A 57,311-nucleotide genomic window follows, 5' to 3' on the forward strand; every position below is an offset into this window, starting at 1 on the left:
CTCATGCTGGCGCTGGGCTTGTTGGCTTGGCGGCGGGTGGCACGCAGTGCCTTGGCATCCACGCCTGAGGTGGTTCCCGGTCATGCGGTGGGCAGCCTTTGGCAGCCGTGGCAGCACGCGGGCTTTCGCCGCTTGTTGATGGTCTTCATGCTCAACGGCCTGGCCAGCGCCGTGCCCGCCACGCTGGTGCTGTTTTTTGTGCAAGACCTGCTGCAAGCGCCCAAGGCCATGGAGCCCTTGTTTCTGGGTTTGTATTTCGCTGCCGGAGCGCTGTCGTTTCCGCTGTGGCTCAAGGTGATCGACCGCATCGGCCTGCTGCGCACCTGGGCCACCGGCATGGCTTTGTCGGTCATGGCTTTTGTCAGCGTGGTCACGCTGGGCGCGGGCGATACGACGGGCTTTTTGCTGGTGTGTGCCCTGTCGGGCATGGCGCTGGGCGCGGATCTGACGGTGCCCGGTGCCCTCCTCAACCAATTGATTGACCACTGCGGCGAGCGGGGCCGCACAGACGGCGCGTTCATGGGCTGGTGGAATCTGGCCACCAAACTCAATCTGGCTTTGGCCGCTGGGCTGTCGCTGCCATTGCTCGGCCTGTGGGGTTATGCCCCGGGCCAGCAAGGTGCCGATGCCGTGCTGGCGCTGGGCCTCGCTTATGGCCTGCTGCCTTGTGTGCTCAAGCTTTTGGCCGGACTGGCTTTGTATGCGGGCCTGATGCGCCGCCCCGATTTGATCTCGGGGCCTGATGCGGTCCATCTTTCGGCCCACCCCTCGGCATGAAGCCGCTTTGAACTGACAACACGAGAGATTCTCATGCGCCAAACACAACCCGCCATGATCCACCGCCGCACAGCCTTGAGCCGCCTGGGCGCTTTGTCCATGGTCGCAGCGACGCCTTTTGTGGCCAGCTGCGCCGGGCCGCAGGTGCAAAGCTACGCGCAAGAAAAACCGCTGCTCGATTTGCGCACCTACTTCACCGGCACCATCGACGCCTGGGGCGTGTTCACCGACCGCAGTGGCCAGGTGGTCAAACGCTTCACCGTGGTCATGGACTGCAGCTGGAACGGTGACGAAGGCGTGCTGGACGAGGCCTTTGTCTACTCGGACGGCACCAAGCAGCGCCGCATCTGGAAGCTCAAGGCCGGACCGAACGGCAGCTACACCGGCCGCGCCGACGACGTGGTGGGCGAGGCTTCGGGCCAGGTCAGTGGCAACGCCTTTCGCTGGGGCTACACCCTGGCGTTGCCCGTGGATGGTCGGGTCTGGAACGTTGACTTTGACGACTGGATGTACCTGATGGACGACCGTGTCATGCTCAACAAGGCCACCATGAGCAAATGGGGCGTGAAGCTGGGCGAAGTGACCCTGTCCTTCACCCGCCGCACGCCTTTGGCGGCGAAGCCGGGTTGATGCGCATGAACAACGCACCATCCAGCGCGACCACACTGGCCGTTGAAGCGGTCGATGTGGCCACGCCCAAAGTGGGACCACAAACCACGGCCCCCGTCCCTCAGGCACCCGCCCGCAGCTGGCTGCAGCTGAACACCCCGATCACCGATTGGCAGGGCCGCCGGGTCTGGCTGGTCGGTGCATCCACCGGCATCGGCCTGGCCTGTGCGCAAGCGCTGCGCTCGGCGGGGGCGCAGGTGGTGGTGTCGGCCCGCAACCCCCAAGGTGTGCAAGACTGGGCCGCCCAAGATGCCGGCGTGCACTGGCGTGCGCTGGATGTGAGTGATGCGGGCCAAGTGCAGGCCACGGCTCGCGCCCTGCTGGCCGAAGGCCCGCTCGACATGGTCGTGTACGCAGCGGGTTACTACCGCGCCCAACGCGCCACGGCCATGGACCTGAACGACCTGCTGCAGCACGACAAGGTCAATTACCAAGGCGCTTTGCAGGTCATCAACGCGGTGCTGCCGGGCATGCTCGCCCAGCGCAGCGGGCACATCAGCTTGCTCAGCAGCGTGGCCGGTTGGCGCGGCCTGCCCAATGGCCTGGCCTATGGCCCGACCAAGGCGGCCCTGACCCATCTGGCCGAGACGCTCTACATGGACTTGCAAGACCAGGGCATCGGTGTGAGTGTGGTCAACCCCGGCTTTGTCGCCACGCCGCTGACGGCACAAAACCAGTTCACCATGCCCGCCCTGATCAGCCCCGAAGAGGCAGCCCGTGAGATGCTCAAGGGCTGGGCACAAGGCCAGTTCGACATCCACTTTCCCAAGCGTTTCACGCTCTGGCTCAAGTTGCTCAGATTGCTGCCTTACCGCTTGTATTTTCCGCTGGTGCGCCGATTCACCGGTTTGTGAAGCACGCCCACACCCCGATTGAAAGCCCTCATGAACACCCGCCAAGCCACCGAAAAATTGGCCACCTTTTTTGAAGCCCTGTCGCCGCAAAGCGTGTCGCAGTTGCATACCTTGTACGACGCGCAAGCCCGCTTCAAAGACCCGTTCAACGAGGTGCAGGGTTTGCCCGAGATCGAGCGGATTTTCAGGCACATGTACGTGGCGCTGGACCAGCCGCACTTTGTGGTGACCGGCCAGGTGGTGGATGGCACACAGGCCTTCTTGACTTGGGAATTTCGCTTTCGTTTCAAGCGGTTTGACACCACCACGCTGCAAGCCGTTCGGGGCACCAGCCACCTGCTGTTCAACGACCAAGGTCTGGTGACCCTGCACCGTGACTACTGGGATGCCGCCGAAGAGTTGTACGAAAAGTTGCCCGTTGTGGGGGCCTTCATGCGCTGGCTCAAAAAACGCGCCAACACCTGAGCGCTGCACCGCAGGTGTTGGCCGCTCGTTTTAGAACTCAAATCCGCCTTGTCTGCGCACCGCTTCAGAGGCGCTGCCGCTCAATAAATCGGCCAGCATTTGCGCTTGTTGCGGCTTGTTGGAGGCCGTGCAAATGCCCAGCGTGTAGTCCGTACTCAACTCAAATTCGGCCGGCAGCACATCGACCAGGTCCACGCCTTCGGTGTAGTTGATTTCGGTCACTTGTGTGCAGCCGATCAAGCCGCTTTCTGTGCTTTTGGCCATTTCGCCCATGGCCGTGGCCCCATTGGGAAACACGCGAAATTGGTTGCGCAGGGTTTCATCGAGTCCCAAGGCCTTGAGCACGTTCATGAAATGGATGCCCGCCGTGGCTTTGTCGGGGTCCGGAAAGTAAATGCCCTTGGCCGCGCTCATGGCCGCATGCAGCTCAGCGCGGGTGCGCACGGGCGGATGCGTCGTGCCAGTGCGCACGGCCACACCGGTTTTGACCCGGCCCAGCGAGCGTGCGCTGCCGGCCACCACATGCCCTGAGGCCATCAGTTGCTCGATCAGGGGTTGGGTCAGGATGATCACATCGCAGGGCGCACCGCTGAGCAGTTTGTCGCGCATCATGCCCACGGCGCTGAAGGTGCCCTCGATGCGGCTGCCGGTGCGGGTCTCAAATTCCGCCTGTACGCCCTGGACCACGGCTGCGGCCGCGCCGCCACTCAATACATGCATGTTGTTCTCTCAGTTGAAGGATGGGTTGAAGGGGGCGCGTGCTTCATCGGAGTCGATGGCACGCATCAAGTTTTCAGGGGTGAAGGGCATGTTGCGCACACGCAGGCCAATGGCATCAAAAATGGCGTTGGCGATGGCCGCGCAGGTGGGTCCGGCGCTGCATTCGCCTGCGCCCAAGGAGGCATGGTCTGCGCCGGGCATCAAGTGCACGGACACCTTGGGCATGTCGCTGAATTTCAAGATGGGGTAGTTGGCCCAGTCGTTCGAGGTGATGCCTTGTGGGCTCAGTTGCGCCGCCTCGCACAGCGCCCAACTGGCCGCTTGCAGGGCACCGCCTTCGAGCTGGTTGATGGTCCCGTCGGCGTCCACCACATGCCCCACATCGGCGGCGATCCAGAGTTGTTGGAGTTTGACTTTGTCGGCCACCACCAACTCCACCACCACCGCGCAAAACGCCCCGGTGCTTTTGTAACGCGCATAGGCCAAGCCTCGGCCCCAGCCTTCGGGCCGGTCGGGTGATGGCTGGGGGGAAAGGCCGCTGGAGCCTGGCAGGGGCCAGCCGGCCATGTCGGCCACTTGTTGCAGCACCGCCCTGGCCCGCGCGTGCTGCTCGCCCTGCAGGTGTGCCAAACGGTAGGTCAGGGGGTCTTGCGACAGGCCATGGGCCAACTCGTCCATCACCGACTCGGCGGCCAGCACATTGACCGGTGCCCCCAAGGCGCGCATGGCCGAGACGCGAAAGGGCATGTTCAGCACGCGGTGGTTGATGACTTTGAGCGCGGGAACGTCGTAAGGCGCCTGGGCGTTGCGCTCAGACCCGCCACCCACCGCCATCGCGGCATTGACCGCCAGCATGATGGGGGCGGGGTGGGCGGTTTGCCAGGCCCCCAGCAAGGCCGGTGTTTGGCCTCGGCCGGGCCGAGTGCCATGGCCTTGGCCCCACACGGTTTGGGTCCATTCGAGCAACTGCCCTTCTTGGGTCACCGCCGCGTCAATGCGCACCGCCATGGCCGGGGCCAGAGGCGCGTGGCCCAATTCGGCTTGCCGCGTCCATTGCACCCGCACAGGGCGGCCGGGCACCTGCCGGGCCAGCCATGCGGCATCCCAGGCCACGTCGTCAGCGCCGTTGTGCCCATAGCAACCGGCCCCCTCAACGTGCGAGACCTGCACCTGGGTGGCGGGCACATCAAAGGCCAGCGCCAAGTCGCGCCGCAGGTTGTAAATGCCTTGGCTGTGGCTCCAGACCTCCAAATGGGGGGCAGACGGCTGACCGGTCCATTGCGCCAAAGCGCAGCACAGGCCAATCGACGCGTGTTGCACAAACGGCCTTTGAAATTCGGCGCTGATGCGCTGGTGAACAGTGCCTTCTGTGGGGGCCGAGGTATCGGCCACCACCGTGGTGTCCAGTGGCTGCGTTTTGAGCCAGTGGGGCAAGTCCAGCGGGTCGGGCACTTGCACGGCGCAACGCCAAAACTGCCCCTGCTCGGCACCGGCTTCAATGTGCTGGGCCATTTCGCCCAAGACCCGCTCGCTCTCGGTCAACACGCCCAACAACACACCGTCGCGCACCACCTGCAACACGCCGGACATGGCCATCAGTCGCGTGGCCAAAGCCTGCATGTCGTGCTCGATCACTTCAGCGCTCAGGGTGCCGGGGCGAAACACCATGCCGTGGCACATGGGGTGCGACACGCCCGGCATGACGCGGTCGTGGATGTACTCAAACTCGCCAAACACTTTGGCCGCCACATCGGGGCGCAAGACGATGGGCTTGGGTTCGGCGGCCTGGGGATGGCGGTCCAGTGCGGCATGTGTGGCTTGTGCGTGAGCCGGCTCAATCACGCTGTCCCACATCGCAGCATGGGACAGCGATGCATAAGACGCTTGCAGCGCTGCATGGTCCCGGTCATTGGCCAGGTCATTGGCCAGGTGAGCCGGTGCGTGAAACTGCCCGCCTTCGCAGCGCACGTCTTGCAGCGTCACCCCCAAGCCTGCCAGGCGCTCGGCCATGGCCTGCCTGCAGGCTTCGCGCCAATGCGCTGCTGCGCAGCGCAGTGCGCTGCCCGAGTGCTGCACCGACAAGCTGCCCGAGGTCACGGCTTCATCGGGACTGAACAAGGTGCTGGCGGGCACCATGTCAATCTGCTCGGCGGGCCATCGCAACTCTTCGGCCACGATCAAGCGCAGTGCGTGCGAGATGCCTTGACCCAAATCGACCTTGCCCGAAAACGCCTGCACCCGCCCCTCTGGCGTCAAGGCCAACCAGTGGCGCAGCAGCGGCTGGGCTTTGAGCGACTCGGGCGTCATGGCGTGGCCAGCCGTGCGGCGGCTTTTTCAATGGCCCGCACCACCCGGTTGTGTGCACCGCAGCGGCACAAATGCCCGTCGATGGCCTGCACAATGTCTTGTCGCGAGGGTTGGGGCTGGCGTTGCAGCAAGGCGGCGGCCGACATCAAAATGCCGCTGGTGCAAAACCCGCACTGCATGGCCTGCTCTTCAATGAAGGCGGTTTGCAGGGCGTGCGGGGCAGACCGTTGCCCCAAGCCTTCCACGGTGGTCACGCTTTTGCCTTCGATGGCCCAAACGGGCGTCTCGCAAGCGGCCACAGCATGGCCGTCCAGCATGACACGACAAGCACCGCACTGCCCTTGCCCACAGCCCATGCGCGTGGCTTTGAGCTGCAAGGTGTTGCGCAAAAGGTCCAGCAGGCTTTGCCCGCTTTGGCTGGGCACGGACACAGGGTGTCCGTTCAGCTGAAAAGTGACTTCTTGGGTCACGACTTGCGTCATGGCTCAGTCCGGCTTGGCGCCCGAGACCTTGACGATGTTGGCCCACTTGGCGATGTCGGCGTTGAGGTACTGTTCAAACTCGGGCACGTTCATTGACATGGGCACGGCACCTTGTTTGGCCCAGGCGGCCTTCACATCCGGGTTGTTCACGATCTTGCGCACTTCCGCATTGAGTTTGTTCACCACCTCGGCAGGGGTGCCTTTGGGTGCCATCAGGCCCAGCCAAATGGTGGCTTCAAACTTGGGCACGGTTTCGGCCACGGTGGGCAGGTCTTGCAAGTTGGCCGAGCGGGCCAGGCCCGTGCCCGCCAAGGCACGCACCTTGTTGTCGCGTGACATGGCGGCCATGGTGGTTTCCGCGTCAAACATCACGTCCACTTGCCCACCCACGATGTCGGTGCGTGCGCCCGAGCTGCCTTTGTAGGGCACATGCGTCATGTCGATGCCGGCCATGAATTTGAACAATTCACCGGCCATGTGGTAAGGCGTGCCGTTGCCCGATGAGGCGTAGTTCAGTTTGCCGGGTTTGGATTTGGCCAGCGCCACCAGTTCGCCCACGGTCTTGACGGGCACGGAGGGGTGCACCACCAGCAGCAGGTTGGAATAGTTGACGGGTGCGATGCCCACAAAGTCTTTCATCAGGCCAAAGGGTTTGGTCGGAATCAAGGACTCGTTCACGGTGTGCGTGTTCGACATCATGAGCAAGGTGTAGCCGTCTGCAGGTGATTTGGCCACCAGATCGGTGCCGATGATGGAGCCCGCGCCCGGCTTGTTGTCGATGACAAAAGACTGCTTGAGCTCTTCGCCCAAGCGCTGCGCCATGAAACGGGCGTAGTTGTCGGCAGGCCCGCCTGCGGCAAAAGGCACCACGATTTTCACGGGGCGGTTCGGGTAGCTTTGGGCTTGGGCCAGGCCCGAAGCCAGGGCCAGCGTCAAAGCGGTGAATTTCAGGGTGCGGCTCAAGTTCAGCATGTTGTGTCTCCGAGGGGGTGAAAGGTGGGGCGGTGGGCAGGCACAGGGCCGGGTGGTCCCTGGATCAATCGACTTTGCCGATCCGGGTGACGAGGGCGCTCATGGCTTTGGCATCGTTTTGCACAAAACGCTCAAAGTCAGGGGCGTCTTGGTACATGAACGAGGTGCCTGAAGCCGTTAAGGCAGCCACCGCGCGGGGGTCTTGTGCGGCGAATTTGGCCGCTTGACGCAGGCTGTCGACCACGGCAGCCGGTGTGTCGGCTGGCACAAACATGCCCGACCATTGCGAGTACTGAATCGGCACGCCCAGCTCTTTGAAGCTGGGCACTTCGGGCATGCTGGCCAAGCGGCCTTCACCCCAATGCGCCAAGGCACGCAAGCGGCCCGAAGCGATGTGTTGCTTCACGCTGGCGGGGCCGGTGGACAAAGCTTCGATTTGACCGCTGAGCAAAGACAAGACCGCAGGTCCCGCGCCGGTGTAGGGCACATGCAGCATGAAGGTCGAGGTGGCGGCTTTGAGTTGCTCCATGGGCACATGCATGGTGCCGTAGTTGCCAGATGAGCCAAACGATATTTTTCCGGGGTTGGACTTCACGTAGGCCATGAATTCGGCATACGTTTTCCAGGGGCTGTCAGAGCGCACCACCAGCACGGTGGGGTCGGCGGTGAATCGCGCGATGGCTTTGAGTTGATTGACCTGAAACATCGGGGGGCGCTGCAAGATCTTGTCGGCCTCGGGCAAGACGACCAGCGATGACAGGGACATCAAGACGGTGTAGCCATCGGCCTTGGACTTGGCCACTTGGGCCATGCCAATGCCCCCGCCCGCACCGCCCTTGTTTTCGACCACGATGCTTTGCTTGAGGTGACGCGACATGGCTTCGGCCACTGGGCGTCCCACCGTGTCGGCCACACCGCCCGGCGGGAAGGGCACCACCATCGTGATGGGTTTGGTGGGAAAGCTTTGTGCACCAGCGCTCATGCCGGCGCAAACCAAAGCAGCGCTCAAGACGATCCGGATCCACGGACGATTTTTCATGACTTGTCTCCTCTTGTGGGGCAGGTCAGGGCTGCACCCTGCCTGTTTTGGTGGCTTAAACGAAGCGGTTTTCGATTTGGCCGACGCCATCGATCTCGACGCGGATCACATCGCCTTTGGCGATGTAGCGGGGCGGGTTCAGGCCCATGCCCACACCGGCAGGCGTGCCGGTGGCGATGATGTCGCCAGGGTATAGCGTGATGCCGCGCGAAATGGTTTCGATCAGCGTGGGGATGTCGAAAATCATGTTTTCGGTGGGGCCGTCCTGGCGCAACTCGCCGTTGACCCAGCAGCGCACGCGGGTTTTGCGCCCGTCGATTTCGTCGGCGGTGACGATCCAGGGACCCATGGGGCAAAAGGTGTCAAAGGACTTGCCCATGTCCCATTGCTGGTGGCGCATCTGCACGTCGCGGGCGGTCACGTCGTTGACCACGGTGTAGCCAAACACATGCTGCATGGCATCGGCCTGGCTGATGTTTTTGCCGCCTTGGCCAATGATCACGGCCAGCTCGGCTTCGTAATCGATTTGCTCAGACACGGCCGCGCCGGGCAGTTGCACATCGTCGGTCGGGCCGACCACGCACTCGGGCACTTTGGTGAACACAATGGGCCAGGCCTTGGTGTCGGTGTTGCTGTCCTTGAAGACCGAGGCCTGCAGTTCTTTGGCGTGCGCATGGTAGTTGCGGCCCACGCACCACACGTTGCGGCGCGGCACAGGCAGGGGGGATTCGAGTTTGACCGAGGACACGGCCAGCGCATCACCGCTCAAAGCGGGCAAAGGCTGACCGGCCACCAAGGCGTCGATCAGCACCTGCGCACCGTGATGGGCTTGGGTGTCAGACAGCACGAAAGGCGTGACTTGCAGGCCGTCAGCCGAGACCTGACCGACGTGGCGTTTTCCGTTGAATGCAAAAGTGGCGATGCGCAAAATATTCTCCAGGGGACCGGACGATTGAGTGCCGGGAGTCAATGAAATGGGTGGAAGGGTTCAACCAATCTGGACCATCATAAAGAAAATTACCGGTCAGTCATGATAAAAACCGGGTCATCTTCATCAGGGTTTTTACGGGGTTTGTCCATTTCATGGCCAAAAATGAAGCCGTATCGTTGTTTTTTCTGGGGTTCAGGTCACTTCAAGTGGGCAGTTGGGTGTTTTTGCGCCGTTCCCAATCGGGATGTCAATTGGTATGATTTGGTTTTTTATGGCCCATGAGATTGCCGTGGATTCTTCTTTCCTCTTTCGTGTCACTTTGTTGGATCAGCTGCACAGTGGCCGCTGGCAAGTGGGAGAACGTTTGCCCGCCGAACGTGAGTGGTGCGAGCAACACCAGATCAGCCGAAGCACGGTGCGCAAGGTGCTGGCCGAGTTGAAGGACCAAGGCTTGATTGTGCAAACAGTGGGCAGCGGCACCTTTGTCACCGACAAAGCGGGGCGGGCCAATGTTCCTCACAAGTCCAGTGGTGTGGGCACCCCGGACGCTGTTTGGCAAACCAGCCCTGCAGAACTCATGGAGGCCCGCATGGCCCTGGAGCCTGCGATCATCGAGATGGTCATTGGCAACGCCACACCCGCCGATTTTGAGCAAATGGCCCAATGTTGTGACCGCGCCGAAGCGGCCACCAGCGTCGAGGAATTTGAGGTGTGGGATGGCCTGTTTCACGAGGTCATCGCGCGTTCTGCGCACAACGACTTTGTGGCCCGGCTGTTCAAGTTGATGAACCAGGCCCGTGCCCAAGGCGAGTGGGGCATGCTGAAAAAACGCAGCCTCACCCCGGAACGACGCTTGGCTTACCAGTCAGAGCACCGCGCCTTGCTGCAAGCGCTCAAGGCACGCGACCCGGTCTTGGCCAAAACCTTGGCCACCACACATTTGGTTCATGTGCGGCGCAACTTGTTGAATTACTGAAACGCCATGAGCGCTGCCCCATGGCGGTGGCTTCAGGGCTTGGCCTCAGTGGGGCAAGCTGTCGATGAAACTTTGGCGCTGTGACAGTTTGTCGTAGAGTTTGTGCAAATTGGGGTAAGGCGTGCGCCAGTCAATTTGCGGAAAACGAAAATCCAGATAGCCCACGGCGCAACCCACGGCAATGTCGGACAAGCTCAGGTGAATGCCAGAACAAAAGGGCTTGTCGCCCAAACCGGTGCTCATGGCCCGCAAGGCGTGCTGGATCTTGTCCAATTGCCGGTCAATCCAGGCTTGGCTGCGTTCGCTGTCTTCGCGTCCCGTCCAGACCGCTTCCATGCGGGCCAACAAGGCCGCATCGAGCAAGCCATCGCCCAGTGCTTCCCATGTTTTGACTTCTGCGCGTTCGCGTCCGGCAGAAGGGATCAACTTGCCCACGGGTGACAAAGTGTCCAGGTACTCCACGATCACCCGCGAATCAAACACGGCTTCGCCCCCCTCCATGATCAGGCAGGGCACTTTGCCCAAGGGGTTGGATTGGTGGATGGTGGTTTGAGCCGACCACACATCTTCGGTCACATGTTGGTAGTCCAGCTTTTTCTCGGCCATGACGATGCGTACCTTGCGAACATAAGGACTTGTAACAGAGCCGATGAGTTTCATATCAAAAAGGATAAAGGACCAAAAAAACAGAACTTGGATTCTAGGGGATGAGTGGCTTCGTTGTATGTCGCCTTCCCCAATTGGGTGGATCGAGGGGCGCAATGGCTGGGAATTACAATCACCTGATGAATTTCACCCCTATTTCTGCCTTGTCGCCGCTGGATGGCCGTTACGCCAGCAAACTCAATGCCTTGCGCCCACTCATGAGTGAGCAAGGCTATATTCACCGTCGGGTGCAGGTCGAAATTGCTTGGTTCATTGCCTTGTCTGATGCCGGTTTTTCTGAGTTCAAGCCATTGACCCCCGGTGCACGCAGTTATTTGACGGGTTTGGTCAAAAACTTCAGCGAAACGGACGCCGTGGCCATCAAAGAATTCGAAAAGACCACCAACCATGACGTGAAGGCCGTCGAGTACTGGATCAAGTCCAAGTTCAAGGACCGCCCGGAACTTGAAAAATCTTCTGAATTCGTGCACTTTGCCTGCACCAGTGAAGACATCAACAACACCAGCCACGCCCTGCAACTCAAAGGCGCTCGCGCCCAAGTGATCTTGCCTGGCCTGGACGGCCTGATTGCCAAGCTGCGTGAGATGGCGCACACCTTTGCCGAAGTGCCCATGCTCAGCCGCACCCACGGCCAGACCGCCAGCCCCACCACGGTGGGCAAGGAAATGGCCAACGTGGTCATGCGCCTGAACAGCTGCCGCGAAAAAATCGCAGCGGTCAAACTCATGGGCAAGATGAATGGTGCGGTGGGCAACTACAACGCCCACCTGTCGGCTTGGCCTGACTTTGACTGGGAAGCCTTTGCCCGCCAAGTGGTCGAGACGCCCGAGTTGAGCGAGACCCAAAGCAGCCAATGGGGCCTGGGCCTGGCGTTTCAGCCCTACAGCATCCAGATCGAGCCGCACGACTACATGGCCGAGTTGTTCGACGCTGTGGCCCGCACCAACACCATCTTGATCGACCTGTCGCGCGACATCTGGGGTTATGTGAGCCTGGGCTACTTTAAGCAACGCCTCAAGGCCGGTGAAATTGGTTCTTCCACCATGCCGCACAAGGTCAACCCGATTGACTTTGAAAACGCAGAAGGCAACCTGGGTCTGGCCAACGCCGTGCTCAAGCACCTGAGCGAGAAGCTGCCGATCAGCCGCTGGCAGCGCGACCTGACCGATTCGACCGTGCTGCGCAACATGGGCGTGGGCCTGGGCTACACCGCACTGGCCTATGCCTCGCTCATGACGGGCCTGAACAAACTCGAATTGAACGAAGAGGCGCTGGCCGCCGACCTGGATGCGGCCTGGGAGGTGCTGGCTGAACCCATTCAGACTGTGATGCGTCGTTATGGCGTGCAGGGTGCTTATGAAAAGCTCAAGGAAGTCACGCGCGGCAAAACGGTCAGCGCCGGAGACCTGCACGGCTTGATTCAGGGTTTGGAGATCCCGCAAGCCGACAAGGACCGCTTGCTGGCCATGACACCGGGCAGCTATGTGGGCAAGGCCGCCGAGTTGGCACGCCGGGTCTGACTTTTTCGGCATATTCCTGTGGGAGCGGCGCCCTCGCCGCCAAGGTTTTCCACGGCAGTTTGCACAGCATTGATCGCGGCGAGGGCGCCGCTCCCACACAGCAAACTGCATGGCCCTCAAATCCACCATCTACAAAGCGAACCTGTCGATCGCCGACATCGACCACAGCTATTACGAAGACCACCAGCTCACGCTGGCGCGGCATCCCAGCGAAACCGACGAGCGCATGATGATCCGCCTGCTGGCGCTGGCCATCAACGCTTACAAGCTGCAAGCCGTGTGCAATGGTGATGGCAAGCTGGCCTTTGGTGCAGGCCTGTCCGACCCGGATGACCCGGACTGCAGCCTGCGCGACTTCACGGGCCAAACACGCATGTGGATCGAAGTCGGCCAGCCCGAAGACAAGCCCATCATGAAAGCCTGTCAGAAGGCCGACGAGGTGTTGTTGTATTGCTTCAACCACGCGGCCGAAATTTGGTGGAAAGGCATCGAGACCAAGCTCACCCGTTTGGACAAACTGCAAGTCTGGCGTGTGCCCACTGAGCGTTCACAAGAGCTGGCCCAACTGGCCGAACGCAGCATGCAGCTTCAGGCCACGGTGCAAGAAGGCAGCGTGACCTTCAGCAGCGACAAGGGCAGCGTGCACATTGAGCTGAGCCGCTGGAAGTGAACAAGACTTGGCCCCGCTGAAGGGGCCAAATCAGCCATGGCCTTGGCAGCCATGGACAAAGCGCAAGCTGTTTACAAGCCCAGCATCAATTCGATGTTTTGCACCGCTGCGCCGCTGGCACCTTTGCCCAGATTGTCCAGGCGGGCAATCACCACGGCGTGGCGGGCGTCTTCGTTGGCAAACACCCGAATTTCCAGCTGATTGGTGTTGTTCAGCGCCGTGGCGTCGAGCTTGGCGTCTTCCGTGGCAGGCAGCACGCTGACCCAAGCGCCTGTGGTTTGGCTGGCGGCGTAATGGGCATGCAAAGCCTCGTGCAAATCAGCGCCTGTCGGTTGGCCGGGCAAGGCGTCCAGATGCAGTGGCAACTGCACCAACATGCCTTGACGGAAGTTGCCCACGGCAGGCACAAACAAGGGGCGGCAGGTCAAGCCGGTGTAACGCATGATCTCGGGAATGTGCTTGTGCTTGAGGCCCAAAGCGTAGGCTTCATGCAAAGGGGCCCGGCCGGCTTCGAAGTCTTCGATCATGGTGCGGCCACCACCGGAGTAACCACTCACTGAAGGCAAACACACCGCAAAGTCTGGGGGCACCAGGCCTGCATCGACCAAAGGCCGCAAGATGGCAATGGCACCAGTGGCGTAGCAACCTGGGTTGGACACGCGTTGCGCCTCGCGCACGGCGCTGGCTTGCTGGGCCGACAGTTCGGGAAATCCGTAGACCCAGTCCGGGTGGCAGCGGTAGGCCGTGGAGGCGTCCACAATTTTGGGTTGACGTCCTGGCAAGGCATCGATCATGGCGACCGATTCCTTTGATGCTTCGTCGTGCAAACACAGCACCACCAGGTCGGCGGCAGCCATCAGCTCCCGCTTGGCTTCGGGATCTTTGCGGCGGGCGGGGTCAATGCTCAAGACCTCGATTTGAGGCATGAGCGCCAGACGCTCGCGGATTTGCAAACCAGTGGTGCCGGCTTCGCCATCGATGAATATTTTGGCCATGGGACTTGCTTTCACAAAAATTCAAACTCTCAACGTCATGTCAATGTAAGACGCGAGGCTCAGGATTGGTGCATTGCAGCATGATACAGTCGCACGCTGCAGTGTCCAGAGCCTGCTGACGCGCCCGGCCAAAATTCGGGCTGCCTGGCAGACCGGTCGAAAATTACCACCCCCTCTGAGAGAAGACCTCATGAAGATTCACGAGTACCAAGGCAAGGAAATCTTGCGTCAATTCGGCGTGCCAGTCCCCCGTGGCATCCCGGCATTCACCGTTCAAGAGGCTGTTGAAGCCGCTCAAAAACTGGGCGGCCCCGTGTGGGTGGTCAAAGCCCAGATCCACGCCGGTGGCCGTGGCAAGGGCGGCGGCGTCAAAGTGGCCAAGACCATTGAAGACGTCAAGCGCATCGCTGGCGAGATCCTGGGCATGCAGCTCAAGACCCACCAGACTGGCCCCGAAGGCCAAAAAGTCCGACGCCTCTACATCGAAGACGGCGCTGACATCCACAAAGAATATTACGTGTCAGTCGTGACTGACCGTGCAACTCAAAAGATTGCTTTCATCGCTTCCAGCGAAGGCGGCATGGACATTGAAGAAGTTGCCCACAGCACCCCAGAAAAAATCATCACCGAGTTTATCGACCCGTTGACTGGTTTGGGCGATGCACAAGCCAAGAAGATCGCAGATGCCATCGGCATGCCAGCAGACTCCACCGCCCAAGCCGTGGACATCTTCAAAAAGCTGTACCAGTGCTACATGGAAACCGACGCTTCGTTGGTGGAAATCAACCCCCTGAACCGCGACAGCAAAGGCAATGTGATGGCCCTGGACGCGAAGTTCAACTTCGACGCCAACGCCCTCTTCCGTCACCCCGAAATCGTGGCCTTCCGCGATTTGGACGAAGAAGATCCTGCTGAAGTGGAAGCTTCCAAGTTCGACTTGGCCTACATCAGCCTGGACGGCAACATCGGTTGCCTGGTCAACGGTGCTGGCTTGGCCATGGCCACCATGGACACCATCAAGTTGTTCGGCGGCGAGCCCGCCAACTTCCTGGACGTGGGCGGCGGCGCTACAGCCGAAAAAGTGACTGAAGCCTTCAAGATCATGCTGGCCAACAAGAATGTCAAAGGCATTCTGGTCAACATCTTCGGCGGCATCATGAAGTGCGACACCATCGCCACCGGCGTGATCACCGCTTGCAAGGCCGTGAACCTGTCCGTGCCATTGGTCGTGCGCATGAAGGGCACCAACGACGAGCTGGGCAAGAAGATGCTGGCCGAATCCGGTCTGCCGATCATCTCTGCCGACACCATGGCCGAAGCCGCGACAGCCATCGTCGCAGCCGTTAAGTAATGACTTTGCAGGACGGTTCGATCAGCGCCGTCCGCAACTGATTAGGAACAAACATGTCCATCTACATCAACAAAGACACCAAAGTCATCACCCAAGGCATCACCGGCAAGACCGGTCAGTTCCACACTGAGAAGTGCCAGGAATACGCGAACGGCAAAAACTGCTTCGTCGCGGGCGTGAACCCCAAGAAGGCTGGCGAGTCCATCTTCAACATCCCAATTTACGCCTCGGTCAAAGAAGCTGCTCAAAACACGGGCGCGACCGTGTCCGTGATCTACGTGCCCCCAGCCGGTGCAGCCGCTGCCATTTGGGAAGCTGTGGAAGCCGACCTCGATTTGGCGATTTGCATCACAGAAGGCATTCCAGTCCGTGACATGCTCGAAGTGCGCAACAAGATGAAGGCCAAAGAAGCCGCTGGTGGCAAGCGCACCTTGCTGCTGGGCCCCAACTGCCCCGGCTTGATCACGCCCGACGAAATCAAGATCGGCATCATGCCCGGTCACATCCACCGCAAAGGCCGCATCGGCGTGGTGTCCCGTTCGGGCACTTTGACCTATGAAGCCGTGGCGATGTTGACCGAAGTGGGCCTGGGCCAATCCAGCGCCGTCGGTATCGGTGGCGACCCGATCAACGGTTTGAAGCACATCGACGTGATGAAGGCTTTCAACGACGATCCAGACACCGACGCCGTCATCATGATCGGTGAAATCGGCGGTCCAGACGAAGCCGAAGCCGCTCAGTGGTGCAAAGCCAACATGAAAAAGCCCGTGGTGGGCTTCATCGCCGGTGTGACTGCCCCTCCCGGCAAGCGCATGGGCCACGCAGGTGCCCTGATCTCTGGCGGTGCCGATACGGCCGATGCCAAACTGGCCATCATGGAAGAGTGTGGCTTCATCGTCACACGCAACCCGTCTGAACTGGGCAAACTGCTCAAAGCTCAGCTGAAGTAATCAGCGCATTCGCGCAGGCGACAAGACCCAGCTCCTCAAGGGGCTGTGGTTTGCCACAATAGAATAGCCGGGTTTTCCGAGGGAAAATCCGGCTTTCTTTTTGCAAATCGAATATTAGTGCCCGCCTTGCCGGGTGAAAGGAACACTGTGGAAGAATTTCTGACCCCTACCTTTTGGTTTGCCGTCGGGCAGATCATCATGATCGACATTCTGCTGGGTGGCGACAACGCTGTGGTGATCGCGCTGGCTTGCCGCCAATTGCCAGATCACCAGCGCACCAAAGGCATCATGTGGGGTACAGCCGGTGCCATCGTGCTGCGCGTGATCCTGATCTTTTTTGCGCTCACCTTGCTGGCCATTCCTTTCCTCAAGTTTGTGGGGGCACTCTTGCTCATCTGGATTGGTGTGAAACTGCTCACCCCCGATGAAGAAGACGACCACAGCAACATCCAGGGCAGCGACAAGCTCTGGGGCGCGGTCAAAACCGTGATCATTGCCGACTTGGTCATGAGCGTGGACAACGTGATCGCCATCGCCGGTGCCGCTCAGACTTCGGGCAACGCCGACCACCAGATGCCTTTGGTCATCTTTGGCTTGCTGGTCAGCATCCCGATCATTGTCTGGGGCAGCCAGTTGGTGCTCAAGTTGATGGACCGTTTCCCGATCATCATCACCGCTGGCGGTATGCTGCTGGGCTGGATTGCCGGCACCATGATCCAGACCGATCCCGGTCTGGTGGCTTACCTGCCGCAAGACAAATCCTGGGGTTACGGCTTGGGCATTGCTGGCGCTTTGCTGGTGTTGGCTTTGGGCAAATTCATCATGGCCCGCCGCGCAGCCCCGAACAACGCGGCTTAAACCTGATGCGCCTGTGCAGCCCCAAGTCGTTTGGCGACTTGGGGCTGTTGTTCGTTGGTGACTTCAAAATACCCATCACCCACACTGGAGTTTGAGGGGGGGATGATTTACCATGGTTGTTCATTCACCAGGGAGCAAATGCCATGCAAAAAAGGCAACAGGGTTTGACATTGATCGAGCTGATGATCGTGATTGCGATCATTGGTATCTTGGGGGCCTTGGCCCTGCCGGCCTATCAGGACTACACCATTCGGGCCAAGGTTTCTGAAATGCTGCTGGCGGCCAATGGCTGCAAGACCTCGGTCAGCGAAGCGATCAGCTCGGCCTCTGAGGCCAATGTGGCGGCCAGTCTGCCCAAAGTTTGCGAAACCCAGACCAGCAAATACGTCACCAGCATCGCGGCCGATGCCAATGGTGTGATCACGGTGGTGGGCAACCACGAGGCCTTGCGGGGCAACACCAGCGCATCGGCCAACAGCATCAGCTTGACCCCTTTGCAAACCGGTGACACCGCCATCAATGGCAGCACCGACGGTGGCAAACCCATCGCCAGCTGGCGTTGTGGTCCTGCAAGCAGCAACGGCTTGCCGGTCAAGTACCTGCCCGCCTCGTGCAAGGCCTCTTGAATCCTGAATTCACGATGACAGCGCCCGAGCCTTGCCGGGCGTCCTCTCATGCGTCAGCCCATGTCATTGGCTGAGCCCCATCACCCACTGCACAACACGCCCCCGCACTGGGGCGTACTGCTTGTCTTGGTTTTGCCTTGGGTGCAGCCTTATGCGCCAGGCCCTGTCTCCAATGTCATGCCTTGGCTGATCAGTTGGGCATGTCTGGCTTTGGCCGCGTTCGGCTGGCGACAGGTCACCGTTTCTGCGGTGTTTCACAGCTGGGCCATCGCGGCCTTGATCAGCAGCGTCATCGGTTTGATCCAGTATTTTGGCAAAGCCGAGGCGTTTTGGCCGCTGGTGCATGTGCCAGATTATTTGGGCGATGCTGTTGGCAACCTGCGCCAGCGCAACCAGCTGGCCACGTTGCTCAGCATGGGCTTGCTGGCCGTTTTGTGGTGGCGTCTTCATGGCTTGACATCCGTGCAAGCTTGGATCATGACGGCCGTGCTGTGCACCGCACTGGCCGCCACGTCCTCGCGCACGGGTTTGCTGCAATTGGTGGGCATCACCCTTTGGATGGCCCTGCAATGGCGACAAGCCCGCATGCGTCAGTTGCTGCGCTTGTGCGTTTTTGCGTTGGGCGTCTACACACTGGCCGCTTGGGTGTTGCCATGGAGCCTGCAACACATGACGGGGCAAGCCACATTCAACGCCATGGTCCGCATGACCACGGATGACGGGTGCGGCAGTCGCAAAGTGCTTTGGTCCAATGTGCTGCATTTGCTGGCCCAAAAACCACTGAGTGGTTGGGGCTGGGATGCGCTACGCCATGCCCACTACATCACCGATTATGGTGACACCCGCTTTTGCGCTGTCATGGGCAATGCCCACAATTTGCCGCTGCACTTGGCCGTTGTCTGGGGAATACCTGCTGCTGCAGCGCTGATGCTGGCCCTCATGGCTGCTGTCTGGATGGCCAAACCTTGGCAAGCGCAGGGGGCTGATCGCTGCATGGGGTGGGGTGTTTTGGGCGTGATCGCTGTGCACAGCGCTCTTGAATACCCGCTGTGGTACGGACCCTTTCAGATCGCCATTGTTTTGTGCCTGTGGGTCATGGGAGGGCAAATCTGGTGGAGCATGCGGGCATCCAACAGCCTGAAAAGCGCTGCCTTGCTTGTTTTGTCTGCCCTGGCATGCCTGGCCTATGACTACCAGCAGGTGCGCCAAATTTATCTGCCACCTGCACAGCGCTGGGCAGTTTGGCGAGACAAGCCCCTTGAGGTGGCTCAGCGAAGCTGGTTTTTTGAAACAGCGGCTCTTTTTGCCGAGCTCACCACCACCCGCGTCACCCCAGACAACGCTCGCTGGGTGCTGGAGGCGAGCCAAGAGCTGCTGCTGAGCACGCCCGATCCTCGGGTGGTCTTGCAACTGATCGAAGCCGCTCAATTGCTGGATGAAGACGATGTATGGGCCTTTCATCTGGCCCGATTGCAACAGGTCTACCCCGAAGATCACGCTCGCTGGGTGGATCGGCAAGCCAAAACTCAAAAAAGCAAGCGTTAAGTTCCTTTTGGTCGGTCAATATGTAGTTATGATGTTGTAAAAATACCCAATTGGGTAATTCCCAATGCTGACATTTTTGTTAAATTGTTGACAATTATTAAGCAATATCAGCAACCATGAACAATCGACTGGGTCACGTATTTTTGGTCGACGACAACCATGACGTGCGGTTTTACCTGGCAGACATGCTGGTCCGCCTGGGTTACACCGTTGACACCTTTGACAACGCACAGGCATTTCTCAACAACGCCTTGGACATTTCACCTGCGGTGGTGTTGCTCGACATGCGCATGCCGGGTTTGACCGGGCTAGAGCTGCAAAACAAGTTGCTCAGCATTGGACGCAGAACGCCCATTGTGTTCATCAGCGGTGAGAGTGAGAAAACCGAAATCATCGAGGCATTTCGTCATGGTGCCATTGACTTTGTGCTCAAGCCTTTCAGCCGCGACAAGCTTTGCCTGATCCTTGAAAAGGCCATGGACATTGACCGTCGTCGCCACCAGGAGTTTGTCAGCACAGACACGGTGCGCCGCGTCTTCAATGTGCTGTCCAACCGAGAAAAAGAAATCTTCATGCTCATCGTTCAGGGCTTGACGAACAAAGGCATCGCTGAGGTGACGGGCATTCAGCCCGGCACGGCCAAAAAGCACCGGGCCACCATTTATCAAAAGTTGAACGTCAACAGCGGTGCCGAATTGATCAATTTGTGCAAAGGGGTTGATTTGAGCCCCTTTTTGCCGGCCAGCAAGACCACCCCGCCCGTTCAGGCCTAAGGCCTCGGGTCAGGGTGATGGTTCAAAGCGCGGGTGATCTGCGTCCGCTCAGCGGTTCACATTCACCACCACCCGCCCGCGCACCTGCCCGGCCAAGATCTCGCTGCCCAGTGCTACGGCATCGGCCAAACCCACTTCGCGGGTGATGCGCTCCAGTTGCAGTGGGTCCAGGTCTTGGGCCAAACGCGCCCAAGCTGCCTCGCGCACGGCTCGCGGGGCCATCACGCTGTCGATGCCCGCCAGCGTCACACCACGCAAGATGAAGGGTGCGACCGAGCCAGGAAAGTCCATGCCCTGGGCCAGGCCGCAAGCCGTGACCACGCCGCCATATTTCGTGCTGGCGCAGGCATTGGCCAAGGTGTGGCTGCCCACGGTGTCGACCACGCCGGCCCAGCGCTCTTTGGCCAGTGGTTTGCCGGGGGCAGACAGTTCGGCCCGGTCCATCACATCGGCCGCGCCCAGCTCGCGCAGGTAGTCGGCCTCTTGCAAGCGGCCGGTGCTGGCCACCACGCGATAGCCCAGCTTGGCCAGCAGTGCAATGGCCACGCTGCCCACGCCGCCGCCCGCACCCGTGACCAAAATGTCGCCACTGCCGGGCGTGACGCCGTGCTTTTGCAGCGCCATCACGCACAGCATGGCGGTGTAGCCTGCGGTGCCAATGGCCATGGCTTGGCGCGGGGTGAAGGCGGCAGGCAGTTTCACCAACCAGTCGCCTTTGAGCCGAGCCTTTTGTGCCAAACCGCCGCTGTGGCTCTCGCCCACGCCCCAACCGTTCAAAACGACGGAGTCACCTGCTTTGAACAGCGGGTGCTGGCTGTCTGTCACCGTGCCCGACAGGTCAATGCCCGGCGTGAGCGGGAACTTGCGCACCACGGGTGATTTGCCGGTGATGGCCAGGCCGTCTTTGTAATTGAGCGTGGAATAGTCCACCTGCACCGTCACGTCCCCTTCGGGCAAGGCGTTGTCGTCGAGCGTTTGCAGGGTGCAGCGGTAACCGGCGTCGTCTTTGTTGATTTGCAGGGCTTGGTAAGTCATGGCCTTCTTTCTGAAAATGGAAATAACACGGTATTTTTGAGCCACACGGGGCCAGCTTCGACGGGTGTCAGGGGCTCATTTGCGGTTGACCAGCACAATGCCAACAGCCACCAGCACCAGCGACAGCAGCAAAGTCAAGGTCACCGTTTCGCCCAGCCACAGCATGCCAAACAGCAATGCAAACAGCGGGGTCATGAACACAAAAGCAGAAATTTGCGTGGCCGGATACCGGCCCAACATCCACATCCAAGCCAGGTAACTGGCAAACGCCCCCAACACCGCCTGTATGGCCACCGAGCCCAGAGCAAAGGGGCTCCAATGACCCGACCAAGACTCGCCCATCAGGTAGGACAAGACCAGCAAGAGCCCTGCACTCAGGGCAATTTGGTAGAACAACAGTTTTTCAGCAGGGATGCGGGTGAGGTTTTTAGCCCGGATGGTCACCGTGGTCAGGCCCCACAAGGCGCCTGCGGCCAAGCCCATCCAGTCGCCAGTGGCTGCACCCTCGCTCAAGCCATCGCGCAGTGCAAACACCACGGCGGCAAAAGCGCACGCCATGCCGGCCCACTGTGCCGGGCGCAAGCGTTCGCTGCGAATGAACAAGGGCACCAATGCCGCCACCCAAAAAGGCGAGGTGTACAAAAACACCGTCAGCCGCGAAGCCGAGGTGTGTTGCAAGCCGATGTAAATGAACGCAAATTCAGCGGCAAACAAACTGCCCACCAGCAAACCACCCCACAAACTGCCATCGCGCTCGAACAGCCGGATGCCGCGCCATTGGCACCACAGCAGCAGCAACAAACTGGCCCCCACACCACGCACCGCCGACATGAACACCGGCGGGATGAGCGTGACCGTGGTTTTGACCAACACCTGCTGAAACCCCCAAAACATGCAACAAACCAGCAAGATCCCCACGGCCAGGGCGTCCAGATGGTCTTTGCGATGGGGGTGCGGCACGTTCATGGCCCCGATTGTGCCGTGCACCACGGTGGGGGTCTGTCACCCGTGATGCCCAGCCCTTAGAGGGCCGGGTAACATGTTTTGAACTTCTCCTTTTTGTGGCTCTGCAAGAGCGTTTTGACATGAACAGATTTTCAGTAAATCGTCGCCAACTGAACCGCCAGGCCTTGGCGCTGGCATTGACGCCGTGGTTGGGGGCCTGTGCCCAGGCGCAGTCGGTGCAAAGCGCCGCTTCTGCAGGGGGACCGCGCTGGCAAAGCGACCCCTTCAGTTTGGGCGTTGCCAGTGGTCAGCCCCAACCTGACAGTGTGGTGTTGTGGACCCGCTTGCGCATGGCACCTGTTGACGAGGCGCAACGCGGGCGTGCGCAATCGGTGGTGTGTGAGGTGTTTGCCGACGAGGCTTTGCGCCAGCCCGTCAGGCAGTGGCTGGTACAAACCGACGCCAGCCGAGCGCACAGCGTGCATGTGCTGGCCAGTGGTTTGCAGCCCGGGCGGCACTATTGGTACCGTTTTGTCTGCGGACATGCGATCAGCCCGGTGGGCCGGACCCGCACCAGCCCGGCACTGAACGAAGCGGTGCCACGCCTGCGCATGGCCTTGGCCTCGTGCCAGCACTTTGAGCAAGGTTACTTTGCTGCGCACCGGGACATGGCCGAACGCGATCTGGATTTGGTCTTGTTTGTGGGCGATTACATTTACGAGAGCACCAATCCCCGCTTCATTGTGCGCAAGCATGAAGGCGGGGTACCGATGCTGTTGGACGAGTACCGCGAGCGCCATGCCCAGTACAAATCGGATGCTGATTTGCGTGCCTGCCATGCAGCACACCCGTGGGTCATGACGTGGGATGACCACGAAGTGGTGAACGATTACGCCAACGACCTGGACCAAAAATTCACCGATGCGCAGGTGTTTTTGCGCCGCCGTGCGGCTGCCTACCAAGCGTATTTTGAACACATGCCCGTCCGTTTGGGGCCAGACCCCAGCCAGCCCAGCCAGATGCGCATCCATGACCGAATGGCATGGGGGCGTCTGGCCGATGTGTGGACGCTGGACTGCCGCCAATACCGTGACCACCATGCCTGCCCAGACCCGAACCGGGGCGGTGGCCGCGTGGTGGTGGGCTGCGACGCTTTGGCCAACCCGGGCCGCAGCATGTTGGGCGCTGCGCAGGAACAATGGCTGAACGAGGGCTTGACGCAAAGCCAGCGGTGCTGGAAATTGTTGGCACAGTCCACCCAAATGAGTTCCAGCGGCGTTGACACACCGCTGGGCCGCAGCGCTTTCACCGATGGTTGGGACGGTTACCCCAAAGCCCGAGAGCGCTTGTTGAGCACCATCGCCGAGGCCCGTTTGCAAAACGTGGTTCTATTGGGCGGGGATGTGCACATGAACGTGGCCTCGCAACTGCGTGTGCAGCCCAACAACGACAAGTCCCCCATCGTGGCAGCCGAACTGGTGGCCACCTCCATCACTTCGCGCGGCTTGGGTGAAAACCTGTTGGCCCAAATCCGGGCGTCCAACCCCGACATCGTGCACGCCCGATCTGACGAGAGGGGGTATACCGTGCTGGATGTGAAACCCGAGCGCATGGTTGCTGAAATGCGCACCACCGCCAATCCCGTCAAAGCCGATGCCCAGTTTGGCGTGCAGGCCCGTTTTGAAATCGTGCAGGGGGTGGCTGGCTTGCACAAACTCTGAAGTTGGGCTCATGGAAAACCCTTGGTCTGAGTTGTGGGCCCTGTAACCACCCCGTGAACCACAGGGATGAAGCGTTAACACAGGGGTCATTTTTTGGGCCACGGGGCTAAAATAAAAAATATGAATATTGAAATCGCCAAACCGCCCAAAAAGTCTTTCAAAGTCCAGATGCTGGCGGCCCGCGAGGCGGCCATCATCCAGTCGGTCAACCGTTTGTTGGCCGAAAAAGGTTTTGATGCGATGACGGTGGACGAAGTGGCCGCTGAAGTGGGCATTGCCAAAGCCAGTCTTTACAAACATTTCACCAGCAAGGAAGAGCTGGCCTGCGCCGCCATGGTCACCGCCATGCAAAGGGCACAGGAATTCATCCAGCAACTGCCCCCCGACGGGCTGCCCATGGACAAGCTCAAGGCTGCGACACGCTGGACCATGACACTCAAACTGCAAGGCCAAATGCCCTCTTTGCCCAGCCAGAACTCCAGTTTGCGCACCACCTTGATGGCCAGCAAAGAGTACATGGATGGCTTGATGGAAGTCAGCGACGCTTTGGGTGGCTGGATCGAAGAGGCCCAAGCCAAGGGCCAGATCAATCCGGCATTGCCCGCTGTGGCGGTGCTCTACACCTTGTTTGCACGGGCTTGTGACCCGGTGCTGGAGTTCCTCAAAATGGGTGAACAGCACACCGAAGAGCAGATTTTGGACATGGTGATGAGTTCTTGCTTTGAGGGCCTCAAAGCACGCTGAAGTCCTCAGCGCAAGGTGTTGAGCCTGGCCATGGACCCTATGCGTGCCGCCGCACTGATGCGAATTTCATCCAGAACCTGCAACAAAGCTTCGGAAGGCGTGTGTTCCACGCGCAGCGTCACGCCCACCGGCCCTTCGGTGCCGCGCGTGTCGATGGGCAGGCGCACCACAGTGCCTTGTTGCAAGTCATTTTCAATGGCACCCAGCGGAATGCACCAGACCGCATCACTTTGCAAGACATAACTTCGTCCAAAGGACAAGTCGATGGTGTCGATGGTGTGTCTGGGCAAACCACCCCCCAAGGTCATGAAAAAACGGTTGGCAGCTTCACGCACACTTGTGCTGGCATCTGGCAGCACCAAGCGGTAGCGGTACAACAAGTCTGGATGAATGGAGGAAAGCCGGGCCAACTCGTGCCCTGGGCGCACAACCAGCAGCAAAGGCTCGGTGTAGAGGTACTCAAAACTCAGCCCTTGCATGGCAGACGGTTCTGCCAAGCGGCCCACCACCATGTCCAGAGCGCCTTGCTTCAGGGCCGAAATCAAGGGCGCGTTGTAGCCTGCACGCACCGTCAAACGGGCCTGGGGCCAGACAGCGGCAAACCTAACCAGGGCCGGGGCCACCACGGTGGCACCCACATTGGGCAATGCGCCGATCACCAGCGTGGGGGCATCGCCCTCTTCATGACTCGACAGGCTGGACAAGCCATCGTGGATCGTCCGAAGGCCCGCCCCCGCATGGCGCACCAAAATCCGGCCTGCTGCGGTCAATGTCACCCCCTTGGGTGAGCGTTCAAAAAGCAACTGAGCGGTGATGTCTTCGAGCTCGGTCAGGGTTTTGGTCACCGCAGGTTGCGAAATGTTCAAGGCTTTGGCCGCTCGCACCAAGGAGCCCTGTTCGGCAATGGCCAACAAGGTTCGAAGGTGACGCATTTTGAGTCGGTCGTTCAAAGGCATGGCTCAAGCATAACCGGCCCAAAAAACAGGCTGTGGCCGACAGCTGCAGCCTTTCACCGACAAACTGGTGAATGGATCTTGCCCAAGCCCAGTGCTCCGGTTGTCAAGACAAGCGTGCCAACAAAGCCGCTGCATTGCCGTGCAGGATCAGGGCTTGGTCGGCAGCCGAAAGGCGCGAATGACGAATGGCCGATAAAGTTTTGGCCGGATCAAAGATGGGGCCATCGGTGCCCAGCACCACACGGTCTGCACCGAATACCGCCACCGCTTGTTCCAGGGCCTGCGGACCCATGGATGCGCAGTCTACCCACACAGCCCGTGTCCGGCGCGATGGCAAAGCGCGTGTGGGATGATGCAAAGACTGCATCAAGTCCATGCGCTCAACCACTGCGCCAAAGTTCCCGCCCAGATGGGCCACTTGGACGGTGATGTTGCGCCAAGGGCGCAAAAAGTCCGACAACAGCAAGGTCACCATGGCCTGCCCCACATCGTGCTGAACCGCCAAGGCCTGCCGAGCCCAGTGGTGGTCAGGTGGGACCAATGGCAAGGCTGCGCTGTCTGGCATGAGTCCTGGGTGCACCAAAAAGTGTGCGCCCAGGTCTTCGGCCGCTTCAAACAAGGGCAGCAATTGGGCGGCACTGGCCTCGCTGCGAAAGGCCTCCACCGGCAAAATGGCACCCAACAGGCCCAACTCCAATCGCGCCCGTCGCAGTTCGGCCACGGCCGCATGCAGATTGACCCATGGCAGTGCGGCAAGTCCGCAAAAGCGTTCGGGATGGGCTTGGCACAGGCCCGCACAAGCGTCATTGAAAATGCGCACCAAAGGAGCCGATTGGTCAAAAGGCAAGCAGTCGATGCCAAACAAGCCCGGCAGGGACAACATTTGCTTGCCCACCCCCAGCTGTGACATGTGCGCCAATCGCTGAGAGGCCGAGGTGAAGTCCGTGTTGAAATTCAATGTGCCAGAGGGCATGACCATATGCTCTGAGCCGTCTGCCAAGGCATCAATGCGCGGCACTTGGTCATGGCGCTGACGCAAGGCCTGTGCCATCACCGGCGGCAACCAATGCGCATGCAGATCAATGGCCTGTGGTGACATGCTCAATGGGCCCGGGGCCCCACATCACCCATGCAGCCCATGTCAAAAAGACCGACCTCTGTGCTTTGTTCAAAGCGATCCATCTCCAGCGCCATCAGCCATCACTCCTTGGTGCCGGGTGAAAACTGCCCAGCGGACGGACTATAAAAGCGGATGATGGCTGTGGGAATTGAAATTGTGTGGGTTGAGGTATCACCACAGGTTATGGCTTCATGGGGCCTGAGTACCCCATGGGAGGGGATGCCCATCTTGCACAAGGTGGGCATCCAAGGGCTGAATGGGTATCAGCGCACCAACAAGACGGGCACTTTGCAGTGTGCCAGGACTTGGGTGGCCACTGAACCCATGACCAAATTGCCCAAGACGCCATGGCCATGGGAGCCCATGATCACCAGATCGAATTTGCCGCTCACGGCTGTTTTGGAAATGGTTTCGCCAGCGTGCCCCACTTTGGACATGGTTTTGGCATCGATTTCGTGGCGGGCCAAAAACTTGGTGACAGGGCCCAGCACTTTTTCGGCCTCTTCGCGGTGATAGGCTTCAACAATGTCCTTGCCCACTGCAGCACGAGCGCGGGGAGGCAACTGGGGGTTCACGGTCAGCAAGGTGTAGCTGTTGTTGGCACTGAAGAGATCGTCGTGCGTGGTCAGGTAGGCCAGCATTTTTTTGGTGTATTCGCTGCCATCCACGGCCAATAAGATTTTCATCAGGGTCTCCTGTATCGGTTAAACAAAGTCCAACTCTATAGGTCTTACAGAAACAGGTTTTGACTTGGGTCAATTGGAGCCACGAAGTGAGCACTTTTTTGACAGGACAGAACCTGTTGATGGCTGCGGCCAACAAGTGCCCAACAGGGGGATGGACAACGGGGGTTTCAGGCCGCTTCTTTGTAGAAAAACCCGCTGTGCACGTTGCGTGGTGCCAAGGGGGCCACGGCACGGCCAATCGCGCCAATGTGCTCAGGGGTGGTGCCGCAACAGCCGCCCACGATGTTGACCAAGCCTTCGGCGGCAAATTCGTGTAGCAAACGGCTGGTGACTTCGGGCGTTTCGTCAAAGCCGGTGTCGCTCATGGGGTTGGGCAGGCCGGCGTTGGGGTAGCAACTGATGAAGGTGTCGCCCGCCACCTTGTTCAATTCCTGGATGTAGGGGCGCATGAGCGTCGCGCCCAAAGCGCAGTTCAGGCCAATGGCCAGGGGCTGGGCGTGGCGCACGCTGTGCCAAAAAGCCGTCACGGTCTGGCCGCTCAAAATGCGGCCCGAAGCATCGGTCACCGTGCCGCTGATGATCAGCGGCAGTCGCTCACCGCTGGCTTCAAAGTACTCTTCAATCGCAAACAGCGCGGCCTTGGCATTCAGGGTGTCAAAAATCGTCTCAACCAACAGCACGTCGGAGCCGCCTTCGACCAGGGCTTGGACCTGCTCGTAATAGGCCGCACGCAATTCTTCAAAAGTCACGTTGCGTGCACCGGCGTCGTTCACGTCGGGGCTGATGCTGGCTGTTTTGGGCGTGGGCCCCAAGGCACCGACCACAAAGCGCGGCTTGTCGGGGGTGGAGAATTTGTCGCAGGCCGCGCGGGCTAACTTGGCAGACTGCAGGTTCATCTCTCGGGCCAGGTGCTGCATGTCGTAGTCGGCCTGAGCGATTGTGGTCGCGCCAAAGGTGTTGGTCTCGATCAGGTCGGCCCCGGCGGCCAAATAGCCTTCGTGGATGTCACGGATCACGTCGGGTCGGGTCAGGCTCAGCAGTTCGTTGTTGCCCTTGACGTCTTTGGGGAAGTCCTTGAAACGCTCACCCCGGTAATCGGCCTCGGACAATTTAAAGCGCTGGATCATGGTGCCCATGGCCCCATCGAGGATGGCGATGCGGTTTTTCAGGATCTCGGGCAGCGCCTGGGCGCGGGTGTAGTTCAAGGGGGTCATGCGGGGTGGAATGTGACAAAAGACAAGTGCGCCATTGTCGCCGAAGCGTAAAAAATGGGCAGATCAACAGGCGTGAGAGCGTTGGGTGCCGCGGACGACCGAAGGCAGGCCAGGCACTTGTTTCAAGGGATCGATGGCACACCCATGGTGGTTTCTCGGCAAGGTTGGCGTCACCTTGCAGGGTGCACAAATCCGTGTCTTGCACATGCGATGAGAAATTTTTTCAGTTCAAAAGAACATCAATGCTCCTTCAGATTAAGTGAAAATGTCACAAAAACAAGGTGAAAGTGTCCATCATGAATGCAGCAACAAACGAAACGACCGCCGCCATGGCGTTCAACGAGGCCAATGCCGCCTACAAAACAGGTGACTGGCAGCAGGCCCTCTTGTGTGCCGAAAACGCATTGGCAGCCCATGCGGGCTTGGTCCCGGCGCACTTCATGAAAGCCCGATGCCTGGTGAAATTGGGTCAGGCGATTGCCGCGCGAGAAGCGTTTGCGCAAACTTTGCGCCTCGATGCGGGCCAATTCAGCGTTTGGCTGGAAGCTGGGCATTTGTGCAAACAAATGGGTGAGCTAGCGCAGGCCTCGGCGGCCTACCAGCGTGCCATGGATGTGTCGCCACAACGCTTCGAAGCTTATCTGGCCATGGCCCGCGTGATGGCGCAGCAAGGGCACACCGAACTGGCCAATCGGGCCTACAACGAGGCGGTGCAAAAAGCCGCCGCCAAGGATCAAGATGCCGTGCGTCAGGTCCACTGGTTCATGGGGCAATACGTGCTCGAACTGGGCCATGCCCAAGAGTCACTGAACTGCTTCAACGAGGCCCTCAAAGCAACCCGCGCCGACAAGCCGGAAGATTTGGCCAACCTGGCCGCTGAAATCCAAATGGATGCGGCCAAAGCCTGGCTGCGGCTGGGCCAGCGCGACAAAGCCATGCGTTTGTTGACCTTGGCTTCGGTTGCCACCCAGGAGTCGACCTTGTCGCGCTTGGCGGCACTGAGTTTTCGCAACAATTTCTGGCAAGAAGCGATTGAAATTTCTCGCCGCTGTGTTGCGCTCTACCCCCAAAGTTCTTGGGCGCACTGGAACTTGGCGCACCTGCTGGCCGAATGCTGGCAGATGCACGAGGCCGAGTTGGTGTTGCAGCAAGCCGAAGCCCTCGCCCCCATGCCGGGGGCACGTTCATTGCGTGCCGCTGTGGCCGGCAAAGTGGGCGATGCCGATCAAGCCCTGGCTTTGTACATGGCCCTGGCCAAATCCGAGGACAAGGACTCGGGGTACGCGTCCAGTGCGGCCATGAGTTCTTTGTACAGCGACACCCCAACAGCACAGCAGGTGGCCGATTTGCACCGCGATTTGTTTGCACATTGGGGCGATGGCGCACGCAGTCGTGCCTCGTTTGTGCGTGCGCCTTTGTCAGGCCGCCGCCTGAAACTGGCCATTGTGTCGGCCGATTTTCACCATCAACACCCGGTCAATATTTTCATGCAACCGGTGTTGCGCGAGTTGGACCGGTCAAAGTTTGAATTGACCATGTACTTTGTGGGTGATTCTCATGACGAACAAACCGCCTTGGCCCGCACGCGCACCGAACACTGGGTCGAGGTGGGGGCGTTGAACACCACACAACTGGCCAAACGCATCGATGCCGATGGCATTGACGTGTTGCTGGACATGGCCGGTCACACCAGCCAGCACCGCATGCAGTTATTTGCGCAACGCGCAGCACCGGTGCAGATGACGTATTTGGGTTACCCCGGCTCGACCGGGGTGCCCAACATGGACTTTATTTTGGGCGATGCCGTGGTCACGCCCGAAGGCTGCGAGCGTCTGTACACCGAACAGGTCTTGCGTTTGCCCGGCACCGTGTTTTGCTATGCACCCGAAGACGATTACCCCTACCCGGCCCATGAAGCGGCCACGGCGCAAAGGCCATTGACTTTTGGCTCGTTCAACAATGTGCCCAAGTTGACGCCGCGCACGCTGGCCTTGTGGGCCAAAGTGTTGGCAGCGGTGCCTGATTCGCGTTTGCTGCTCAAGGCCCCCAGCTTCAGCGACGAGGCGGCTCAGCAGATTTTTACCGAACGCTTGCAGGCCTTGGGTGTGGACATGGCCCGGGTGGAATTTCGGGGCCCTGTGGGCCTGAGCGACATGATGGCCGAGTACGCCGACGTGGACATCGCCCTGGACCCCGTGCCCTACAACGGTGGCACGACCAGCTTGCAAGCCATGTGGATGGGGGTGCCCGTGGTGACGCAAATGGGCGCACATTTTGTGTCTCGCATGGGCGCGAGCTTCATGACAGCCGCCGGTTTGTCCGAGTGGGTGGCCCAAGACGATGAAGATTACGTGGCCATTGCCCAAAAAATGGCCAAAGATCGCCAAGCTTTGGTCAAGCTCAAAAAAGGTTTGCGCCAGCGCTTAAAGAAGAACAAGGCATGGGATGTGGTGGCCCACACCCGCGCCTTGGAAGCAGCCATTGTTCAAGCCGCCAGCGCGACTCATGACCCCCTGTGATCCATGGCAGGCCAATGGCTGCCCTGTTGATTGGACCGGGTGCTTGAGAGGCGCAGCCGAGCTTCAGGGCATGCGGGCCATGACTTCGGCCACCGATGCGGTGAGTTTCTGCGCATAGGGCACATGCAAAAACTCGTTCGGCCCATGCGCGTTGCTTTTGGGGCCGAGCACACCACAGACCATCATTTGAGCTCGGGGAAAACCGGCACTCAACATGTTCATGAGCGGGATGGTGCCGCCTTGGCCAATGTAGCCCACCGGTGCGCCAAAGTGCGCTTGGCTGGCGCTGTTGAGCGCTTGCTCGAACCAAGGCAAGGTGTCGGGAGCGTTCCAGCCTGTGGCGCCACCATTGGATTCAAATGTCACCCGCGCTTGGTAGGGTGCGTTGTCCTCCAGCAAGGCTTTCATTTCGGCCACGGCCTGCGCCGCGTCCACCAAGGGGGGCAGGCGCAAGCTGAGTTTGAAAGCGGTGTAGGGCCGCAGCACATTGCCCGCATCTTTCAAGGCCGGAAAGCCATCGGCACCAGTCACGCTGAGCGTGGGTGTCCACGTTCTGTTGAGCAGGGCTTGGGTGGGGTCGGTGGTGGTGGGCAGGGCAAAACTGGTGGAGCCGCCACAGTCATAGTGCGCCCAGGGAAATCGTTTGTAGACCTCATCGCCCAAAATGGCGGCCGTGGCTTGGGCTTGCGCCAGCCGCTCGGTGGGCACTTCGCAATGGAAACTGGCGGGCAGCAATCGCCCGGTGGCACTGTCTTCGAGTCGGTCAAGCACTTGGCGCATGATGCGAAAGCTCGAGGGCACCAAGCCCGAGGCGTCGCCCGAGTGGATGCCCTCGGTCAGGATTTGCACCTTCAGGGTGCCGCTGGCCATGCCGCGCAAGCTGGTGGTCAACCAAAGTTGGTCGTAGTTGCCTGCCCCACTGTCCAGGCAAATGACCAAGCCCACATCACCCAAGCGGGTGCGCAACGCGTCCACATAGGGCAGCAGATCGTAGGAGCCTGACTCTTCGCAGGTTTCGATCACGCCGACAATGCGTGGGTGTGGTGTTTTTTGACTCTTGAGTGCTTGCACCGCCGCGATGCTGGCGTACACCGCATAGCCATCGTCAGCGCCGCCCCGGCCATACAGCTTGCCGTCTTCATAAACCGGGGTCCATGGGCCAAGGTCATTGCGCCAGCCGTTGAATTCGGGCTGCTTGTCCATGTGGCCATACATCAAGATGGTTTGGCCAGAACCTTGGTCAGCACTGCGGGTGGCGTCCACTTCAAAGAACATCACGGGTGTGCGGCCAGGCAAGCGGATGATTTCGAGCTTCAAGCCTTCGACTTTTTGCGCCAGCACCCAATCGGCGGCATGGCGCAAAACGGTTTCAATGTGGCCGTTGGCGGCCCAATCGGCATCGAAGGCGGGTGATTTGGCTGGAATCTCGATGTATTTTTTGAGCTCGGACAAAATCGAGCCGTCCCAAGCTTGTGTCACTTCTTTCAGTGCCAAAGCGCTGTCCAGGTGCCCAGAGGGCATTTCGCGGTGCAAAGGTGCATTCATTCCAAACTCCAAAGGGCATCAAAAACAAACACTTTATCGTTTTTAAGGGGGACACGCAGGGGCCAGATGACGCCAAAACAGCCCTTATGGCGTGTGGCCTTCATCCTCCAGCAGCATCCGCTGCAGTTCCAGCAGCTCTTGCGGGCTCAGGCCAATGGCCCCGTGCAGGTAGTCGCGCATGCCCCCGTGCTGCGTGTCGACGGCTTCAAACGCTGCATGCAAAAACTCGGGCTGCACTTGCCACAGCACTTTCATGACATGGGGGTGGCCTTGGCCTTCCAGTCGTGTGTCACGCTTGTACAGCTGGTTGGTCAGCAGATAGTCGTGCTCGATGGTGGCGCGGTCCACGCCCAAGGCCGACAGCAGCAACGCAGCAGCAAACCCGGTCCGGTCTTTGCCCGCTGTACAGTGAAAAACTTGCGGTGTGGGGTGTTCCAGCAAGTGCTTTAAAAACCGACCAAAGGTGTGGGCGTTGTGGTTGACAAAATCGCGGTAGGTCTCGCGCATCAAGTTGATCGTTTCTTCGGTGCTGGGAACGATGCCCTGGGCCACCAAGGCTTGCATGCGTGCGATCACGGTGGGCTCAATCGTCAGCGCGACCCGCTGCACGCCCGCAATGTCGTAAGGCGTGGCCATGCACTCGTTTGCGCCGCGAAAATCCAGGCTGTGGCCAATGCCCAGACGTTTGAGTTGCGACAGATCGTCCAAGCTCAAACCCGCCAGATGGTCGGATCGAAACACTTGGCCGGTTTTGACGCGTCGCAGATCGTGAGTCCGGTAGCCGCCGACATCTCGGAAATTGGAGGCACCTTGCAATCGAATGGTGTCGGTCAGAGGGGCGGGCATGGCATCTTCACTAAAGGGGTTGGGAAGTTGCCATTGTGACGATCAGGACGAACTTGTCTGTCACTTGCATACCCCAAAGCGCGTGCAAGTCAGCGGGTTTGCACCATCTGGGTCTCGAGAACGCTGCGTTGACCCAGCGTTTCGCTCACCAGGTGCAATTTGCTTCTTTCAGAATGGATGCCCATTTTGACCTCTTGCCAGACGTAATAGAGCTTGCCTGCTTTGACGTGCAGGTCCAGGGTGGAGGTGTTTTCTGACACCGAGGTCAGTGTGTGTTTGCCGGGTGCAACTTCTTTGTACAAAAATGTTTTGGCGGCTGTGTGCCCGATGGTTTGGCCGTCAAGCGACACCGCCATCTTCACCGTGCTTGCCAAAATTTCGTGGCGATAGATGTAAATGCCGGCCTGATGGGCGGGGGCTTGAAAGGATTTGACCTGCTGGTCTTGTTGGGCGTCGCTCAAGGAGACGCTGGTGCAAGCGACCAGATTTAAACCATAGGCAAGGCACAGGCGTAATTTTTTCATGGTCAACCCACATGGGGCCAAAAAGGGGGACGGTTGCGGTTTGAGGCTGCCAAGGGCAAGCGCATTGGATGCCGAATGAACAACAAAACGGTGATTTTAATGAATACTAAATAATGCATTTTGAAAGAAGGATGGGAGGCCTCAAGCCCCGAGTTTTGTTGAGCTTTGTGCATGAAACCCCCGATCCATTGAAAGTGGGCATGGCACAGGCCTTGCATGTTCGCCAGCATGCAATTCGATTTTCAGAACTTCAGAACAGTGGGGCAGGACAACCCGGATGCCTGGCGTGACCCCTTGGGCCTCATGCTGGCTTCGACCGGTGAGGGCGTGTTTGGGGTGGATCTGGAGGGGCTGTGTGTTTTCATCAACCCGGCCGGTGCGCGAATGATCGGCTTTGAGCCCGAGCAGGTGCTGGGCCAGAACATGCACATCCTGACGCACCACTCGCATGGTGACGGGGCGCATTACCCCATGGACGACTGCCCCATTTACAACGCCTTTCGCCGAGGCGAGCCTTGCCGCATCGACAGCGAGGTCTTCTGGCGGCAAGACGGCAGCAGCTTTGCTGTGGAGTACGCCAGTTACCCGGTGTTTGACCAGGGCCAGGTGCGCGGCGCGGTGGTCACCTTTGTGGACATCACCGAGCGCAAGCGGGCCCAAGAGGCCTTGCACCGAGCCAAGGACGAGCTCGAAGTGCGCGTGGCCGAACGCACCCATGCGCTGGAAACCGCTTTGCAGCAGCTGCGCGAACTGGCCGCCTGGTCCGACGCTGTGCGCGAAGAGGAGCGCACCCGCATCGCCCGCGAGGTGCACGACGAACTGGGCAGTTTGCTGGTGGCGCTCAAGATGGACGTGGGTTGGCTGGACAAGCGCCTGTCCGAACAAGAGCAGAGGGCCGCCGAAGAAGCGCAAACCATGCGCGAGAAGATGCGGGGCAAGTGCCAAAACATGAGCCGCCTGATCGAGAACGCGGTGGTCAACGTGGGGCGCATCATCACCGACCTGCGCCCCAGCATCCTGGACCACCAGGGCCTGTGGGGTGCGCTGGAGTGGCAGGCGCAGGAGTTTGTGCAGTCGGCCGAGCAAGAACTCAAGTGGTGCATGGAAGTGAACGAGCAACGCGTGTTGCCCGAGCCCATGGCCATGGCGGTGTTTCGCATTTTTCAGGAAATGCTCAGCAACGTGGGCCGCCACGCCCGCGCACGCACGGTGGATGTGGACATGGTGGAGCGTGAAGGTTGGCTGCACCTGTCTGTGGAAGACGATGGATGCGGTGCCTTGCTCCAAGCGTTTGAGTCGGCGCAGGCCTACGGCATCATGGGCATGCGCGAGCGGGCGCGGCACTTTGGCGGCGTCATCGACATTGACAGTGCACCTGGTCGGGGTACAAGAATGCGCTTGTCCATGCCTTTGCCGGACGGTGAGGTGCTCACATGAACGCCACGGTGCGCGTGCTGCTGGGCGACGACCACAAGATCGTGCGTGAAGGCCTGAAGATGGTCTTGGCCGATGACCCCTTGCTGCAGGTGGTGGCCGAAGCCGAGACCGGCCCCGGGGTGCTGGATGCCGTTTATAAACTGCAAGGACCCCAGGGCATTGATGTGGTCTTGCTGGACATCGCCCTGCCCGGCATGGACGGGCTGGATGTCTTGCAGGCTTTGCGGCGCGACTGGCCCTGCTTGCCGGTGCTGATGCTCAGCACCTACCCAGAAAAACAATACGCGGTGCGCTGCATTCAGCTGGGCGCATCGGGTTACCTGAACAAAAGCACCGACACTGACGCTTTGATGGCGGCGCTGCGTCGCGTGGCCGCAGGCGGCATGCACGTCACACCCGCCACGGCGGAAGCGCTGGCCAGCCTGGTGAGCCAGGGCCGCACCAAAAGCGGGATCGAACTGCTCTCGCACCGCGAGCATCAGGTCTACCTTTTGTTGACCCAAGGCCACACCGTGACCGAAATTGGTGCGCAGCTGAGCTTGGCTCCCAACACGGTGAGCACTTACCGTGCACGCATCCTGGAAAAGACCGGCACCAAGAACGATGTGGAGCTGGCTTTGTACGCACAAAGCCTGAATGGGGGGCGTTGAGCGGGCCATGGATTGAGCCGGCCCGATGATGTTTGCACCAACGCTTCTTGTCGTAGGAGCGACGCCCCCGTCGCGATCACCCACGCAAACCACGACCCATCGCCCCGAGTGCGGAGCTCCCACAAAATGCAGGGCATTCCCCCTGTAGGAGCGACGCCCCCGTCGCGATCACCCACGCAAACCACCAAGAATCGCCCCAAGGGCGGGGCTTCTACAAAATGCAGGCATTCCCCCTGTAGGGGTTGCCCTACACCGCGTCGACAAGCCGCTCACGAAATGAAGCCGCGTGCCGCCGACGGCACGCTTTCAACGATTTCTGGCCCACAGCTTGCATGGACCTGAGCATCTTCAACAAAGCGAGGCCGCCATGTCTGAATTCTTTGACCCCTACAACGCCGACCGCCCCCTGATGCTCAAGTGCAGCTGCGGACGTGATCATTCACCCGCCGACCACCACGCCGAGGTGGCCGCCGATGCCGCCGCGGCTCAGTTGCGTGCCCGTTCCGAGACCGCAGAGTTCGAGGCCTACAGCCAAGAATTCATCGAAGCCACCTTGGTCAAGGCCTTGTTCCCGCAGGACCAGGAACGCCGCATGTTCTTGCATGCCGTGGGCAAAAAAACCGCCATGGCCGCCATTGCCAGCGTGTTGCCTGTGGCCAGCTTGCAGGCTTTGGCGCAAAGCAAAGGCCCGCTGGAAAAAACCAACCTCAAGATCGGTTTCATCCCGATCACCTGCGCCACGCCACTGATCATGGCCGATCCATTGGGCTTTTATCAAAAGCAGGGCCTGAATGTCGAAGTGACCAAGACCGCGGGCTGGGCGCTGATTCGCGACAAGATGATCAACAAGGAATACGACGCCACGCACTTCCTCTCGCCCATGCCCTTGGCCATCAGCATGGGGCTGGGCGCCAACGCCACGCCCATGAACGTGGCCACCATCCAGAACGTGAACGGCCAGGCCATCACGCTGGCCGTCAAGCACAAGAACAACCGCGACCCGAAGAACTGGAAGGGTTTCAAGTTTGCGGTGCCTTTCGATTACTCGATGCACAACTTCTTGCTGCGTTACTACCTGGCCGAAAACGGCATCAACCCGGACACCGATGTGCAAATCCGCGTGGTGCCGCCGCCAGAGATGGTGGCCAATCTGCGCTCGGGCAACATCGATGGTTTCTTGGGACCTGACCCTTTCAACCAGCGTGCGGTGTTTGACGAAGTCGGCTTCATCCACATGCTGACCAAAGACCTGTGGAATGGCCACCCCTGCTGCGCCTTTGGCACCAGCACCGAATTCATTCAGAAGAACCCCAACACCTTTGCCGCGCTTTACCGTGCGGTGCTCACGGCCGCCGCCATGGCACGCCAGCCGGGCAACCGTGAGCTGATTGCCAAAGTCATCTCACCCGCCCAGTACCTGAACCAGCCCGAGGCGGTGATTGCCCAAGTACTCACCGGTAAATTTGCCGATGGTTTGGGCAAGGTGCAAAACGTGCCTGACCGCGCCGACTTTGACCCCATGCCTTGGCAGAGCATGGCGGTGTGGATGCTTACACAAATGAAGCGCTGGGGCTATGTGAAGGGCGATGTGAACTACAAACAAATCGCCGAGAAGGTGTTCCTCATCACCGATGCGCGCAAACACATGAAAGAGCTCGGCCACGACTTTGCCGCCACCACGCCTTACCCCAAGTACAAGATCATGGGCAAAGAGTTTGACCCGGCCAAGCCCGAGGACTACATCAAGAGCTTTGCGATCAACAAGATGGGCTAAGGCACATGAAAACCACGCACCTCAATTTGCGCGCGGCCATGGTCTCGCTGCTCATGTTCCTGGTTTTTTTGGGCGCATGGCAGCTGTCGGCCACCGCGCCCACGGTGGCTGGCGCTGCCAAGGCGGGCATGACAGCCGACGAGATCGAGTACCAGAAGATGATGGGCAAGGACCCAGGCGCAGTCAAAACCACAGGCTTTCCGCCACCCCTGGAAGTAGGCAAAGCCATGCTGGGGCACCTGGCCGATCCGTTTTACGACAAAGGCCCCAACGACAAAGGCATCGGCATTCAGTTGGCGCATTCGCTGGGTCGTGTGGCGCTGGGCTTTTTCTTGGCCGTGTTGGTGGCGCTGCCGGTGGGCTTCATGATCGGCATGTCGCCCCTCATGCGCAAGGCGTTTGACCCTTTCATCCAGGTGCTCAAACCCATCAGCCCGCTGGCGTGGATGCCGCTGGCGCTGTATACGCTCAAAGACTCCGAAGTCAGCGGCATTTTCGTCATCTTCATCTGCTCGGTCTGGCCCATGCTCATCAACACCGCCTTTGGTGTGGCTGCGGTCAAGCGCGAATGGCTCAACGTGGCCAGCACGCTGGAAGTCCAACCGCTGCGCAAAGCCTTCTTGGTCATCTTGCCTGCCGCAGCGCCCACCATCGTGACCGGCATGCGCATCAGCATGGGCATTGCCTGGCTGGTGATCGTGGCCGCCGAGATGCTGGTGGGCGGCACAGGCGTGGGCTACTTTGTGTGGAACGAGTGGAACAACCTGTCGCTGGTGAATGTGATCTTTGCGGTGCTGGTGATTGGGGTGGTGGGCATGTTGTTGGACCTGGCCTTTGCCCAGGTGCAAAAGGCGGTGACCTATGTGGAGTGACACCAGCGACCGCGAGCTGATCGCGCCTTTGCCCACAGAAATTTTTGCACCCCAACCCAAGGCCAAAGCCATGAACGCTTTCCTCAAAATTGAAAAACTGGGCAAGGCCTACCAAAGTGACAAGCCGGTGTTTTCGGACGTGTCCTTCACCATCGACAAAGGCGAGTTCGTTTGCATCATCGGCCACTCGGGCTGCGGCAAGACCACCATCTTGAACGTGTTGGCAGGCCTGGACACGGCCACTGAAGGCCATGCCTTCATGGACGGCCGCGAGATCGCGGGCCCCAGCCTGGAGCGCGGCGTGGTGTTCCAAAGCCACGCCCTCATGCCTTGGCTCACCGTGCGGCAAAACATCGCGTTCGCCGTCAAGTCCAAGTGGCCTGAATGGAAAACACCTCAGGTCAATGTGCATGTGGAAAAGCATGTGGGCATGGTGGGCCTGCTGCACGCCATCGACAAAAAACCCAGCCAACTGTCGGGCGGTATGAAGCAGCGCGTGGGCATTGCCAGAGCCTTTGCCATTCAGCCCAAGATGCTGCTGCTCGACGAGCCCTTTGGCGCGCTGGACGCATTGACGCGCGGCACGATTCAAGACGAACTGATGACCATCGTGCGCCAGACGCAACAGACGGTGTTCATGATCACACACGACGTGGACGAAGCGATTTTGCTGTCGGACCGCATCGTGCTCATGAGCAACGGCAACGAGTCGGGTGGCAGTTATGTGCCCGGTGGCCTCGCCGAAGTGGTGGTCAACCCGCTGCCACGCGAACGGACCCGCGCCCAGCTGCACCACCTGCCGGGCTACTACGACATGCGCAACCACATCGTCGACTTTTTGGTGTCACGCGCCAAAGCCCATTGAATTGTTCCCCCCAAATTTTCATCAACCCCCCTCTCAAGAGGTCTTTCATGAACCGTTTAGAAGTCACCGAAAAAATCATCTCCACCAAAGTGGCCAAAGGCATCAAGTGGAGCGACGTCGCCGAAAAAGTCGGCTTGTCCAAGGAGTGGGTCACCGCCGGGTGCCTGGGCCAAATGACCTTTGACGCCAAGCAAGCCAAAATCATCGGCAAGATCTTTGGTCTGACGGCCGACGAGATCAAGTGGCTGCAAGTCGTGCCCTACAAAGGCTCACTGCCCAGCCAGGTGCCTACCGACCCGCTGATCTACCGCTGGTACGAAATCGTCAGCGTCTACGGCACCACCATCAAGGAACTGATCCACGAAGAGTTTGGCGACGGCATCATGAGCGCCATCGACTTCAGCATGGACATCGTGCGCCAGCCCGACCCCAAGGGCGACCGCGTGAACGTGGTGCTGTCGGGCAAGTTCTTGCCTTACAAGCAGTACTGATCGGGCGTGCCCGTCAAGGGCGCCAATAAAAGCCGTGGTGAACCAGTTTCACCACGGCTTTTTTGCTTCTTTCGATCTGGCAATTGAACAGGTGAGGCCAAAAAGCACACAAATTGATTAAAAATAGCTTTTCGCCATAAAAGCCACCAACTCCCCACCACGAGCCCCAGCTTGGACAAAAAACAACTCACCGAGAGCGACATGCGTGACACCACCATGCTTGTTGTGCTTCAGAACTTACTCACCCAATCGCGTGAGCGGGCGACCCTTGAATTCAAGTCCAACTGGGATCATGCGGAGGTCATTGGTGAATACATCTCTGCCCTTGCCAACGCGGCAGCCTTGGAGGGGCATGAGCGTGCCTGGCTGATTTGGGGCGTTGATGACACCACCCGTGAGGTGAAGGGCACCACATTTGATCCCTTCAGTCAGAAAGTCAGATCGGACAAAGGCAGTGGCAATCAGGCCTTGGTCATGTGGCTGCAGTATTTGACGCAACCCCGTGCCGACTTCCATTTCCACGAACTATCACACCCCAATGGTCGTGTCGTTTTGCTGGAGATTCACCCCGCCCGCAGTGCGCCTGTTGCATTCAAGAATGTCCGGTACATCCGCATCGACAGCCACAAGGTCAAGTTGGCAGAGCAGCCTGACAAAGAGGCCAGGTTGTGGGCTCAACTGGGCTTGAAAGAGGATTGGACTGGCGAGGTGGTGCCGGGGGCTACCTGGAGTGATCTGGACCCTGAGGCGGTGATCGCCGCCCGTCAGCGTTACACAGAATTTTGTATTCGTGGTGAGCCCGATGCACGCAGGTACGAGGCCATCCGCGCCGAGGTGGCTGGCTTGAGTGATGTGACCCTGCTGAACAAAGCGCGCATCACCAAGCAGGGGCGGATCACGCGGTCGGCTTTGTTGCTGTTGGGCAAAGACGAGGCTGCGCATTTTCTGTCGCCGGTGGATGCGAAGATTCACTGGATCTCGCGTGATGCCAACAGCACTTCGTCACCGTCTTACCCTTTTGGGATTCCATTTTTGCTGGCGACGGACCGGGTCTTTGGGCGTATTCGCAATGAAACTGTGGATCACCTGCCGGACGGAACACTTTTTCCCACACCCGTGCAGCAATACGATGCGTGGGTGGTCCGGGAAGCGCTTCATAACTGCGTGGCCCATCAAGACTATTTGTTGGGTGGCAAGATCAATGTCGTGGAACACGCGGACCGTTTGGTGCTGACTAATTTGGGGGAGTTCATTCCACAGAGTGTGGAATGGATGCTGGAGCATCAGTCACCGCCAGAGCATTACCGCAACCAATGGTTGATTGACGGCATGATCCGCTTGCGCATGATCGAACAAGCTGGCAGTGGCATTCGCCGCATGTTCGTGACCCAACGTGAGCGGTTTTTCCCCCTGCCGGATTACGCGTTTGACACCAGCCCCCAAGGTCATCCCCGTGTAGAGTTGACGCTGGCTGGGCGCATGATGGATGCCAAGTTTGCGCGAGCCTTGATGGCACGAACCGATTTGAGCTTGCAGCATGTGTTGTTGCTGGACAAAGTCCAAAAGGGACATGCCTTGGCGACCAGAGAAATCAAGCTGTTGCGCGAATTGGGCTTGGTCGAAGGCCGTGCGCCGAAGTTGTTTATTTCTGCCAAGGTGGCCGATGCTGCGGGTCAAAAAGCACGTTACATCCACAACCGTGGGCTTGACGACCAGCATTACCAGCAGTTGGTGGTTGGGTACTTGCGCAAATATAAACAGGCCAAACGGACTGATTTTGACGAACTGTTGACGAACAAATTGGCGGCTGTGTTGACCCCGGAGCAAAAAGCCAACAAGGTGAAAAATTTACTCCAAGCCATGAAGCGAGCCCAGATCATTGATTGTGAAGGCCCTCGATCTGCGGCGGTCTGGTTCTTGTCTAAAAGTTGAAAAATTAGATTAGCCTTTAGCTAAGAAAATTCGTTTTTCGAGACTAAGTTGTTGATTTAATTGATGTCTAGATGTCCGAATATGGATGTATTTAGACAAGGATTAAGGCTCTCGGCGCTGCCAGGTGTGTCTTGACGTCAACGATATTCAATCCCGCATCCTGACGGATTGCTCTATTCATCAAGGGCTTAAGAATCAACAAGCCTTAAAATCCCAGCTTCCCAAGGAGCGTTGCAGCCCGCCGCCGTCAAGGCGCAGCAGGTCAGGCTTGGGGCCGTTCAATGTCTGAATGATCTTGCACAACGACGCTCACCTGAATGCCTAAGGTGAGCCTGTGTCTGTTGTCGCGTCTGAAATCCTGTCTGTTCCTCCCATGAAGTTGTCCGGTCTGGAGCCTGTCTCCATCGGCACCGGTGCCCTGTTTGTCAATGTGGGTGAGCGCACCAACGTGACCGGCTCCAAGGCCTTTGCCCGCATGATTTTGAATGGCGAGTACGAGCAGGCTTTGGCCGTGGCGCGTCAGCAGGTCGAAAACGGTGCGCAGGTCATCGACGTGAACATGGACGAGGCCATGCTCGACAGCCAGGCGGCCATGGTGCGGTTTTTGAACCTGATGGCCGGTGAGCCCGACATCGCCCGCGTGCCGGTGATGGTGGATTCGAGCAAGTGGACGGTGATCGAAGCCGGTCTGCGCTGCATCCAGGGCAAGGGCATCGTCAACTCGATCAGCATGAAAGAAGGTTTGGATGAGTTCAAGCGCCAGGCCAAGCTGGTCAAGCGCTATGGCGCGGCCGCTGTGGTCATGGCGTTTGATGAAAAAGGCCAGGCCGACACCTACGAACGCAAGATCGAGATTTGCGAACGCGCTTACCGTGTGCTGGTCGATGAGGTGGGCTTCCCGCCCGAAGACATCATTTTTGACCCCAACATTTTTGCCATCGCCACCGGCATCGAAGAGCACAACAACTACGCCGTCGACTTCATCGAAGCCACGCGCTGGATCAAGCAGAACCTGCCGGGTGCCAAGGTGTCGGGCGGTGTGTCCAACGTGTCCTTCAGTTTCCGGGGCAACGACCCGGTGCGCGAAGCGATTCACACCGTGTTCCTGTACCACGCGATCAAAGCCGGCATGGACATGGGCATCGTGAACGCGGGCATGGTCGGCGTGTACGACGACCTGGAGCCCACGCTGCGCGAGCGGGTCGAAGACGTGGTGCTGAACCGCCGCCCCGATGCAGGTGAGCGTTTGGTCGAAGTGGCCGACAGCGCCAAAGGCGCAGCCAAAGATGAGACCACCAAGCTGGCCTGGCGCGGCACGACCGATGCGCCCGTGAGCGTGGCGCAGCGTTTGTCACATTCTTTGGTGCATGGGATCACCGACTTCATCAGCGACGATACAGAAGAGGCGTATCGCGAGATTCTGGCCAAGGGCGGTCGCCCCTTGCATGTCATCGAAGGCCCGTTGATGGATGGCATGAACGTGGTCGGTGACCTCTTCGGCCAGGGCAAGATGTTCTTGCCACAGGTGGTGAAAAGTGCCCGCGTGATGAAGCAGGCCGTGGCGCATTTGCTGCCCTACATCGAAGCAGAAAAACTCGCACAAGAAGCCGCAGGCGAAGACGTGAAAGCCAAGGGAAAGATCGTGATCGCCACCGTCAAAGGTGATGTGCACGACATCGGCAAAAACATCGTCACGGTGGTTTTGCAGTGCAACAACTTTGAAGTGGTCAACATGGGCGTGATGGTGCCCTGCCACGAGATCCTGGCCAAGGCCAAAGAAGAAAACGCCGACATCATTGGTCTGTCGGGCCTGATCACGCCCAGCCTCGAAGAGATGCAGTACGTGGCGGCCGAGATGGAAAAAGACCCGTATTTCCGCGAACGCCAAATGCCCTTGCTGATTGGCGGCGCCACTTGCAGCCGTGTGCACACCGCCGTGAAAATCGCGCCCAACTACTCAGGCCCTGTGGTCTATGTGCCCGATGCGTCGCGCAGCGTGGGTGTGGCGCAGGGTTTGCTGTCCGAGCAAGCGGCCAAGTTCATCGCCGACCTGAACACCGATTACGCCAAGGTGCGCGAGCAGCACGCCAACAAAAAACAAACACCGATGTGGACGCTGGCCCAAGCCCGCGCCAACAAGACGCCCATCGACTGGTCCCAAGGCGTGCCCGCCGCGCCCAAGTTCATTGGTCGCCGTGTGTTCAAAAACTACGACCTGGCCGAGATCGCGCAGTACATCGACTGGGGCCCCTTCTTTCAGACCTGGGACTTGGCCGGACCTTTCCCCGCCATCCTGGATGACGAAGTCGTGGGCGAGCAGGCGCGCAAGGTGTATGCAGATGGCCAAGCCATGTTGCAAAAAATCATCGACGGCCGCTGGGTCACGGCCAACGCCGTGCTGGGCCTGTACCCCGCCAATACGGTGAACGATGACGACATAGCGCTTTACACCGATGCATCGCGCAGCCAAGTCGCCATGACCTGGCGCGGCCTGCGTCAACAAACAGAAAAGCAACGAATTGAAGGCGTCATGCGCCCCAGCCGCTGCCTGGCCGACTTCGTCGCGCCGCAAGGCACAGCGCCAGACCATGTGGGCGTGTTCGCAGTCACCGCAGGCATTGGTGCCGACAAACGCGCAGCAGCCTTTGAAGCCGCACACGACGACTACAGCGCCATCATGCTCAAGTCCCTGGCCGACCGCCTGGCCGAAGCTCTGGCCGAGTGCCTGCACAAAAAAGTGCGCACCGACCTGTGGGGTTACGCGACAACCGAGTCGCTGAGCAACGAAGACCTGATCGCTGAAAAATACCAGGGCATCCGCCCCGCACCCGGCTACCCCGCCTGCCCTGATCACAGCGCCAAACAAGCCATGTTCGACGTGCTGCAATGTCAGGACATCGGCATGGGCCTGACCGAAAGCCTGGCCATGACGCCTGCGGCCAGCGTGAGCGGTTTCTACATCGCGCACCCCGAGGCGCAGTACTTCAGCGTGGGCAAAGTGGGTGACGACCAGGTGCAGGACTTGGCCCAGCGCAGCGGCGTGGAGGTCAAAGCCCTGCAGCGTTTGCTGGCACCGAATCTGTAAAACCGCAGCGCCAAGCGGCAGAAGCCTCCGCAGGCTGTTGCCAAAATGTGTGACCTTGTACTGTGGGGTGATGCCGTTTCAGGCCACGACACATGGTCACCGTGGATGAGGGTGTTCCTGCATCAACAGGAACACTTGGGAAGCACTGGACGACTTCAAGCGGTGGTGGATGCCCAGCGAGAAAATCCTGCTGCCCTGAGCTGACATGCCGGGCATTGGCCGCAGCCATAGCCCCAGTCGTGGTGTTGCGTGCGCTCGCCCAGGTAACAGGTGTGGGTGTGTTCCACGATCAAGTCCACCAGCGCTTGGCCGCCCCCTTGGGGCTGAGCCTGTTGTCCCAGGTCGTGTGCCAATTGCCAAGTCTGCGCCTTGTCGATCCACATCAGTGGCGTTTCGATCAACAGCTTGCGGTCCATGCCCAGCGACAGGGCCACCTGCATGGCCTTCATGGTGTCGTCGCGGCAGTCGGGGTAGCCCGAAAAATCGGTCTCACACACGCCTGTGACGATGACTTGCAAACCTCGGCGATAGGCCAAAGCGGCGGCGAGCGTGAGGAACAGCAAGTTGCGTCCGGGCACAAAGGTGTTGGGCAGGCCGGAGCTTTCCATTTCAATGGCCGTGTCGCGGGTCAAAGAGGTTTCGCTGATCTGGCCCAGGATGCCCGCGTCCAGCAGGTGGTCTTCGCCCATTTTGGAGGTCCATTGCGGGAATTCCGCCTTGATGGCGGCCAGCACGTTCAGCCGGGCGTCCAGCTCGACTTTGTGGCGCTGTCCGTAGTCAAACGCCAAGGTTTCGACGCGTTCGTAACGGCTCAAAGCATGGGCCAGGCAGGTGGTGGAGTCCTGACCACCAGAAAACAGGACAAGGGCGGAGGTGTGCATGGGCTGGGATGGTAACGCTATGGATTGGCAGAGTGTTGTCAGAGTCTGGTTGCGGCGGAGCGCGTTTGGAAGGGGCCGGCGGCGGGCTCCTCATGAGGCGGGGGTACGCCAAAATCGTCGCCCGCCGCCGGCCCCTTCCAAACGCTGGTGGTGGTCGTCAGTTTTGCTGGCGGTGACAGATGTCCCTACTGGCGATATAGATCCGGCCCGATGAAGTTTGCAAAAACGCATTTTTGTGGGAGCGGCGCCCTCGCCGCGATAGAGCCTCGCAGACCACCACCCATCGCCCCGAGGGCGGGGCTCCCACACTGATCGCTGTGCCCAAGAAAAGCCGTTGACTTCAAACTTCACAGGGCCGAATCAATAAATGCTGGCCTTGGGGGTTGCTGGTCGCGCAGCCCATGGTCTTGCGTGGGTGGGTGAGGGCGGGCAGAGGGTGACGATTTTGGCGTACCCCCGCCGCATGAGGAACCCTGTGCCCGCCCTCACCCACCCACACCACACCCGCTAAACCAAGACGACACCCACCCACACCACACCCGCAAAAACTCAAGTGGCACACGCAAAACCCAAGCCATCGATAGAGGACAATCAAGCCTTCTAAAAGCCACCAAACCCCAGTGTCCCCCCACCTCCCCATCCTGCGCGAAGTTTTTGGCTACGACGCCTTTCGCGGCCCACAGCAAGCCATCATTGACCATGTGGCCGCTGGGGGCGATGCGCTGGTGCTCATGCCCACGGGCGGGGGTAAATCGCTGTGCTACCAAATTCCGGCCATTGCGCGCCAACGTGCAGGCCACGGCATCACGGTCGTTGTTTCACCCCTGATCGCGCTGATGCACGACCAAGTGGGTGCCCTGCACGAAGCAGGCGTCAGCGCCGCCTTCCTCAACTCCACCCTCACCAGCGAAGAAGCCAGCGACATCGAACGGCGTTTGCTGCGCGGTGAGATCACCCTGCTGTATGCCGCGCCCGAGCGCGTCACCAACGCCCGCTTTCTGGCACAGATGGACTCGCTGCAAGAGCGAGGGCTGCTCAGCCTGTTTGCGATCGACGAAGCGCATTGCGTGAGCCAATGGGGCCACGACTTCCGGCCCGAATACCGGGGCCTGTCGGTGCTGCACGAGCGCTACCCCAGCGTGCCGCGTGTGGCGCTCACCGCCACGGCCGATGCGCTCACGCGTGCCGACATCGTCGAACGCCTGCAACTGGAAAGCGCCGAGCTGTTCATCAGCAGCTTTGACCGGCCCAACATCCGCTACACCATCGTCGAGAAAAAAGACGCCAGCACCCAGCTGCTGCGCTTCATCGAGCGGGAACACCCCGAAGAAGCGGGCGTGGTCTATTGCCAGTCGCGCAAGCGGGTCGAAGAGATCGCGGTCATGTTGTGCGAAGCGGGTATTCACGCGCTGCCGTACCACGCGGGGCTGGACACCGCCGTGCGCCAGCGCCACCAAAACGAGTTTTTGCGCGAAGAGGGTGTGGTGATGGTGGCCACGGTGGCCTTTGGCATGGGCATCGACAAGCCCGATGTGCGTTTTGTGGCGCACCTGGACATGCCCAAAAACATCGAAGGCTACTACCAGGAGACCGGCCGCGCCGGGCGCGACGGCCTGGCGTCTGACGCTTGGATGGCCTATGGCCTGCAAGACGTGGTGAACCAGCGCCGCATGATCGACGAGAGCCCGGCAGGTGAAGAGTTCAAGCAAGTCATGCGCGGCAAGCTCGACGCCTTGCTGGCCCTGGCCGAAGCGACCGATTGCCGACGCGTGCGGCTTTTGGGCTACTTTGGCGAGCCCAGCACGCCCTGCGGCAATTGCGACAACTGCCTGCACCCGCCGCAGGTGTGGGACGGCACCGATGCGGCGCGCAAGCTGCTGTCCACCGTCTACCGCACGCAGCAAAGCAGCGGTCACAGCTTTGGTGCGGGTCACACCATGGACATCGTGCGCGGCAAAAAAACCGAAAAAGTGGCGCAGCGCGGGCACGAAAGCATCAGCACCTTTGGCCTGGGTGCCGATTACAGCGAACAGCAACTGCGCGCCGTGATGCGCCAGCTGATCGCCATTGGCGCTTTGCATGTGCACACCGAAGACGGTTTCAGCACCCTGCACCTGACCGAAGCCTCGCGTGCCGTGCTCAAAGGCGATGTGCCGGTGCAGCTGCGCGAAAGCACGAGCCAGCGCGGTGACAAACGCCCCCGCACGCGCAACGCCCCCGCGCCGGCAGCCGCCAATCTGGGGCAAGACGCCATGGTGCGCTACATCCACCTCAAGGCCTGGCGGGCCGAGGTGGCCAAAGAGCACAACCTGCCCGCGTATGTGATTTTTCACGACGCCACGCTGGCCGCCATTGCCCAAGCTGCGCCGCAAAGTCTGTCTGACCTGCAAGGCATCAGTGGGCTGGGCGTGAAAAAGCTCGAAGCTTATGGGCAGCAGGTGCTGAAAGTTTGCAACGGCGCGGCTTGATCACTTGCGCACAGCGGGAACCTCGATGGGCAGCCCTTCACCGCGCCACATCAAATACAAAGCCAACTGCCGCATTTCTACTGCACCCCAAGGGGGTATCTCGGCACGAACACCGGCATAGCAACTTCGTAAACGCCGCTCCAGGGATCCCGGCTTTTGCCATTCCAGACGGTACACCGGGTAACCATTGGGCTGCCCTTGGCTGAGCGGGTCGGTGTACAGGCGTTGCCCAAAATTTTGGTCATGGCACTGGGCGCAAGACAAATTCATTTGGCCTTGGCGTTGTGTATATAAGTGGGCCCCTGCTTGCCAGTGGCCGCGCGCCGCACCGCCAATGTCCACCCGCAAGGGCATGCCTTTGGATGCCTGCGTCACCAGCAAACTCAAGCCCAGCAGGGCATCAGATTCAGGGGCCATGGCCGCCGCTTGCTGATGCCGCGTGGTGCATTGGTTGATGCGGTCTTCCAGGTTGAACAGTTGCCCACTGGCGGCATCGATGGCGGGGTAACGCGTGGCAACGCCTTTCATGCTGGTGGCCACTGCGCCGTGACAACTGACACACGATTTGCCGTTCGCGGCACTGGGTTGGCCCCAGGCTTGAGCCCCTTGGCTTAGCCACAGCTGGGCGGGGTTGGCAAACTCGTCGGCTTGCAAGGCTTGCACATCCTTGCCCGAATAATGCAGACCCGATTTGAGCTGCGACAAAGGCAAGCTGCGTGCGGGTGACGCTGCCGTTTGCGCAGCCGCGTACCCACTCAAAAACCACAACGCGAGCAGCTTAAAAACCAGCCAGCACAACTGGATCACGGTGCACACACACCCTGCTGCGGACATCGACAAGATCGCTCGAATGCCCATGCGCTCAGGTGCTGCTCTTGGGCAAGACCTGCAATGTCTGCCGCAAGCTGCCTTTGACATTCCGGTCATCAGTCCATTCGACGACCATTTCAGCTGTTTGGTCCGCACGCACAAAAAATTCGAACAAAGGATTGGCCGAGATCCCCGAAGACGGCTCCACGCGAAACACCACTTGCTGGCCCCAAGTGCAAGTCAGTGACTGGATCACGTTGCGCGGCACCAACTTGCCCAACAGGTCTTGCAGATAACCCGTGTCCATGGGGTGTTGCACCAGCAGACGAACTTTGACCACGTCGCCCGCCAGGACGCGTTCAGGCCATTGGATGCGTGCAAATGCCATGGTCATGAAGCGTCGACGCAAGCCGACTCGGTGACGATGATTTCCATCTGCCCATAACGAAACTCACCGCTGGACAAGCGTGCCAACGCGACCACTTGTTGGGTGCCCGCCAAGCGCAGGCGCGTGCTGATTTCGGCACGCCCATTCCATGGGCCCAAGTGAAAAACCGCCATGCGGGTGACCGGATTGCGCTGAGACAACAGGTAAACATGCGTCACATGGTCTTGGGGCGTCATGGGGCTTTGCACTTGCACCGTGACAGGCACCAAGGTGCCGTTGTCGGCCAACACGGGCGCCACGATCTTCACGTCTTGCTGCAACAACCGGGCCCCTTGGGTCAGGGGTTCAGTCATTTTCGCCACGCTCAACAACTGACCCGAGGCCATGTCTTGAGCCTGGCTAGGCCACAGCTGAACTGCCAGCCCATAAAGACCGGCCCGCAGTGTCTGGCGCAAGCCCTCGCGACGGGTCAATGTGGGCCACTTCATGGCGTGGCCTTGCTGGGCAAGAACAGGTAACTCAAGATGTCTTCAAGCCCCTGCGCCGTCAAAATGGTTTGCCCCTTGTAGGGGTTCGCCACTTTGTTCAAACCCTCGGTACTGAAATAGGCGGGCATGATGGTTTGCGGGTTGAAGCGCCGGGCATCGGCGATGCGCTCGCGGGCTTGATCTTTGGTGCTGCGCTCAGCCAAGCCGACCAAAGACGGACCAAGTGCGCCACCCGCAGGCAAACCCTGTACTTGGTGGCACAGCACACAGCCGCTGTCTTGTCTTTGCAAGAGCAAGGCTTTGCCACGTTCTGGCGAGCCGGCTTGAAGGGCATCAGGCGTTTGCGCAGCGGTCCAGCCCCAGCCAGTGCTGAACACCAAGGCCCCCACCCGCGCCAAGCCCAGCACTGTCATGCGCGAGCCAAAGTCAAACCGTGGTTCTTCAAGGGCAAGCTGCGGATGCGTTTGCCCAAAGCGGCCGAGATGGCGTTGGCCACAGCGGGTGCCAAAGGCGCTTGGGCCGGCTCGCCCACCCCGCCCCAAAACCCGCCTGTGGGGGCAATCACCACGTCCACCTTGGGCATTTCGTTCAATCGCATCATGCGGTAATCGTGGAAGTTGGATTGCTCCACTCGCCCGTCCTTGATGGTGTTTTCACCCCAGAAAATGGCGGTCAAACCGTGCACCACGCTGCCCTGGAACTGGGCCACGATGTTGTCGGGGTTGACGGCATAACCGGGGTCAATGCCAATCACGATGCGGTGGATCTTGACCTCGTTTTTGGCGTTGATGGAGACATCGCACATACAAGCCGTCCAGCTGCCATAACCGTCGGTGGCGGCCACGCCCCGGAACACACCCGGCGCAGGTTTTTTGTCCCAACCGGCTGCTTTTGTCACAGCCAGCAAAATGGCACGGTCGCGGTTGGCCTTTTCGTTGTTGGGCAGCATGGCCAAGCGGTATTCCACCGGGTCTTTGGATGCCGCCTGAGCCATCTCGTCGATGAAACACTCTCGCCCAAACGGGTTTTGTGAATGCCCCACCGTGCGCCAAAAACCCACGGGCACATTGGTGTTGCGCTGGGCATAGTCCACCAAGGTGTTGGGAATGTCGTAGGGGTGGTCGTTGAAAGAGGCCACAGCCTGGCCATCCACCCCTTTGGGCAAGGGCAGTTTCAGCAAGGTCGCCAAGATGGAAGGGGCGCTGACACGGATGTGCAGCGCCTCGGCTTTGCCCGTGGCGCTCAAGCCCGCCTTGAAACGCATCAGGCTGGCCGGACGGTACAAGCCGTGCTGGATTTCCTCTTCGCGAGACCACAACATTTTGATGGGCTTGCCGGGCATGGCCTTGGCAATGCTGACGGCTTGGCGCGTGAAGTCTTGCGGGCTTTTTCGCCCGAGACCCCCACCCAATTGCATCGGGTGCACTTTCACATTGGCCTGTGGCACACCCGCAGTCGCCGCCGCCACCGCCAAAGTCGATTCCGGGTTTTGCGTTGAGCACCACACATCGAGTTGGTCGCCCTGCAACCACGCGGTACACACCATGGGCTCCATGGTGGCGTGCGCCAAATAGGGCGTGAAGTACTCGGCCTCGATGACCTTGGCCGACTTGCTCAGGGCGTCTACCGTGTTGCCATCGTTTCGGGCCACCGCCAGTTCTGGCTGATCCATACCGGCTTTGAAGTGGGCCATGATCGCGGCGCTGCTCAAGGTGCCGTGCTCGCCCACATCCCAGTCCACGGCCACGTCGCGCAGCGCTTCTTTGGCACGCCACCAGTTGTCGGCCACCACGGCCACAAAGGTGCCCAGATTCAGCACCTTCACGATGCCCCTGCGGTTTTCCACCTTGGAGGCATCCATGCTTTTGACGGTGCCGTTGAACACCGGGCAAGCCGCAATGGCCGCGTGCAGCATGCCAGGCACTTGGGCGTCGATGCCGTACTTCACACGACCGGTCACGATGTCGGGAATGTCCACACGCGGGATGGACTTGCCGATCAATGTCCAGTCTTTGGGGTCTTTGAGTTTGACGTCTTTGGGGGCTTCCAACTTGGCAGCCGCTGCGGCCAGTTTGCCGTAGCTGAGCGTCCGCTTGCTGGGCATGTGGGTGACTTTGCTGAGGGCCGCTTTGCACTCGCTGGCTGGCACGCCCCACTGCTGGGCAGCGGCGGCAATCAGCATCTCGCGCCCGGTGGCACCCGCTTTGCGCAGGTATTCCTGCGAATTGCGGATGGTGCGACTGCCCACCGAAGCCATGTCGCCATAGGCGCGTTTGGTGCGCAGGTTTTCATGGGCTGTGGCGTACTCGACGCGCACTTTTTTCCAGTCGGCCTCCAACTCTTCGGCAATCATCATGGGCGCAGAAGTCATGCTGCCCTGGCCCATTTCTGCACGGGCGTAGCGGATGACAATCGTGTCGTTGGGCTCGATTTCGACCCACACGTTCAGCTGTGGCGTGTTGGCGGCCTGCGCCGATTGCGGCACAAAAAATCCCACCGACAAACCTGCGGCGGCAGTGCTGGAAATCTTCAAAAAGTGGCGACGGTCCATGCCGATGGTCATCTCTGGGGTGCTCATGCGCGGGTCCCTTTCTTGGCAGCGGCGTGGATGGCGGTGCGCATGCGGGCGTAGGTGCCGCAACGGCAAATGTTGGTCATGGCGGCGTCGATGTCTTCATCGGTGGGTTTGGGCTTTTTCTTGAGCAAGGCCACGGCCGCGAGCATCTGGCCGCCCTGGCAGTAACCGCACTGAGGCACTTGGTGGTCAATCCAGGCTTGCTGCACGGCGTGCAAGCGGCCCTTGTCGGCCAAGCCTTCGATGGTGACGACCTTTTGCCCCGAAGCGCCCGATACGGGGTATGTACAAGAGCGCACCGGTTCACCATTGAGCAGCACCGTGCACGACCCACACTGGGCGATGCCGCAACCGAACTTGGGACCTTTGATGTCCAGCTCATCGCGCAAGGCCCACAACAGGGGCATTTCCGGCTCGACATCGAGGCTGTGGTTTTTACCGTTGACGTTCAGTTTCATGACGGGGGACTCCTTGTGTGCGCAGCAACAGCTTTGAACTGTGGCAAGAAGACGCCCGTTGTGCAACGGTGAAAGAACTCAAAACTTGCAAAACAGGCGTCAGCAAGTCACATCCGAGACTTTTGCTTCGCGTACGTCTGAAAGCCAGTGGCGCTGCTTCAAACCTCTCCCTCCGTATTCATACCCGACTTCGCGCTGGTGGCGAATGCGGGCCACCATGACCGTTGGCTCAGCGCATTGTTTTCGGTTGCAGGATTGCTGGCCGCTCACATTGCCCTTGGCGATGCTTTTCCAGTTGAGAAAAAACCCCGAACATCGTCCAACACATGGCCTGTGCCCGTGGCTTTCATGTCGGCCAGCGCATTTGCCGACTCCTGTGCCATTTTTTTCGGCAAGCTCAAACCCATTTGCGTCATATCCGGGGTGACCAGTGAATTGTTGGTGACAGCTGCATTGAGTCAAGCGATCGACATCAAGCCCTTGTGTTGAATCACCGTGAGCAATCTGAGCGCTGGGCCGCCGGGCTTTTTGACACCGCGCTCCCAATCAGAAACAAGGTTCTTTGACACATTCAGGTATCGCGCAAACACCGGCTGCGAAATGTGCTCGCGAATCCTGAGTGCCTTGATTTGTTCGGGCAGCATCACCTCAATGGGCGTGAGGCAAGTCTCGTCAAACTCCCGCATGGTCTGGCGATCCACAGCGCCCACTTCATGCAAAGCCTCCATCGTTTCGTGAATAGCAGCCAATGCATCACTGCGGTATTTTTTAGGCATCTTGCACCACCTTTTCAAAATGTCCTTGAGTCACCAACGCCATGAGTTGGGCATCTGTTAAATCCAATACGTGACGAGCCATCTTCTTGAATTGGGCCTCTTCAATCGCGCTGATGTTTTCCAATTCGCTCTTGGCAAAGCCATAAACAAAGAAACACCGATGCTGCTGACGAAACAACAGAATCGTTCGATAACCCTTTGAACGCCCCTCACCTGGGCGAGCAATTCGTTGCTTGATCACACCTGCGCCTAAATCGGCATCGATCAAACCGCGTGAACCACGCACTTTTAAAGATATCCATTTGTGCCGCCCTTTTTTTTATCCAAGTATCACACAAGGTGTTACTAAAATCAAGGGCGGTTAAAAAAGCGCACGGCCGTCAGGTGGGCGCCGCAGCGGTACTCTGTGTCTTGCGCGGCATTCATGCTCCTTATCGACATGCCATGCCTTACACACCAAATTTCTGACAGGCTCTCCCACACGCAGATACCCGCCAAACTACGCCTGCTCCGCAAGCCGTTGCTGCTCAATCCACTGAACGTCAGCACGAAGCTTCTTTGCCAGCGGTGACTTCGGATCAATCACCCGCCAAAACGGTGCCACGTCGGTCGTGGCCTTGCCACCGCAAATCTCGTCCCAAGCAGCCTCAGCCACTGTTCGCAAAAAGATTGCAGTGGAAACCGGGCAAGTGGCGTCCGCACCATGAAGCAAAGCAAGTTCACGTCGTACCTGCTGGATTTCTTTCGTAGTGCCGTAAGGAACATGTGTTTTCAAGTAATCCTCAAGTTCCATCGGACACGAAATGAGCAGTCGCGATCCGGCCGGTACACCCGCAAAATCCTTATCCAGCGACACGGTGTGCGGGGGCTTCGCACGCTTTTTTTCGGCCCACGTCTTGGCAGCTCTTGGCACTTCACTCTCCTGGTTGATGTTGCATGGCGCGCGATTCTCCCGGACAACATACGAAGTGCAAATAATCCCCGTACAAACCCTAATCAAAGGCCTTAGGCAAGGCCTGGCGCAACTGCAAAGCATCCGCGGGCTGGGCGTCAACAGCCTCAGCGCCCATAGAGCACTTTGACGATCCAGAAATGGCAATGTATTGGGGGGCCCTTGCCTATGCTGCGGCTCTACGGTGCAGAAAAAGGCCCACTCACTCCACCGTAATCGCCCCACGCCGGATCTGGTCGCGCTCCAGACTTTCAAACAAGGCCTTGAAGTTGCCTTCGCCAAAGCCTTCGTCAGCCTTGCGCTGAATGAACTCAAAGAACACCGGGCCGAGCAGGGTTTGGCTGAAGATTTGCAGCAGCAAGCGCTTTTCGCCGTTGGCAGTCGATCCATCCATCAAAATGCCGCGCGACTGCAGCTCGGGCACGGGTTCGCCGTGGCCGGGCAGGCGCTCTTCGAGCATCTCGTAATAGATGTCATTGGGTGCGCTCATCAGCGGAATGCCCGCCATCTGCAGGGCGTCCACGCTTTTCAAAATATCGTCGGTCAACAGCGCGATGTGCTGGATGCCTTCACCGTTGAACTGCATCAGAAACTCTTCGATCTGGCCGCCCGTCTTGCCCGACTCTTCGTTCAGCGGGATGCGGATCATGCCGTCGGGGGCCATCATGGCCTGGCTGGTCAGGCCCGTGTACTCGCCCTTGATGTCGAAATAACGGATTTCCTGGAAGTTGAACAGCTTTTCGTAAAAACCACTCCAGTACGCCATGCGCCCTTTGTAGACGTTGTGTGTCATGTGGTCGATGAGCTTGAGGCCATGGCCAGGCGGGTGGCGGTCCACGCCGTCGATGAATTCAAAGTCGATGTCGTAAATGCTCTTGCCGTCTTCAAAGCGGTCAATCAGGTACAGCGGCGCACCGCCAATGCCCTTGATGGCGGGGAGGCGCAACTCCATGGGGCCGGTGGGCACATCCACGGGTTGGGCACCGAGTTCCAGCGCTCGCGCGTAAGCCTTGTGCGAATCCTTCACCCGAAACGCCAGCGCACAAGCGCAAGGTCCGTGCTCGGATGCGAAATACCCGGCCAGACTTTTGGGTTCGCGGTTGACGATGAAGTTGATGTCGCCTTGGCGGTACAGCACCACATCTTTGGACCGGTGCTTGGCCACCAGGGAAAAGCCCATTTTTTCAAACAAGGGCTCCAGGGTGTCGGCAACAGGGGAGGCAAACTCGACGAACTCGAAGCCACACAGGCCCATGGGGTTGTCAAACAGATCGGCCATGAAAATCTCCAGTGAAAAGCAGGGCCGCGCTGCTGGTTGAGCGCGACCCGAATTGAAATCGGCAAACGAAACAAGGGGGGATTTGTAGGTCGGTGGCTTCAGCCCCGACAGGACGGTTGTTGACCAAAAATTCATGTCGGGGCTGAAGCCGCCGACCTACAAGCAGAGGTTCAAGCCTGCGGCGGTGCGCAAGGCTTGCCCCGCGTGCTGCGCGCGAGGTGGATGCCGAAAATCAAAACCTGGATGGACATGAACCGATGGTCGTCGCCTGCGCATCAAATGTCAAGCGACGAACCCGTGTGCCTTATTGCGGCTCGATGCCCACTTTCTTGACCAATGTCGCAAAGCGCTCTTTTTCACTGCGGAAAGATTTTTGCGCCTGCTCGACAGAGCTGATGGCGATGGTGTTGCCTTGTTTGGCCATGGTTTCCTTGACGGCCGGATCGTTGAAGGCTGCCTGCAAGGCGTCATGCACCTTTTTGACCGCTGCAGGGCTCATGCCTTTTGGTCCCAAAACACCAAACCAGGCATCGATCACATACCCTGGCAAACCTTGTTCGACAAATGTCGGAATGTCCGCTGCAGCGGCATTGCGCTTGTCGCCACACATGCCCACCGCCTTGAGTGCGCCACTCTTGATGTGCTGTTGAACGCTGGGCAAGGCCAAAACGGCAAAGTCAATCTGTCCGCCCAGCAAATCGGTGACCATGGGGCCCACGCCTTTGTAGGGGATGTGACGGGCTTTGACACCCGCCTCGTCCACGAACATTTCTGCGGCCAAATGCAAGATGGTGCCGGTGCCACCCGAGCCAAAATTGAAGCCGTCAGGCTTGGCCTTCAGTGCTGCGATGAAATCACGCGCGTTGCCAGAGGGCACGCGCTGTGGGTTGGCCACCAAGACCAAGGGCGTAGCACCCAAGACGGCAATGGGTGTGAAATCACCGGGCATGTCAAAGGGCAGGTTCTTGATGACGCTCGGAAAAATGACCACGTTGTTGGACACCACCGACAGGGTGTAACCATCGGGCGGGTTCTTGGCCAGGGCCTGCAAGCCGATCACGCCGCTGGCACCGGCTTGGTTTTCGACCACGACGCTGGTGCCCAGGGCCTTGCCCAAGGCCGGTGCGGC

General features: G+C 59.5%; 54 protein-coding genes and 1 riboswitch (2 of these 55 cut by a window edge). Of the genes, 25 read left to right on the forward strand and 29 right to left on the reverse strand.

What is annotated here, in order from left to right; genetic code table 11:
• From AMM41_RS13275 to AMM41_RS13290, 4 genes are all read left to right on the forward strand, one after another.
• Positions 1-777 carry the 3' portion of an MFS transporter gene (locus AMM41_RS13275; protein WP_089959320.1) on the forward strand. 543 nt of this gene lie to the left of the window's left edge, so 777 of the gene's 1,320 nt are visible here — the last part of the coding sequence; the start codon falls outside the window, past its left edge; it ends in the stop codon at positions 775-777.
• 33 nt (positions 778-810) lie between these two features.
• A complete protein-coding gene (locus AMM41_RS13280; protein WP_228769274.1) occupies positions 811-1,407 on the forward strand; it encodes a DUF3833 domain-containing protein in 597 nt (198 codons plus the stop codon).
• A 122-nt stretch (positions 1,408-1,529) separates the two neighbouring features.
• Positions 1,530-2,300 carry an SDR family NAD(P)-dependent oxidoreductase gene (locus AMM41_RS13285; protein WP_089959557.1) on the forward strand — a complete coding sequence of 257 codons (771 nt, stop codon included), beginning with the start codon at positions 1,530-1,532 and terminating at the stop codon, positions 2,298-2,300.
• Between the two features lie 30 nt (positions 2,301-2,330).
• A complete protein-coding gene (locus AMM41_RS13290; RefSeq protein ID WP_089959324.1) occupies positions 2,331-2,765 on the forward strand; it encodes a nuclear transport factor 2 family protein in 435 nt (144 codons plus the stop codon).
• Positions 2,766-2,795: 30 nt separating this feature from the next.
• Here AMM41_RS13290 and AMM41_RS13295 read toward each other — a convergent pair whose 3' ends face one another.
• The 6 genes from AMM41_RS13295 to AMM41_RS13320 form a co-directional block, all read right to left on the reverse strand.
• Positions 2,796-3,485: a substrate-binding domain-containing protein gene (locus AMM41_RS13295; protein WP_089959327.1), complete on the reverse strand. Its 690-nt coding sequence runs from the start codon at positions 3,483-3,485 to the stop codon at positions 2,796-2,798.
• Between the two features lie 9 nt (positions 3,486-3,494).
• Entirely contained in the window at positions 3,495-5,792 is a 2,298-nt protein-coding gene (locus AMM41_RS13300) for a xanthine dehydrogenase family protein molybdopterin-binding subunit (protein ID WP_089959331.1), read from the reverse strand.
• Entirely contained in the window at positions 5,789-6,274 is a 486-nt protein-coding gene (locus AMM41_RS13305; RefSeq protein WP_089959334.1) for a (2Fe-2S)-binding protein, read from the reverse strand. The genes AMM41_RS13300 and AMM41_RS13305 overlap by 4 nt, the downstream gene beginning before the upstream one ends.
• Before the next feature lie 3 nt (positions 6,275-6,277).
• Positions 6,278-7,246 carry a tripartite tricarboxylate transporter substrate binding protein gene (locus AMM41_RS13310; protein WP_089959341.1) on the reverse strand — a complete coding sequence of 323 codons (969 nt, stop codon included), beginning with the start codon at positions 7,244-7,246 and terminating at the stop codon, positions 6,278-6,280.
• Positions 7,247-7,310: 64 nt separating this feature from the next.
• The gene (locus AMM41_RS13315; protein ID WP_089959344.1) at positions 7,311-8,285 is read right to left on the reverse strand and encodes a Bug family tripartite tricarboxylate transporter substrate binding protein; all 975 of its coding nucleotides are present in this window, start codon (positions 8,283-8,285) and stop codon (positions 7,311-7,313) included.
• Positions 8,286-8,340: 55 nt separating this feature from the next.
• Complete coding sequence (locus AMM41_RS13320) at positions 8,341-9,213, reverse strand: fumarylacetoacetate hydrolase family protein (RefSeq protein WP_089959349.1); 873 nt, start codon at positions 9,211-9,213, stop codon at positions 8,341-8,343.
• A 292-nt stretch (positions 9,214-9,505) separates the two neighbouring features.
• Between AMM41_RS13320 and AMM41_RS13325 the strand changes: the two genes are divergently transcribed.
• The gene (locus AMM41_RS13325) at positions 9,506-10,192 is read left to right on the forward strand and encodes a FadR/GntR family transcriptional regulator (RefSeq protein WP_228769275.1); all 687 of its coding nucleotides are present in this window, start codon (positions 9,506-9,508) and stop codon (positions 10,190-10,192) included.
• A gap of 45 nt (positions 10,193-10,237) precedes the next feature.
• On the opposite strand, the gene AMM41_RS13330 is transcribed toward AMM41_RS13325, so the two are convergent.
• Entirely contained in the window at positions 10,238-10,852 is a 615-nt protein-coding gene (locus AMM41_RS13330; RefSeq protein WP_089959352.1) for a glutathione S-transferase family protein, read from the reverse strand.
• A gap of 125 nt (positions 10,853-10,977) precedes the next feature.
• Here AMM41_RS13330 and purB point away from each other — a divergent pair, with 125 nt between their 5' ends.
• Both purB and AMM41_RS13340 read left to right on the forward strand, forming a co-directional pair.
• Complete coding sequence (gene purB, locus AMM41_RS13335) at positions 10,978-12,378, forward strand: adenylosuccinate lyase (RefSeq protein ID WP_089959570.1); 1,401 nt, start codon at positions 10,978-10,980, stop codon at positions 12,376-12,378.
• A gap of 109 nt (positions 12,379-12,487) precedes the next feature.
• Complete coding sequence (locus AMM41_RS13340) at positions 12,488-13,048, forward strand: YaeQ family protein (RefSeq protein ID WP_089959358.1); 561 nt, start codon at positions 12,488-12,490, stop codon at positions 13,046-13,048.
• A 71-nt stretch (positions 13,049-13,119) separates the two neighbouring features.
• Here the strand turns inward: AMM41_RS13340 and argC are convergent, their stop codons facing one another.
• Entirely contained in the window at positions 13,120-14,043 is a 924-nt protein-coding gene (gene argC / locus AMM41_RS13345; RefSeq protein ID WP_089959363.1) for an N-acetyl-gamma-glutamyl-phosphate reductase, read from the reverse strand.
• Positions 14,044-14,233: 190 nt separating this feature from the next.
• Between argC and sucC the strand changes: the two genes are divergently transcribed.
• The 6 genes from sucC (at position 14,234) to AMM41_RS13375 (ending at position 20,146) form a co-directional block, all read left to right on the forward strand.
• Positions 14,234-15,394, forward strand: a complete 1,161-nt coding sequence (gene sucC / locus AMM41_RS13350; RefSeq protein WP_089959366.1) for an ADP-forming succinate--CoA ligase subunit beta — start codon at positions 14,234-14,236, stop codon at positions 15,392-15,394.
• Between the two features lie 53 nt (positions 15,395-15,447).
• Positions 15,448-16,344, forward strand: coding sequence for a succinate--CoA ligase subunit alpha (gene sucD / locus AMM41_RS13355; RefSeq protein ID WP_089959371.1), 897 nt, complete (start codon positions 15,448-15,450; stop codon positions 16,342-16,344).
• A gap of 147 nt (positions 16,345-16,491) precedes the next feature.
• Positions 16,492-17,202 (forward strand): TerC family protein, encoded by a 711-nt coding sequence (locus AMM41_RS13360; RefSeq protein WP_089959573.1) that lies wholly within the window; start codon positions 16,492-16,494, stop codon positions 17,200-17,202.
• A gap of 143 nt (positions 17,203-17,345) precedes the next feature.
• The gene (locus AMM41_RS13365; RefSeq protein WP_089959375.1) at positions 17,346-17,828 is read left to right on the forward strand and encodes a pilin; all 483 of its coding nucleotides are present in this window, start codon (positions 17,346-17,348) and stop codon (positions 17,826-17,828) included.
• A 48-nt stretch (positions 17,829-17,876) separates the two neighbouring features.
• Complete coding sequence (locus AMM41_RS13370) at positions 17,877-19,373, forward strand: PglL family O-oligosaccharyltransferase (protein ID WP_089959379.1); 1,497 nt, start codon at positions 17,877-17,879, stop codon at positions 19,371-19,373.
• Between the two features lie 116 nt (positions 19,374-19,489).
• Entirely contained in the window at positions 19,490-20,146 is a 657-nt protein-coding gene (locus AMM41_RS13375) for a response regulator transcription factor (RefSeq protein ID WP_089959382.1), read from the forward strand.
• 48 nt (positions 20,147-20,194) lie between these two features.
• On the opposite strand, the gene AMM41_RS13380 is transcribed toward AMM41_RS13375, so the two are convergent.
• Together AMM41_RS13380 and AMM41_RS13385 are read right to left on the reverse strand one after the other, a co-directional pair.
• Complete coding sequence (locus AMM41_RS13380; protein WP_089959386.1) at positions 20,195-21,181, reverse strand: acrylyl-CoA reductase (NADPH); 987 nt, start codon at positions 21,179-21,181, stop codon at positions 20,195-20,197.
• A 75-nt stretch (positions 21,182-21,256) separates the two neighbouring features.
• Entirely contained in the window at positions 21,257-22,147 is an 891-nt protein-coding gene (locus AMM41_RS13385) for a DMT family transporter (RefSeq protein ID WP_089959390.1), read from the reverse strand.
• A 119-nt stretch (positions 22,148-22,266) separates the two neighbouring features.
• Between AMM41_RS13385 and AMM41_RS13390 the strand changes: the two genes are divergently transcribed.
• The gene (locus tag AMM41_RS13390; RefSeq protein WP_089959577.1) at positions 22,267-23,847 is read left to right on the forward strand and encodes an alkaline phosphatase D family protein; all 1,581 of its coding nucleotides are present in this window, start codon (positions 22,267-22,269) and stop codon (positions 23,845-23,847) included.
• A gap of 120 nt (positions 23,848-23,967) precedes the next feature.
• The gene (locus tag AMM41_RS13395) at positions 23,968-24,591 is read left to right on the forward strand and encodes a TetR/AcrR family transcriptional regulator (RefSeq protein WP_089959394.1); all 624 of its coding nucleotides are present in this window, start codon (positions 23,968-23,970) and stop codon (positions 24,589-24,591) included.
• Between the two features lie 5 nt (positions 24,592-24,596).
• Here AMM41_RS13395 and pcaQ read toward each other — a convergent pair whose 3' ends face one another.
• From pcaQ to AMM41_RS13415, 4 genes are all read right to left on the reverse strand, one after another.
• Complete coding sequence (gene pcaQ, locus AMM41_RS13400) at positions 24,597-25,523, reverse strand: pca operon transcription factor PcaQ (protein WP_158273237.1); 927 nt, start codon at positions 25,521-25,523, stop codon at positions 24,597-24,599.
• A gap of 127 nt (positions 25,524-25,650) precedes the next feature.
• On the reverse strand, positions 25,651-26,646 hold the full coding sequence (locus AMM41_RS13405) for an amidohydrolase family protein (protein ID WP_089959403.1): 996 nt from the start codon (positions 26,644-26,646) through the stop codon (positions 25,651-25,653).
• 284 nt (positions 26,647-26,930) lie between these two features.
• Positions 26,931-27,353, reverse strand: coding sequence for a universal stress protein (locus AMM41_RS13410; protein ID WP_089959406.1), 423 nt, complete (start codon positions 27,351-27,353; stop codon positions 26,931-26,933).
• Positions 27,354-27,520: 167 nt separating this feature from the next.
• A complete protein-coding gene (locus tag AMM41_RS13415; protein ID WP_089959411.1) occupies positions 27,521-28,567 on the reverse strand; it encodes a homocysteine S-methyltransferase family protein in 1,047 nt (348 codons plus the stop codon).
• A 296-nt stretch (positions 28,568-28,863) separates the two neighbouring features.
• Between AMM41_RS13415 and AMM41_RS13420 the strand changes: the two genes are divergently transcribed.
• Positions 28,864-31,086 carry a tetratricopeptide repeat protein gene (locus AMM41_RS13420; protein ID WP_194944785.1) on the forward strand — a complete coding sequence of 741 codons (2,223 nt, stop codon included), beginning with the start codon at positions 28,864-28,866 and terminating at the stop codon, positions 31,084-31,086.
• Positions 31,087-31,149: 63 nt separating this feature from the next.
• Here the strand turns inward: AMM41_RS13420 and AMM41_RS13425 are convergent, their stop codons facing one another.
• The 3 genes from AMM41_RS13425 to AMM41_RS13435 form a co-directional block, all read right to left on the reverse strand.
• A complete protein-coding gene (locus AMM41_RS13425) occupies positions 31,150-32,631 on the reverse strand; it encodes a M20 family metallopeptidase (RefSeq protein WP_089959418.1) in 1,482 nt (493 codons plus the stop codon).
• An 84-nt stretch (positions 32,632-32,715) separates the two neighbouring features.
• A complete protein-coding gene (locus tag AMM41_RS13430) occupies positions 32,716-33,477 on the reverse strand; it encodes a tyrosine-protein phosphatase (protein ID WP_089959423.1) in 762 nt (253 codons plus the stop codon).
• Positions 33,478-33,566: 89 nt separating this feature from the next.
• Positions 33,567-34,001 carry a DUF2846 domain-containing protein gene (locus tag AMM41_RS13435; RefSeq protein ID WP_089959427.1) on the reverse strand — a complete coding sequence of 145 codons (435 nt, stop codon included), beginning with the start codon at positions 33,999-34,001 and terminating at the stop codon, positions 33,567-33,569.
• 228 nt (positions 34,002-34,229) lie between these two features.
• On the opposite strand from AMM41_RS13435, the gene AMM41_RS13445 reads away from it, so the two are divergent.
• The 8 genes from AMM41_RS13445 to metH all read left to right on the forward strand — a co-directional run bounded on the left by AMM41_RS13445 (position 34,230) and on the right by metH (position 45,107).
• Entirely contained in the window at positions 34,230-35,438 is a 1,209-nt protein-coding gene (locus tag AMM41_RS13445; RefSeq protein WP_089959581.1) for a sensor histidine kinase, read from the forward strand.
• The gene (locus AMM41_RS13450; RefSeq protein ID WP_089959434.1) at positions 35,435-36,088 is read left to right on the forward strand and encodes a response regulator; all 654 of its coding nucleotides are present in this window, start codon (positions 35,435-35,437) and stop codon (positions 36,086-36,088) included. Before AMM41_RS13445 ends, AMM41_RS13450 begins: the two co-directional genes overlap by 4 nt.
• A gap of 367 nt (positions 36,089-36,455) precedes the next feature.
• Complete coding sequence (locus AMM41_RS13455; protein WP_089959438.1) at positions 36,456-37,862, forward strand: CmpA/NrtA family ABC transporter substrate-binding protein; 1,407 nt, start codon at positions 36,456-36,458, stop codon at positions 37,860-37,862.
• A 5-nt stretch (positions 37,863-37,867) separates the two neighbouring features.
• A complete protein-coding gene (ntrB, locus tag AMM41_RS13460; RefSeq protein WP_089959442.1) occupies positions 37,868-38,734 on the forward strand; it encodes a nitrate ABC transporter permease in 867 nt (288 codons plus the stop codon).
• The gene (locus AMM41_RS13465) at positions 38,724-39,599 is read left to right on the forward strand and encodes an ABC transporter ATP-binding protein (RefSeq protein WP_089959447.1); all 876 of its coding nucleotides are present in this window, start codon (positions 38,724-38,726) and stop codon (positions 39,597-39,599) included. Before ntrB ends, AMM41_RS13465 begins: the two co-directional genes overlap by 11 nt.
• Positions 39,600-39,646: 47 nt before the next feature.
• A complete protein-coding gene (cynS, locus tag AMM41_RS13470) occupies positions 39,647-40,090 on the forward strand; it encodes a cyanase (protein WP_089959451.1) in 444 nt (147 codons plus the stop codon).
• 201 nt (positions 40,091-40,291) lie between these two features.
• On the forward strand, positions 40,292-42,022 hold the full coding sequence (locus AMM41_RS13475; protein WP_089959584.1) for an RNA-binding domain-containing protein: 1,731 nt from the start codon (positions 40,292-40,294) through the stop codon (positions 42,020-42,022).
• A gap of 217 nt (positions 42,023-42,239) precedes the next feature.
• Positions 42,240-42,340: riboswitch (S-adenosyl-L-homocysteine riboswitch) on the forward strand.
• Positions 42,341-42,395: 55 nt separating this feature from the next.
• Positions 42,396-45,107, forward strand: a complete 2,712-nt coding sequence (gene metH, locus AMM41_RS13480) for a methionine synthase (RefSeq protein ID WP_089959454.1) — start codon at positions 42,396-42,398, stop codon at positions 45,105-45,107.
• A 155-nt stretch (positions 45,108-45,262) separates the two neighbouring features.
• Here metH and queC read toward each other — a convergent pair whose 3' ends face one another.
• On the reverse strand, positions 45,263-45,988 hold the full coding sequence (gene queC, locus AMM41_RS13485) for a 7-cyano-7-deazaguanine synthase QueC (protein WP_089959457.1): 726 nt from the start codon (positions 45,986-45,988) through the stop codon (positions 45,263-45,265).
• Positions 45,989-46,608: 620 nt separating this feature from the next.
• Between queC and recQ the strand changes: the two genes are divergently transcribed.
• Positions 46,609-48,456, forward strand: coding sequence for a DNA helicase RecQ (gene recQ / locus AMM41_RS13490; RefSeq protein ID WP_089959461.1), 1,848 nt, complete (start codon positions 46,609-46,611; stop codon positions 48,454-48,456).
• Here recQ and soxA read toward each other — a convergent pair whose 3' ends face one another.
• The 11 genes from soxA to AMM41_RS13560 form a co-directional block, all read right to left on the reverse strand.
• Positions 48,457-49,314: a sulfur oxidation c-type cytochrome SoxA gene (gene soxA, locus AMM41_RS13495; protein ID WP_089959466.1), complete on the reverse strand. Its 858-nt coding sequence runs from the start codon at positions 49,312-49,314 to the stop codon at positions 48,457-48,459. It abuts the gene before it with no gap.
• A 4-nt stretch (positions 49,315-49,318) separates the two neighbouring features.
• Positions 49,319-49,660 (reverse strand): thiosulfate oxidation carrier complex protein SoxZ, encoded by a 342-nt coding sequence (soxZ, locus tag AMM41_RS13500; protein ID WP_089959469.1) that lies wholly within the window; start codon positions 49,658-49,660, stop codon positions 49,319-49,321.
• Positions 49,657-50,142, reverse strand: coding sequence for a thiosulfate oxidation carrier protein SoxY (locus AMM41_RS13505; protein ID WP_089959473.1), 486 nt, complete (start codon positions 50,140-50,142; stop codon positions 49,657-49,659). Before AMM41_RS13505 ends, soxZ begins: the two co-directional genes overlap by 4 nt.
• Positions 50,139-50,555, reverse strand: a complete 417-nt coding sequence (soxX, locus tag AMM41_RS13510; protein ID WP_089959477.1) for a sulfur oxidation c-type cytochrome SoxX — start codon at positions 50,553-50,555, stop codon at positions 50,139-50,141. Before soxX ends, AMM41_RS13505 begins: the two co-directional genes overlap by 4 nt.
• On the reverse strand, positions 50,552-52,720 hold the full coding sequence (locus tag AMM41_RS13515) for a xanthine dehydrogenase family protein molybdopterin-binding subunit (protein ID WP_089959481.1): 2,169 nt from the start codon (positions 52,718-52,720) through the stop codon (positions 50,552-50,554). The genes soxX and AMM41_RS13515 overlap by 4 nt, the downstream gene beginning before the upstream one ends.
• A complete protein-coding gene (locus AMM41_RS13520) occupies positions 52,717-53,175 on the reverse strand; it encodes a (2Fe-2S)-binding protein (protein ID WP_089959487.1) in 459 nt (152 codons plus the stop codon). The genes AMM41_RS13515 and AMM41_RS13520 overlap by 4 nt, the downstream gene beginning before the upstream one ends.
• 458 nt (positions 53,176-53,633) lie before the next feature.
• Positions 53,634-53,951, reverse strand: a complete 318-nt coding sequence (locus AMM41_RS13530; RefSeq protein WP_089959495.1) for a helix-turn-helix domain-containing protein — start codon at positions 53,949-53,951, stop codon at positions 53,634-53,636.
• Positions 53,944-54,237: a type II toxin-antitoxin system RelE/ParE family toxin gene (locus AMM41_RS13535; protein ID WP_228769276.1), complete on the reverse strand. Its 294-nt coding sequence runs from the start codon at positions 54,235-54,237 to the stop codon at positions 53,944-53,946. The genes AMM41_RS13530 and AMM41_RS13535 overlap by 8 nt, the downstream gene beginning before the upstream one ends.
• A 213-nt stretch (positions 54,238-54,450) precedes the next feature.
• Positions 54,451-54,864, reverse strand: a complete 414-nt coding sequence (locus AMM41_RS13540; RefSeq protein WP_146186255.1) for a hypothetical protein — start codon at positions 54,862-54,864, stop codon at positions 54,451-54,453.
• Positions 54,865-55,105: 241 nt separating this feature from the next.
• Complete coding sequence (gene hppD / locus AMM41_RS13555) at positions 55,106-56,182, reverse strand: 4-hydroxyphenylpyruvate dioxygenase (protein WP_089959506.1); 1,077 nt, start codon at positions 56,180-56,182, stop codon at positions 55,106-55,108.
• Positions 56,183-56,486: 304 nt separating this feature from the next.
• Positions 56,487-57,311, reverse strand: partial view of a Bug family tripartite tricarboxylate transporter substrate binding protein gene (locus tag AMM41_RS13560; RefSeq protein WP_089959509.1) — the 3' portion only. The gene runs 156 nt beyond the window's last position; only the last 825 of its 981 coding nucleotides appear in the window; its start codon lies beyond the right edge, outside the window; its stop codon occupies positions 56,487-56,489.

The sequence above is a fragment of the Limnohabitans sp. 2KL-3 genome (assembly GCF_001269405.1).
Lineage (GTDB): Bacteria > Pseudomonadota > Gammaproteobacteria > Burkholderiales > Burkholderiaceae_C > Limnohabitans_A.

Coding starts and splice junctions, on each gene's coding strand:
- AMM41_RS13280 (WP_228769274.1), top strand. CDS start 811: ATGCGCCAAACACAACCCGCCATGATCCACCGCCGCACAGCCTTGAGC.
- AMM41_RS13290 (WP_089959324.1), top strand. CDS start 2,331: ATGAACACCCGCCAAGCCACCGAAAAATTGGCCACCTTTTTTGAAGCC.
- AMM41_RS13295 (WP_089959327.1), bottom strand. CDS start 3,485: ATGCATGTATTGAGTGGCGGCGCGGCCGCAGCCGTGGTCCAGGGCGTA.
- AMM41_RS13300 (WP_089959331.1), bottom strand. CDS start 5,792: ATGACGCCCGAGTCGCTCAAAGCCCAGCCGCTGCTGCGCCACTGGTTG.
- AMM41_RS13305 (WP_089959334.1), bottom strand. CDS start 6,274: ATGACGCAAGTCGTGACCCAAGAAGTCACTTTTCAGCTGAACGGACAC.
- AMM41_RS13310 (WP_089959341.1), bottom strand. CDS start 7,246: ATGCTGAACTTGAGCCGCACCCTGAAATTCACCGCTTTGACGCTGGCC.
- AMM41_RS13315 (WP_089959344.1), bottom strand. CDS start 8,285: ATGAAAAATCGTCCGTGGATCCGGATCGTCTTGAGCGCTGCTTTGGTT.
- AMM41_RS13330 (WP_089959352.1), bottom strand. CDS start 10,852: ATGAAACTCATCGGCTCTGTTACAAGTCCTTATGTTCGCAAGGTACGC.
- purB (WP_089959570.1), top strand. CDS start 10,978: ATGAATTTCACCCCTATTTCTGCCTTGTCGCCGCTGGATGGCCGTTAC.
- AMM41_RS13340 (WP_089959358.1), top strand. CDS start 12,488: ATGGCCCTCAAATCCACCATCTACAAAGCGAACCTGTCGATCGCCGAC.
- argC (WP_089959363.1), bottom strand. CDS start 14,043: ATGGCCAAAATATTCATCGATGGCGAAGCCGGCACCACTGGTTTGCAA.
- sucC (WP_089959366.1), top strand. CDS start 14,234: ATGAAGATTCACGAGTACCAAGGCAAGGAAATCTTGCGTCAATTCGGC.
- sucD (WP_089959371.1), top strand. CDS start 15,448: ATGTCCATCTACATCAACAAAGACACCAAAGTCATCACCCAAGGCATC.
- AMM41_RS13365 (WP_089959375.1), top strand. CDS start 17,346: ATGCAAAAAAGGCAACAGGGTTTGACATTGATCGAGCTGATGATCGTG.
- AMM41_RS13370 (WP_089959379.1), top strand. CDS start 17,877: ATGCGTCAGCCCATGTCATTGGCTGAGCCCCATCACCCACTGCACAAC.
- AMM41_RS13375 (WP_089959382.1), top strand. CDS start 19,490: ATGAACAATCGACTGGGTCACGTATTTTTGGTCGACGACAACCATGAC.
- AMM41_RS13380 (WP_089959386.1), bottom strand. CDS start 21,181: ATGACTTACCAAGCCCTGCAAATCAACAAAGACGACGCCGGTTACCGC.
- AMM41_RS13385 (WP_089959390.1), bottom strand. CDS start 22,147: ATGAACGTGCCGCACCCCCATCGCAAAGACCATCTGGACGCCCTGGCC.
- AMM41_RS13390 (WP_089959577.1), top strand. CDS start 22,267: ATGAACAGATTTTCAGTAAATCGTCGCCAACTGAACCGCCAGGCCTTG.
- AMM41_RS13395 (WP_089959394.1), top strand. CDS start 23,968: ATGAATATTGAAATCGCCAAACCGCCCAAAAAGTCTTTCAAAGTCCAG.
- pcaQ (WP_158273237.1), bottom strand. CDS start 25,523: ATGCGTCACCTTCGAACCTTGTTGGCCATTGCCGAACAGGGCTCCTTG.
- AMM41_RS13405 (WP_089959403.1), bottom strand. CDS start 26,646: ATGTCACCACAGGCCATTGATCTGCATGCGCATTGGTTGCCGCCGGTG.
- AMM41_RS13410 (WP_089959406.1), bottom strand. CDS start 27,353: ATGAAAATCTTATTGGCCGTGGATGGCAGCGAATACACCAAAAAAATG.
- AMM41_RS13415 (WP_089959411.1), bottom strand. CDS start 28,567: ATGACCCCCTTGAACTACACCCGCGCCCAGGCGCTGCCCGAGATCCTG.
- AMM41_RS13420 (WP_194944785.1), top strand. CDS start 28,864: ATGAATGCAGCAACAAACGAAACGACCGCCGCCATGGCGTTCAACGAG.
- AMM41_RS13425 (WP_089959418.1), bottom strand. CDS start 32,631: ATGAATGCACCTTTGCACCGCGAAATGCCCTCTGGGCACCTGGACAGC.
- AMM41_RS13430 (WP_089959423.1), bottom strand. CDS start 33,477: ATGCCCGCCCCTCTGACCGACACCATTCGATTGCAAGGTGCCTCCAAT.
- AMM41_RS13435 (WP_089959427.1), bottom strand. CDS start 34,001: ATGAAAAAATTACGCCTGTGCCTTGCCTATGGTTTAAATCTGGTCGCT.
- AMM41_RS13445 (WP_089959581.1), top strand. CDS start 34,230: ATGCAATTCGATTTTCAGAACTTCAGAACAGTGGGGCAGGACAACCCG.
- AMM41_RS13450 (WP_089959434.1), top strand. CDS start 35,435: ATGAACGCCACGGTGCGCGTGCTGCTGGGCGACGACCACAAGATCGTG.
- AMM41_RS13455 (WP_089959438.1), top strand. CDS start 36,456: ATGTCTGAATTCTTTGACCCCTACAACGCCGACCGCCCCCTGATGCTC.
- ntrB (WP_089959442.1), top strand. CDS start 37,868: ATGAAAACCACGCACCTCAATTTGCGCGCGGCCATGGTCTCGCTGCTC.
- AMM41_RS13465 (WP_089959447.1), top strand. CDS start 38,724: ATGTGGAGTGACACCAGCGACCGCGAGCTGATCGCGCCTTTGCCCACA.
- cynS (WP_089959451.1), top strand. CDS start 39,647: ATGAACCGTTTAGAAGTCACCGAAAAAATCATCTCCACCAAAGTGGCC.
- AMM41_RS13475 (WP_089959584.1), top strand. CDS start 40,292: ATGCGTGACACCACCATGCTTGTTGTGCTTCAGAACTTACTCACCCAA.
- metH (WP_089959454.1), top strand. CDS start 42,396: ATGAAGTTGTCCGGTCTGGAGCCTGTCTCCATCGGCACCGGTGCCCTG.
- queC (WP_089959457.1), bottom strand. CDS start 45,988: ATGCACACCTCCGCCCTTGTCCTGTTTTCTGGTGGTCAGGACTCCACC.
- soxA (WP_089959466.1), bottom strand. CDS start 49,314: ATGGGCATTCGAGCGATCTTGTCGATGTCCGCAGCAGGGTGTGTGTGC.
- soxZ (WP_089959469.1), bottom strand. CDS start 49,660: ATGACCATGGCATTTGCACGCATCCAATGGCCTGAACGCGTCCTGGCG.
- AMM41_RS13505 (WP_089959473.1), bottom strand. CDS start 50,142: ATGAAGTGGCCCACATTGACCCGTCGCGAGGGCTTGCGCCAGACACTG.
- soxX (WP_089959477.1), bottom strand. CDS start 50,555: ATGACAGTGCTGGGCTTGGCGCGGGTGGGGGCCTTGGTGTTCAGCACT.
- AMM41_RS13515 (WP_089959481.1), bottom strand. CDS start 52,720: ATGAGCACCCCAGAGATGACCATCGGCATGGACCGTCGCCACTTTTTG.
- AMM41_RS13520 (WP_089959487.1), bottom strand. CDS start 53,175: ATGAAACTGAACGTCAACGGTAAAAACCACAGCCTCGATGTCGAGCCG.
- AMM41_RS13530 (WP_089959495.1), bottom strand. CDS start 53,951: ATGCCTAAAAAATACCGCAGTGATGCATTGGCTGCTATTCACGAAACG.
- hppD (WP_089959506.1), bottom strand. CDS start 56,182: ATGGCCGATCTGTTTGACAACCCCATGGGCCTGTGTGGCTTCGAGTTC.